The organism is Streptomyces shenzhenensis (assembly GCF_021462265.1).
In the GTDB taxonomy this organism is placed as follows: Bacteria; Actinomycetota; Actinomycetes; order Streptomycetales; family Streptomycetaceae; genus Streptomyces; species Streptomyces shenzhenensis.
Map to the genome: position 1 here is coordinate 227,001 of NZ_JAJONF010000004.1, position 55,644 is coordinate 282,644.

Annotated in this window: 63 protein-coding genes (2 of these 63 running past the window's edge); 54 read left to right on the forward strand and 9 right to left on the reverse strand. The window is 67.8% G+C overall.

What is annotated here, in order from left to right; all coding sequences use genetic code 11:
- From nusG to LQ326_RS07685, 8 genes are all read left to right on the forward strand, one after another.
- On the forward strand, positions 1-824 hold the 3' portion of the coding sequence (gene nusG / locus LQ326_RS07650) for a transcription termination/antitermination protein NusG (protein WP_234534026.1). 37 nt of this gene lie to the left of the window's left edge; 824 of the gene's 861 nt are visible here — the last part of the coding sequence; its start codon lies off the left edge, out of view; the stop codon is at positions 822-824.
- Positions 825-1,062: 238 nt separating this feature from the next.
- Positions 1,063-1,497: a 50S ribosomal protein L11 gene (gene rplK / locus LQ326_RS07655; protein WP_037858373.1), complete on the forward strand. Its 435-nt coding sequence runs from the start codon at positions 1,063-1,065 to the stop codon at positions 1,495-1,497.
- Between the two features lie 81 nt (positions 1,498-1,578).
- On the forward strand, positions 1,579-2,304 hold the full coding sequence (gene rplA / locus LQ326_RS07660) for a 50S ribosomal protein L1 (protein ID WP_234534028.1): 726 nt from the start codon (positions 1,579-1,581) through the stop codon (positions 2,302-2,304).
- Between the two features lie 167 nt (positions 2,305-2,471).
- Positions 2,472-3,377 carry an SCO4651 family lipoprotein gene (locus tag LQ326_RS07665; protein WP_234534029.1) on the forward strand — a complete coding sequence of 302 codons (906 nt, stop codon included), beginning with the start codon at positions 2,472-2,474 and terminating at the stop codon, positions 3,375-3,377.
- 331 nt (positions 3,378-3,708) lie between these two features.
- A complete protein-coding gene (gene rplJ / locus LQ326_RS07670; protein WP_009330729.1) occupies positions 3,709-4,239 on the forward strand; it encodes a 50S ribosomal protein L10 in 531 nt (176 codons plus the stop codon).
- A 124-nt stretch (positions 4,240-4,363) separates the two neighbouring features.
- Positions 4,364-4,744 (forward strand): 50S ribosomal protein L7/L12, encoded by a 381-nt coding sequence (gene rplL / locus LQ326_RS07675; protein ID WP_308401869.1) that lies wholly within the window; start codon positions 4,364-4,366, stop codon positions 4,742-4,744.
- 553 nt (positions 4,745-5,297) lie between these two features.
- Positions 5,298-8,783, forward strand: coding sequence for a DNA-directed RNA polymerase subunit beta (gene rpoB / locus LQ326_RS07680; protein ID WP_234534031.1), 3,486 nt, complete (start codon positions 5,298-5,300; stop codon positions 8,781-8,783).
- Positions 8,784-8,880: 97 nt separating this feature from the next.
- Complete coding sequence (locus tag LQ326_RS07685) at positions 8,881-12,780, forward strand: DNA-directed RNA polymerase subunit beta' (protein WP_234534033.1); 3,900 nt, start codon at positions 8,881-8,883, stop codon at positions 12,778-12,780.
- A 57-nt stretch (positions 12,781-12,837) separates the two neighbouring features.
- On the opposite strand, the gene LQ326_RS07690 is transcribed toward LQ326_RS07685, so the two are convergent.
- The gene (locus LQ326_RS07690) at positions 12,838-13,149 is read right to left on the reverse strand and encodes a hypothetical protein (RefSeq protein WP_308401870.1); all 312 of its coding nucleotides are present in this window, start codon (positions 13,147-13,149) and stop codon (positions 12,838-12,840) included.
- 512 nt (positions 13,150-13,661) lie between these two features.
- Between LQ326_RS07690 and rpsL the strand changes: the two genes are divergently transcribed.
- The 4 genes from rpsL (at position 13,662) to tuf (ending at position 18,037) form a co-directional block, all read left to right on the forward strand.
- Positions 13,662-14,033 carry a 30S ribosomal protein S12 gene (gene rpsL, locus LQ326_RS07695; protein WP_003948652.1) on the forward strand — a complete coding sequence of 124 codons (372 nt, stop codon included), beginning with the start codon at positions 13,662-13,664 and terminating at the stop codon, positions 14,031-14,033.
- 2 nt (positions 14,034-14,035) lie between these two features.
- Positions 14,036-14,506, forward strand: coding sequence for a 30S ribosomal protein S7 (rpsG, locus tag LQ326_RS07700; protein WP_005481264.1), 471 nt, complete (start codon positions 14,036-14,038; stop codon positions 14,504-14,506).
- Positions 14,507-14,545: 39 nt separating this feature from the next.
- Positions 14,546-16,672 (forward strand): elongation factor G, encoded by a 2,127-nt coding sequence (fusA, locus tag LQ326_RS07705; protein ID WP_234534036.1) that lies wholly within the window; start codon positions 14,546-14,548, stop codon positions 16,670-16,672.
- A gap of 171 nt (positions 16,673-16,843) precedes the next feature.
- Complete coding sequence (gene tuf, locus LQ326_RS07710) at positions 16,844-18,037, forward strand: elongation factor Tu (RefSeq protein ID WP_181802804.1); 1,194 nt, start codon at positions 16,844-16,846, stop codon at positions 18,035-18,037.
- Between the two features lie 87 nt (positions 18,038-18,124).
- On the opposite strand, the gene LQ326_RS07715 is transcribed toward tuf, so the two are convergent.
- On the reverse strand, positions 18,125-19,144 hold the full coding sequence (locus tag LQ326_RS07715; RefSeq protein ID WP_234534039.1) for a hypothetical protein: 1,020 nt from the start codon (positions 19,142-19,144) through the stop codon (positions 18,125-18,127).
- A gap of 144 nt (positions 19,145-19,288) precedes the next feature.
- Here LQ326_RS07715 and LQ326_RS07720 point away from each other — a divergent pair, with 144 nt between their 5' ends.
- Positions 19,289-22,276, forward strand: a complete 2,988-nt coding sequence (locus tag LQ326_RS07720) for a glycosyl hydrolase 115 family protein (protein WP_234534040.1) — start codon at positions 19,289-19,291, stop codon at positions 22,274-22,276.
- Between the two features lie 18 nt (positions 22,277-22,294).
- On the opposite strand, the gene LQ326_RS07725 is transcribed toward LQ326_RS07720, so the two are convergent.
- The 4 genes from LQ326_RS07725 to LQ326_RS07740 all read right to left on the reverse strand — a co-directional run bounded on the left by LQ326_RS07725 (position 22,295) and on the right by LQ326_RS07740 (position 25,168).
- Positions 22,295-22,459, reverse strand: a complete 165-nt coding sequence (locus LQ326_RS07725) for a hypothetical protein (RefSeq protein WP_234534042.1) — start codon at positions 22,457-22,459, stop codon at positions 22,295-22,297.
- Positions 22,460-22,627: 168 nt separating this feature from the next.
- Positions 22,628-23,239 carry a TetR/AcrR family transcriptional regulator gene (locus LQ326_RS07730; RefSeq protein ID WP_234534044.1) on the reverse strand — a complete coding sequence of 204 codons (612 nt, stop codon included), beginning with the start codon at positions 23,237-23,239 and terminating at the stop codon, positions 22,628-22,630.
- Positions 23,240-23,327: 88 nt separating this feature from the next.
- Positions 23,328-24,044, reverse strand: coding sequence for an ABC transporter ATP-binding protein (locus LQ326_RS07735; protein ID WP_234534046.1), 717 nt, complete (start codon positions 24,042-24,044; stop codon positions 23,328-23,330).
- The gene (locus LQ326_RS07740) at positions 24,041-25,168 is read right to left on the reverse strand and encodes an ABC transporter permease (RefSeq protein WP_234534048.1); all 1,128 of its coding nucleotides are present in this window, start codon (positions 25,166-25,168) and stop codon (positions 24,041-24,043) included. Before LQ326_RS07740 ends, LQ326_RS07735 begins: the two co-directional genes overlap by 4 nt.
- 358 nt (positions 25,169-25,526) lie before the next feature.
- Between LQ326_RS07740 and LQ326_RS07745 the strand changes: the two genes are divergently transcribed.
- From LQ326_RS07745 to LQ326_RS07755, 3 genes are read left to right on the forward strand one after another with little or no spacing between them, the layout of a single operon-like run.
- Positions 25,527-26,402, forward strand: coding sequence for a helix-turn-helix domain-containing protein (locus tag LQ326_RS07745; protein WP_234534050.1), 876 nt, complete (start codon positions 25,527-25,529; stop codon positions 26,400-26,402).
- On the forward strand, positions 26,399-26,626 hold the full coding sequence (locus LQ326_RS07750; RefSeq protein ID WP_234534052.1) for a DUF397 domain-containing protein: 228 nt from the start codon (positions 26,399-26,401) through the stop codon (positions 26,624-26,626). Before LQ326_RS07745 ends, LQ326_RS07750 begins: the two co-directional genes overlap by 4 nt.
- A 43-nt stretch (positions 26,627-26,669) precedes the next feature.
- On the forward strand, positions 26,670-27,074 hold the full coding sequence (locus LQ326_RS07755; protein ID WP_234534054.1) for a hypothetical protein: 405 nt from the start codon (positions 26,670-26,672) through the stop codon (positions 27,072-27,074).
- Between the two features lie 51 nt (positions 27,075-27,125).
- Here the strand turns inward: LQ326_RS07755 and LQ326_RS07760 are convergent, their stop codons facing one another.
- Positions 27,126-27,473: a hypothetical protein gene (locus LQ326_RS07760; protein ID WP_234534056.1), complete on the reverse strand. Its 348-nt coding sequence runs from the start codon at positions 27,471-27,473 to the stop codon at positions 27,126-27,128.
- Between the two features lie 78 nt (positions 27,474-27,551).
- On the opposite strand from LQ326_RS07760, the gene LQ326_RS07765 reads away from it, so the two are divergent.
- The 38 genes from LQ326_RS07765 to truA all read left to right on the forward strand — a co-directional run bounded on the left by LQ326_RS07765 (position 27,552) and on the right by truA (position 53,052).
- Entirely contained in the window at positions 27,552-28,199 is a 648-nt protein-coding gene (locus LQ326_RS07765; RefSeq protein ID WP_234534057.1) for a hypothetical protein, read from the forward strand.
- A gap of 4 nt (positions 28,200-28,203) precedes the next feature.
- On the forward strand, positions 28,204-28,674 hold the full coding sequence (locus LQ326_RS07770) for a hypothetical protein (RefSeq protein ID WP_234534059.1): 471 nt from the start codon (positions 28,204-28,206) through the stop codon (positions 28,672-28,674).
- A gap of 30 nt (positions 28,675-28,704) precedes the next feature.
- A complete protein-coding gene (locus LQ326_RS07775; RefSeq protein ID WP_234534061.1) occupies positions 28,705-28,917 on the forward strand; it encodes a bacteriocin immunity protein in 213 nt (70 codons plus the stop codon).
- Between the two features lie 98 nt (positions 28,918-29,015).
- Positions 29,016-33,671: an RHS repeat-associated core domain-containing protein gene (locus LQ326_RS07780; protein WP_234534063.1), complete on the forward strand. Its 4,656-nt coding sequence runs from the start codon at positions 29,016-29,018 to the stop codon at positions 33,669-33,671.
- Between the two features lie 3 nt (positions 33,672-33,674).
- The gene (locus LQ326_RS07785; protein WP_234534065.1) at positions 33,675-34,142 is read left to right on the forward strand and encodes a hypothetical protein; all 468 of its coding nucleotides are present in this window, start codon (positions 33,675-33,677) and stop codon (positions 34,140-34,142) included.
- Positions 34,143-34,171: 29 nt separating this feature from the next.
- The gene (locus LQ326_RS07790; protein WP_234534067.1) at positions 34,172-34,624 is read left to right on the forward strand and encodes a hypothetical protein; all 453 of its coding nucleotides are present in this window, start codon (positions 34,172-34,174) and stop codon (positions 34,622-34,624) included.
- A 163-nt stretch (positions 34,625-34,787) separates the two neighbouring features.
- Positions 34,788-35,210, forward strand: coding sequence for a hypothetical protein (locus LQ326_RS07795; protein WP_234534069.1), 423 nt, complete (start codon positions 34,788-34,790; stop codon positions 35,208-35,210).
- Positions 35,211-35,625: 415 nt separating this feature from the next.
- Complete coding sequence (gene rpsJ / locus LQ326_RS07800) at positions 35,626-35,934, forward strand: 30S ribosomal protein S10 (RefSeq protein WP_003948644.1); 309 nt, start codon at positions 35,626-35,628, stop codon at positions 35,932-35,934.
- A 16-nt stretch (positions 35,935-35,950) separates the two neighbouring features.
- Positions 35,951-36,595, forward strand: coding sequence for a 50S ribosomal protein L3 (gene rplC, locus LQ326_RS07805; RefSeq protein ID WP_181801294.1), 645 nt, complete (start codon positions 35,951-35,953; stop codon positions 36,593-36,595).
- A 7-nt stretch (positions 36,596-36,602) separates the two neighbouring features.
- Complete coding sequence (gene rplD / locus LQ326_RS07810; RefSeq protein WP_181801295.1) at positions 36,603-37,259, forward strand: 50S ribosomal protein L4; 657 nt, start codon at positions 36,603-36,605, stop codon at positions 37,257-37,259.
- Entirely contained in the window at positions 37,259-37,678 is a 420-nt protein-coding gene (gene rplW / locus LQ326_RS07815; RefSeq protein WP_181801296.1) for a 50S ribosomal protein L23, read from the forward strand. Before rplD ends, rplW begins: the two co-directional genes overlap by 1 nt.
- Positions 37,679-37,716: 38 nt before the next feature.
- The gene (gene rplB, locus LQ326_RS07820; protein ID WP_093499642.1) at positions 37,717-38,553 is read left to right on the forward strand and encodes a 50S ribosomal protein L2; all 837 of its coding nucleotides are present in this window, start codon (positions 37,717-37,719) and stop codon (positions 38,551-38,553) included.
- A gap of 12 nt (positions 38,554-38,565) precedes the next feature.
- Positions 38,566-38,847 carry a 30S ribosomal protein S19 gene (rpsS, locus tag LQ326_RS07825; protein WP_003948639.1) on the forward strand — a complete coding sequence of 94 codons (282 nt, stop codon included), beginning with the start codon at positions 38,566-38,568 and terminating at the stop codon, positions 38,845-38,847.
- 44 nt (positions 38,848-38,891) lie between these two features.
- Positions 38,892-39,239 carry a 50S ribosomal protein L22 gene (gene rplV, locus LQ326_RS07830; protein WP_003974262.1) on the forward strand — a complete coding sequence of 116 codons (348 nt, stop codon included), beginning with the start codon at positions 38,892-38,894 and terminating at the stop codon, positions 39,237-39,239.
- Positions 39,239-40,063: a 30S ribosomal protein S3 gene (gene rpsC / locus LQ326_RS07835; RefSeq protein WP_234534071.1), complete on the forward strand. Its 825-nt coding sequence runs from the start codon at positions 39,239-39,241 to the stop codon at positions 40,061-40,063. Before rplV ends, rpsC begins: the two co-directional genes overlap by 1 nt.
- A 5-nt stretch (positions 40,064-40,068) precedes the next feature.
- The gene (gene rplP / locus LQ326_RS07840; RefSeq protein WP_010354233.1) at positions 40,069-40,488 is read left to right on the forward strand and encodes a 50S ribosomal protein L16; all 420 of its coding nucleotides are present in this window, start codon (positions 40,069-40,071) and stop codon (positions 40,486-40,488) included.
- Entirely contained in the window at positions 40,488-40,712 is a 225-nt protein-coding gene (gene rpmC / locus LQ326_RS07845; protein WP_030174543.1) for a 50S ribosomal protein L29, read from the forward strand. Before rplP ends, rpmC begins: the two co-directional genes overlap by 1 nt.
- Positions 40,712-40,996: a 30S ribosomal protein S17 gene (rpsQ, locus tag LQ326_RS07850; RefSeq protein ID WP_181801298.1), complete on the forward strand. Its 285-nt coding sequence runs from the start codon at positions 40,712-40,714 to the stop codon at positions 40,994-40,996. The genes rpmC and rpsQ overlap by 1 nt, the downstream gene beginning before the upstream one ends.
- Positions 40,997-41,093: 97 nt before the next feature.
- Entirely contained in the window at positions 41,094-41,462 is a 369-nt protein-coding gene (gene rplN, locus LQ326_RS07855) for a 50S ribosomal protein L14 (RefSeq protein WP_003998823.1), read from the forward strand.
- A 2-nt stretch (positions 41,463-41,464) separates the two neighbouring features.
- Complete coding sequence (gene rplX, locus LQ326_RS07860) at positions 41,465-41,788, forward strand: 50S ribosomal protein L24 (RefSeq protein WP_181801299.1); 324 nt, start codon at positions 41,465-41,467, stop codon at positions 41,786-41,788.
- A complete protein-coding gene (gene rplE / locus LQ326_RS07865; RefSeq protein ID WP_093499638.1) occupies positions 41,788-42,345 on the forward strand; it encodes a 50S ribosomal protein L5 in 558 nt (185 codons plus the stop codon). Before rplX ends, rplE begins: the two co-directional genes overlap by 1 nt.
- 5 nt (positions 42,346-42,350) lie before the next feature.
- A complete protein-coding gene (locus LQ326_RS07870; RefSeq protein WP_003948630.1) occupies positions 42,351-42,536 on the forward strand; it encodes a type Z 30S ribosomal protein S14 in 186 nt (61 codons plus the stop codon).
- Positions 42,537-42,749: 213 nt separating this feature from the next.
- Complete coding sequence (gene rpsH / locus LQ326_RS07875; protein WP_089099428.1) at positions 42,750-43,148, forward strand: 30S ribosomal protein S8; 399 nt, start codon at positions 42,750-42,752, stop codon at positions 43,146-43,148.
- 24 nt (positions 43,149-43,172) lie between these two features.
- Entirely contained in the window at positions 43,173-43,712 is a 540-nt protein-coding gene (gene rplF / locus LQ326_RS07880; RefSeq protein ID WP_234534073.1) for a 50S ribosomal protein L6, read from the forward strand.
- Between the two features lie 3 nt (positions 43,713-43,715).
- Positions 43,716-44,099, forward strand: coding sequence for a 50S ribosomal protein L18 (gene rplR / locus LQ326_RS07885; protein WP_020941679.1), 384 nt, complete (start codon positions 43,716-43,718; stop codon positions 44,097-44,099).
- A 36-nt stretch (positions 44,100-44,135) separates the two neighbouring features.
- On the forward strand, positions 44,136-44,741 hold the full coding sequence (gene rpsE, locus LQ326_RS07890; RefSeq protein WP_003992370.1) for a 30S ribosomal protein S5: 606 nt from the start codon (positions 44,136-44,138) through the stop codon (positions 44,739-44,741).
- Positions 44,741-44,923, forward strand: coding sequence for a 50S ribosomal protein L30 (gene rpmD, locus LQ326_RS07895; RefSeq protein ID WP_006376032.1), 183 nt, complete (start codon positions 44,741-44,743; stop codon positions 44,921-44,923). The genes rpsE and rpmD overlap by 1 nt, the downstream gene beginning before the upstream one ends.
- Positions 44,924-44,925: 2 nt before the next feature.
- Positions 44,926-45,381, forward strand: a complete 456-nt coding sequence (gene rplO / locus LQ326_RS07900) for a 50S ribosomal protein L15 (protein WP_189268844.1) — start codon at positions 44,926-44,928, stop codon at positions 45,379-45,381.
- Positions 45,382-45,567: 186 nt separating this feature from the next.
- Positions 45,568-46,881: a preprotein translocase subunit SecY gene (gene secY / locus LQ326_RS07905; RefSeq protein WP_234534076.1), complete on the forward strand. Its 1,314-nt coding sequence runs from the start codon at positions 45,568-45,570 to the stop codon at positions 46,879-46,881.
- Complete coding sequence (locus tag LQ326_RS07910) at positions 46,881-47,546, forward strand: adenylate kinase (RefSeq protein WP_234534078.1); 666 nt, start codon at positions 46,881-46,883, stop codon at positions 47,544-47,546. The genes secY and LQ326_RS07910 overlap by 1 nt, the downstream gene beginning before the upstream one ends.
- Before the next feature lie 123 nt (positions 47,547-47,669).
- Complete coding sequence (gene map / locus LQ326_RS07915) at positions 47,670-48,506, forward strand: type I methionyl aminopeptidase (RefSeq protein WP_234534080.1); 837 nt, start codon at positions 47,670-47,672, stop codon at positions 48,504-48,506.
- A gap of 277 nt (positions 48,507-48,783) precedes the next feature.
- Complete coding sequence (gene infA, locus LQ326_RS07920; protein WP_003948620.1) at positions 48,784-49,005, forward strand: translation initiation factor IF-1; 222 nt, start codon at positions 48,784-48,786, stop codon at positions 49,003-49,005.
- Between the two features lie 61 nt (positions 49,006-49,066).
- Positions 49,067-49,180, forward strand: a complete 114-nt coding sequence (rpmJ, locus tag LQ326_RS07925; RefSeq protein ID WP_003998809.1) for a 50S ribosomal protein L36 — start codon at positions 49,067-49,069, stop codon at positions 49,178-49,180.
- A 190-nt stretch (positions 49,181-49,370) separates the two neighbouring features.
- Positions 49,371-49,751, forward strand: a complete 381-nt coding sequence (gene rpsM / locus LQ326_RS07930; protein ID WP_020941684.1) for a 30S ribosomal protein S13 — start codon at positions 49,371-49,373, stop codon at positions 49,749-49,751.
- A 71-nt stretch (positions 49,752-49,822) separates the two neighbouring features.
- Positions 49,823-50,227, forward strand: coding sequence for a 30S ribosomal protein S11 (gene rpsK, locus LQ326_RS07935; protein ID WP_003956432.1), 405 nt, complete (start codon positions 49,823-49,825; stop codon positions 50,225-50,227).
- Positions 50,228-50,370: 143 nt separating this feature from the next.
- A complete protein-coding gene (locus LQ326_RS07940) occupies positions 50,371-51,393 on the forward strand; it encodes a DNA-directed RNA polymerase subunit alpha (protein ID WP_003966937.1) in 1,023 nt (340 codons plus the stop codon).
- A 182-nt stretch (positions 51,394-51,575) separates the two neighbouring features.
- The gene (gene rplQ, locus LQ326_RS07945) at positions 51,576-52,079 is read left to right on the forward strand and encodes a 50S ribosomal protein L17 (protein ID WP_234534082.1); all 504 of its coding nucleotides are present in this window, start codon (positions 51,576-51,578) and stop codon (positions 52,077-52,079) included.
- A gap of 127 nt (positions 52,080-52,206) precedes the next feature.
- Positions 52,207-53,052, forward strand: coding sequence for a tRNA pseudouridine(38-40) synthase TruA (gene truA, locus LQ326_RS07950; protein WP_234534084.1), 846 nt, complete (start codon positions 52,207-52,209; stop codon positions 53,050-53,052).
- A gap of 4 nt (positions 53,053-53,056) precedes the next feature.
- Here truA and LQ326_RS07955 read toward each other — a convergent pair whose 3' ends face one another.
- A complete protein-coding gene (locus LQ326_RS07955; protein WP_234534086.1) occupies positions 53,057-55,084 on the reverse strand; it encodes an acyltransferase family protein in 2,028 nt (675 codons plus the stop codon).
- Between the two features lie 32 nt (positions 55,085-55,116).
- A protein-coding gene (locus tag LQ326_RS07960; protein WP_234534087.1) for a nucleotidyltransferase family protein crosses the window boundary here: on the reverse strand, positions 55,117-55,644 show its 3' portion. 573 nt of this gene lie beyond the right edge of the window; only the last 528 of its 1,101 coding nucleotides appear in the window; its start codon lies off the right edge, out of view; its stop codon occupies positions 55,117-55,119.

A 55,644-nucleotide genomic window follows, 5' to 3' on the forward strand; every position in this document is an offset into this window, starting at 1 on the left:
AAGAGGCCGTCAAGGACGAGCTGGACATCGTCGAGGGCGCGGACGAGCAGGACGAGTTCGAGGCTGCCGAGGCCGAACTGGGGGAGCCGGCCGAGGAGGCCGCGGTCCACGTCGAGGACGAGGACGAGGCGGACCACGAGGACGCCGACGAGGCCGAAGAGGCCGAAGAGCTCGAAGCGGCCGTCGAGGAAGAGCCGGCCGAGCCGGTCGACCCCGTCCAGGCGCTGCGCGAGGAGCTGCGGCTGCTCCCCGGCGAGTGGTACGTCATCCACACCTACGCCGGCTACGAGAACCGCGTGAAGACCAACCTGGAGCAGCGCGCCGTCTCGCTGAACGTCGAGGACTACATCTTCCAGGCCGAGGTGCCGCAGGAAGAGGTCGTCCAGATCAAGAACGGCGACCGCAAGACCATCAAGCAGAACAAGCTGCCGGGTTATGTGCTCGTCCGTATGGACCTGACCAACGAGTCGTGGGGTGTCGTCCGCAACACTCCCGGCGTCACCGGCTTCGTCGGCAACGCGTACGACCCCTACCCGCTGACCCTGGACGAGATCGTCAAGATGCTCGCGCCGGAGGCCGAGGAGAAGGCGGCGCGCGAGGCGGCGGAGGCCGAGGGCAAGCCGGTACCGCAGCGCAAGGTCGAGGTCCAGGTGCTGGACTTCGAGGTGGGCGACTCGGTGACGGTGACCGACGGTCCGTTCGCCACGCTGCAGGCGACGATCAACGAGATCAACCCCGACTCCAAGAAGGTCAAGGGTCTGGTGGAGATCTTCGGGCGTGAGACGCCGGTTGAGCTTTCGTTCGACCAGATTCAGAAGAACTGAGTCGGTAGTCGTTCGACCAGAGGTGCGTGGGGCTGGTCGCGCCCGGGCGGCGGAAGCCGCATAGGCGACGCAGTCCCGCGCCCCTAGGTGGGACCGGTCAGGGTCGGCTCCAAGGTGAGCCCCCTGACCTGTTCGTTTTTGGCCGCGCATCTATACCCGTTATCGTTGTGCGGTATGCCTGCGTTCGGGTTGGTCCCCTCGCGCAGGCAGGACCCGAAATGAAAGGACCCGGAGAGCTATGCCTCCCAAGAAGAAGAAGGTCACGGGGCTCATCAAGCTCCAGATCAACGCCGGTGCGGCGAACCCGGCTCCGCCGGTCGGCCCCGCGCTGGGCCAGCACGGCGTCAACATCATGGAGTTCTGCAAGGCCTACAACGCCGCCACCGAGTCGCAGCGCGGTTGGGTCATCCCGGTCGAGATCACGGTCTACGAGGACCGGTCCTTCACCTTCGTCACCAAGACCCCGCCGGCCGCGAAGATGATCCTCAAGGCCGCTGGTGTCGAGAAGGGCTCCGGCGAGCCGCACAAGACCAAGGTCGCCAAGATCACCGAGGCGCAGGTCCGCGAGATCGCCCAGACCAAGCTTCCCGACCTGAACGCCAACGACCTGGACGCCGCGTCGAAGATCATCGCCGGCACCGCCCGCTCCATGGGCATCACGGTCGAGGGCTGAACCCCACCTTCGTAGAACCACCGTGGTAGGGCCTGCTCGGCCCGTACACCACGACTCCTTCAGAACACACAGGAGCAAGTTGTGAGCAAGCGCAGCAAGGCCCTTCGCGCTGCGGACGAGAAGATCGACCGGGAGAAGCTCTACGCCCCGCTCGAGGCCGTCCGTCTCGCCAAGGAGACCTCCACGACCAAGTTCGACGGCACCGTCGAGGTCGCCTTCCGCCTGGGTGTCGACCCGCGCAAGGCCGACCAGATGGTCCGTGGCACCGTGAACCTCCCGCACGGCACCGGTAAGACCGCCCGGGTCCTGGTCTTCGCGACCGGTGACCGTGCCGAGGCCGCGCGTGCCGCGGGCGCCGACATCGTCGGCGCCGACGAGCTCATCGACGAGGTGGCGAAGGGCCGTCTGGACTTCGACGCCGTCGTCGCCACCCCGGACCTCATGGGCAAGGTCGGCCGCCTCGGCCGCGTCCTCGGCCCGCGTGGTCTGATGCCGAACCCGAAGACCGGCACCGTCACCCCTGACACGGCCAAGGCCGTCACGGAGATCAAGGGCGGCAAGATCGAGTTCCGCGTCGACAAGCACTCGAACCTGCACTTCATCATCGGCAAGACGTCCTTCGACGACGACAAGCTGGTGGAGAACTACGGCGCGGCGCTGGAGGAGATCCTCCGTCTGAAGCCGTCCGCCGCCAAGGGCCGCTACATCAAGAAGGCCGCGGTCAGCACCACCATGGGCCCCGGCATCCTGGTCGACCCCAACCGCACCCGCAACCTCCTCGTCGAGGAGGACCCGGCCGCCGTCTGAGCCCCGCGCTCGGTCCGGTAGCCGCGTCAGGGACGCGACACCACCAGGACGGGCCCCGCAGCCGAAAGGCTTGCGGGGCCCGTTCCGCTGTTCGTACGACTTCCCCCGCTCTGTCCGTGCGCTGGGTTAGCGTCGGGGGTGAGGGGACCTTCACGGGGGTGGGCGGGATGAAGAGCCGGCGCGTGCGGCGTAGAGCCTTCTCGATCGCGGTGGCGGCCGCGCTGACGGGGGTGGCCGCCTGTTCAGCGGGGGGTTCCGGAGGCTCCGGCGGCACGGACCGGGCCGACGCCCGCGCCGTGAACCGGGCCGGCCCCGTCGCCGCGCTGCGCTCCGCGGCGAAGTCCACCAGCGGCGCCGACTCCGCCCGGATCCGCTCCACCACCATGGGCTCCCTGCTGTCCATGACGACGCGCGGCAGCCTCGCCTGGGACGGCGGCATCACCGGCACGGTCACCATCACCTGCACCGGCGGCAGCACGGCCGAGCTGATGCGCCGGCTCGGTACGACGTCGATGCAGGCCCGCTACCTGCCCGACGCCTACTACGCGAGGATGAGCGACACGTTCGCCGCGCAGACGGGCGGCAGGCACTGGATCCGGTACGGGTACGACGACCTGGCCGCTCTCCCCGGCGGCTCGGGCGGGCTGCTCAAGGACCAGATGCAGAACACCACGCCCGACAAGGCGGTGCAGATGCTGCTGGCCTCCGGCGACGTGCGGAAGGTCGGCGAGGAGAAGGCCGACGGCCAGGCCACCACCCACTACGCGGGCACGGTGCGGGTGGCCCGCCTGGCCGGGCGGAGCAGCGGTCTCACGGCGAGCCAAGTGGCCGCTCTGCGGAAGCAGCTCACCCAGGCCGGTGTCGGCACCGAGACCGTCGACGTCTGGGTCAACGACCGGGACCTGCTGGTCAAGAAGACCGAGAAGGCCGAGACGGCGACCGGCACGATGACCCAGACCGCGCACTACAGCGACTACGGCGTCAAGGCCGACGCGCGGCGGCCCCCGGCCGGCGACACCGCGGACTTCAGGACGCTGCTCAAGAGGCGGGGCGCGAGCGGGCCGGCCTCCTGAGCGGGCCGGGCGCGCCGCCGAGGCCACCCGGCCGACCCCCCTCGGCGGCCTGGACGGGGCCGATTTGCTTGACAGTGCACCGGTCCCGTAGGCTCCTAACGAAGCCAAAGACCGCTGGTCGTTGCCGTGTGCTCGCAAGAGCGTGCGGTGGCCGAAGGATCCGCTGAACCGCGGACGACCCGCGCAGGTGACTGTGGAAGTGCTCCCGGAGACGCATGCATGACGTGTGTGACCTCGGTCGAGCTACGCCCCGTGCGCCTGCGCCGGGGCGTTTCGTTTTCCTCAGCCCCTTCCGAGCGGTCGTCATCACCCGGAAGGAGGCCGACGCTCTATGGCAAGGCCCGACAAGGCTGCCGCGGTAGCCGAGCTGACGGAGCAGTTCCGCAGCTCGAACGCCGCCGTGCTGACCGAGTACCGGGGTCTCACCGTGGCGCAGCTCAAGACGCTGCGCCGGTCGCTCGGTGAGAACGCCCAGTACGCCGTGGTGAAGAACACGCTGACCAAGATTGCGGCCAACGAGGCCGGGATCACGACGCTCGACGACCTGTTCAACGGTCCGACGGCGGTCGCCTTCGTCACCGGTGACCCGGTGGAGTCGGCGAAGGGTCTTCGTGACTTCGCCAAGGACAACCCGAACCTCGTCATCAAGGGCGGTGTCCTTGACGGCAAGGCGTTGTCCGCCGACGAGATCAAGAAGCTTGCGGACCTCGAGTCCCGCGAGGTTCTGCTCGCCAAGCTGGCGGGCGCCCTGAAGGGCAAGCAGACGCAGGCTGCTCAGGTCTTCCAGGCGCTCCCGTCGAAGCTCGTCCGCACCGTGGACGCGCTTCGCGCCAAGCAGGACGAGCAGGGCGGTGCCGAGTAACTCGGCTCGCGAAATGACCGCCGCCTGAGGCCCAGCGCCTGAGGCAGAGGTCGTAGCGGGCCGAACGTACGCCCGCCAGACATGTACATCCGGCACCAGCCGAATTAGTGGAAGGAAAGCCAAAGTGGCTCTCACCCAGGACGAACTGCTCGCCGAGTTCGAGACGATGACCCTGATCCAGCTCTCCGAGTTCGTGAAGGCGTTCGAGGAGAAGTTCGACGTCACCGCCGCCGCCGCGGTCGCCGTTGCGGGCCCCGCCGCCCCGGGCGCCCCGGTCGAGGCCGCTGAGGAGCAGGACGAGTTCGACGTCATCCTCACCGGCGCCGGCGACAAGAAGATCCAGGTCATCAAGGTCGTGCGTGAGCTGACCTCCCTCGGTCTGAAGGAGGCCAAGGACCTCGTGGACGGCGCCCCGAAGCCCGTTCTCGAGAAGGTCGCCAAGGAGGCCGCGGAGAAGGCCGCCGAGTCCCTCAAGGGCGCCGGCGCCTCCGTCGAGGTCAAGTAAGGCCTCTGAGGTCGAGCAGACCTCTGTGCGCTGAAACACCCCCCTCGGGGGTGTAACGCGCAGACCGCGAAGAGCGATCATCCATCCGGGTGGTCGCTCTTCGGCGTTCCCGGAGGGCCGACCACGGTTGCCTTGCACCCGTGACGGCGGGGGGTATGGTGATCTTCGTTGTGTCTCCGGCGCACCGGGTTTGCGCGAGGGGGCCTTGACGAACCGCACGCAGCGCGCAATTCTCAGGACGCGTCGCCAGAACGGTCCGAATCCGAGGCATGGATCGGCGACGAAGAGGGCAGTATCAACGTGCGTTGAGGGCAGGCAGGGCGCAGGCGTTGACGATGACGAGGGTCTCAGAAATTGGGGACTGGACATCAGTGTGCCAAGTGGCTACACTGACCCTTTGCGCTGCCTGTTAGCTGTCCCCTGCCCGTCACCAGGGGTCTAACCTCACCCGAATGCCGACGACCTAACTCCTCTGAACTGGGGTTTCCGTCTCTGCGTCCGGGAAGGGACCGGGGAGCGCGTAGTGAGTCCGAGCCCTCGGAAGGACCCCCTCTTGGCCGCCTCGCGCACTGCCTCGAACGCGAATATGAACAACGGCGCCAGCACCGCCCCGCTGCGCATCTCCTTTGCAAAGATCAAGGAGCCTCTCGAGGTTCCCAACCTGCTCGCGCTGCAGACCGAGAGCTTTGACTGGCTGCTCGGGAACACCGCCTGGCAGAGTCGGGTCGAGGAGGCTCTGGAGTCCGGTCAGGACGTCCCCACCAAGTCCGGTCTGGAGGAGATCTTCGAGGAGATCTCCCCGATCGAGGACTTCTCCGGGTCGATGTCGCTGACGTTCCGCGACCACCGCTTCGAGCCGCCGAAGAACAGCATCGACGAGTGCAAGGAGCGCGACTTCACGTACGCGGCCCCGCTCTTCGTCACGGCCGAGTTCACCAACAACGAGACCGGTGAGATCAAGTCCCAGACGGTCTTCATGGGCGACTTCCCGCTCATGACGAACAAGGGCACCTTCGTCATCAACGGCACCGAGCGTGTCGTGGTGTCGCAGCTGGTCCGCTCGCCCGGTGTCTACTTCGACTCCTCGATCGACAAGACGTCCGACAAGGACATCTTCTCCGCCAAGATCATCCCGTCCCGGGGTGCCTGGCTGGAGATGGAGATCGACAAGCGCGACATGGTCGGTGTCCGTATCGACCGCAAGCGCAAGCAGTCGGTCACCGTGCTGCTCAAGGCGCTCGGCTGGACGACCGAGCAGATCCTCGAGGAGTTCGGCGAGTACGAGTCGATGCGCGCCACTCTGGAGAAGGACCACACCCAGGGCCAGGACGACGCGCTGCTCGACATCTACCGCAAGCTGCGTCCGGGCGAGCCCCCCACGCGCGAGGCCGCGCAGACGCTCCTGGAGAACCTGTACTTCAACCCGAAGCGCTACGACCTCGCCAAGGTCGGCCGCTACAAGGTCAACAAGAAGCTGGGCGCGGACGCCCCGCTCGACGCCGGCATCCTGACCGTCGAGGACATCATCTCGACGATCAAGTACCTGGTGAAGCTGCACGCCGGCGAGACCGAGACGGTCGGTGACAGCGGCGGCTCCATCGTCGTCGAGACCGACGACATCGACCACTTCGGCAACCGTCGTCTGCGCAGCGTCGGCGAGCTCATCCAGAACCAGGTCCGCACCGGTCTGGCCCGTATGGAGCGCGTCGTCCGCGAGCGCATGACCACCCAGGACGTCGAGGCGATCACGCCGCAGACCCTGATCAACATCCGGCCGGTCGTCGCCTCCATCAAGGAGTTCTTCGGCACCAGCCAGCTGTCCCAGTTCATGGACCAGAACAACCCGCTGTCGGGTCTCACCCACAAGCGTCGTCTGTCGGCTCTTGGCCCGGGTGGTCTCTCCCGTGAGCGGGCCGGCTTCGAGGTCCGTGACGTGCACCCGTCGCACTACGGCCGTATGTGCCCGATCGAGACCCCTGAAGGCCCGAACATCGGTCTGATCGGCTCGCTCGCCTCCTACGGCCGGGTCAACGCGTTCGGTTTCGTCGAGACCCCGTACCGCAAGGTCGTCGACGGCCAGGTCACCGACGAGGTGGACTACCTGACCGCCGACGAGGAGGACCGGTTCGTCATCGCGCAGGCCAACGCCGGCCTCACCGACGAGATGCGCTTCTCCGAGGCCCGGGTACTCGTCCGCCGTCGTGGCGGCGAGGTCGACTACGTCGCCGGTGACGACGTGGACTACATGGACGTCTCGCCGCGCCAGATGGTGTCGGTCGCGACCGCCATGATCCCGTTCCTGGAGCACGACGACGCCAACCGTGCCCTCATGGGCGCGAACATGATGCGCCAGGCCGTGCCGCTGATCAAGAGCGAGTCCCCGCTCGTCGGCACCGGCATGGAGTACCGCTCCGCGGTCGACGCCGGCGACGTGGTCAAGGCCGAGAAGGCCGGTGTGGTCCAGGAGGTCTCCGCGGACTACATCACCACCGCCAACGACGACGGCACGTACATCACCTACCGCCTGGCCAAGTTCGCCCGCTCCAACCAGGGCACCTCGGTCAACCAGAAGGTCATCGTGCTGGAGGGCGACCGGGTCGTCGAGGGCCAGGTCCTCGCCGACGGTCCCGCCACCCAGAACGGCGAGATGGCCCTCGGCAAGAACCTGCTCGTGGCGTTCATGCCGTGGGAGGGTCACAACTACGAGGACGCGATCATCCTGTCGCAGCGCCTCGTGCAGGACGACGTCCTCTCCTCGATCCACATCGAGGAGCACGAGGTCGACGCCCGTGACACCAAGCTCGGCCCCGAGGAGATCACCCGGGACATCCCGAACGTCTCCGAGGAGGTCCTCGCCGACCTCGACGAGCGCGGCATCATCCGCATCGGCGCCGAGGTCATCGCCGGTGACATCCTCGTCGGCAAGGTCACCCCGAAGGGTGAGACCGAGCTGACGCCCGAGGAGCGCCTGCTGCGCGCGATCTTCGGTGAGAAGGCCCGTGAGGTCCGTGACACCTCGCTGAAGGTGCCGCACGGCGAGACCGGCAAGGTCATCGGCGTGCGCGTCTTCGACCGCGAGGAGGGCGACGAGCTGCCGCCGGGCGTGAACCAGCTGGTCCGCGTCTACGTCGCGCAGAAGCGCAAGATCACCGACGGTGACAAGCTCGCCGGCCGCCACGGCAACAAGGGTGTCATCTCGAAGATCCTGCCCATCGAGGACATGCCGTTCCTCGAGGACGGAACTCCGGTCGACATCATCCTCAACCCGCTCGGCGTACCGTCCCGAATGAACCCGGGGCAGGTCCTGGAGATCCACCTCGGCTGGCTCGCCAGCCGCGGCTGGGACGTCTCCGGTCTCGCCGACGACTGGGCCCAGCGGCTCCAGGCCATCGGTGCCGACCAGGTCGCCCCGCACACCAACGTCGCCACCCCGGTCTTCGACGGTGCCCGCGAGGACGAGCTGGCGGGTCTGCTGCAGCACACCATCCCGAACCGCGACGGCGACCGCCTGGTGCAGCCGTCCGGCAAGGCGCGGCTGTTCGACGGCCGCAGCGGTGAGCCGTTCCCGGAACCGATCTCCATCGGTTACATGTACATCCTGAAGCTGCACCACCTGGTCGACGACAAGCTGCACGCCCGGTCGACCGGCCCGTACTCGATGATCACCCAGCAGCCGCTGGGCGGTAAGGCCCAGTTCGGTGGCCAGCGGTTCGGCGAGATGGAGGTGTGGGCGCTGGAGGCGTACGGCGCCGCCTACGCCCTCCAGGAGCTGCTGACCATCAAGTCCGACGACGTCACCGGCCGTGTGAAGGTCTACGAGGCCATCGTCAAGGGCGAGAACATTCCCGAGCCCGGCATCCCCGAGTCCTTCAAGGTGCTCATCAAGGAGATGCAGTCGCTCTGCCTGAACGTGGAGGTGCTGTCCAGCGACGGTATGTCCATCGAGATGCGTGACACCGACGAGGACGTCTTCCGCGCTGCGGAGGAGCTCGGCATCGACCTGTCCCGGCGCGAGCCGAGCAGCGTCGAAGAGGTCTGACGGGAGTCCGGCGGGCCCTGAGCCATCAGGGCCCCGCCGACCCCCAGGCCCCCGTATCAGACCAAAGACTCACAACCCTGAGAGGGATTGACGCATAGTGCTCGACGTCAACTTCTTCGACGAGCTCCGGATCGGCCTGGCCACCGCTGACGACATCCGTCAGTGGAGCCACGGCGAGGTCAAGAAGCCCGAGACGATCAACTACCGCACCCTCAAGCCGGAAAAGGACGGGCTCTTCTGCGAGAAGATCTTCGGTCCCACCCGGGACTGGGAGTGCTACTGCGGCAAGTACAAGCGCGTCCGCTTCAAGGGCATCATCTGCGAGCGCTGCGGCGTCGAGGTCACGCGCGCCAAGGTGCGCCGTGAGCGGATGGGCCACATCGAACTGGCCGCGCCCGTCACGCACATCTGGTACTTCAAGGGCGTCCCGAGCCGGCTGGGCTACCTGCTCGACCTGGCTCCCAAGGACCTCGAGAAGGTCATCTACTTCGCGGCGTACATGATCACGTTCGTCGACGAGGAGCGCCGTACCCGCGACCTGCCCTCCCTGGAGGCGCATGTCTCCGTGGAGCGCCAGCAGGTCGAGAACCGCCGGGACGCCGACCTGGAGGCCCGCGCCAAGAAGCTGGAAAGCGACCTGGCCGAGCTGGAGGCCGAGGGCGCCAAGGCCGACGTGCGCCGCAAGGTGCGCGAGGGCGCCGAGCGTGAGATGAAGCAGCTGCGCGACCGTTCGCAGCGCGAGATCGACCGCCTCGACGAGGTGTGGACCCGCTTCAAGAACCTCAAGGTCCAGGACCTGGAGGGCGACGAGCTGCTCTACCGCGAGCTGCGCGATCGCTTCGGCACATACTTCGACGGCTCGATGGGTGCCGCGGCGCTGCAGAAGCGCCTGGAGTCCTTCGACCTCGACGAGGAGGCCGAGAGGCTCCGCGAGATCATCCGCACCGGCAAGGGCCAGAAGAAGACCCGTGCGCTCAAGCGCCTGAAGGTCGTCTCCGCGTTCCTGCAGACCAGCAACAGCCCCAAGGGCATGGTGCTGGACTGCGTGCCGGTCATCCCGCCGGACCTTCGCCCGATGGTGCAGCTGGACGGTGGCCGCTTCGCGACCTCCGACCTGAACGACCTGTACCGCCGTGTGATCAACCGCAACAACCGTCTGAAGCGCCTTCTCGACCTCGGTGCGCCCGAGATCATCGTGAACAACGAGAAGCGCATGCTTCAGGAGGCGGTCGACGCCCTCTTCGACAACGGCCGTCGCGGCCGTCCGGTCACCGGTCCCGGTAACCGCCCGCTGAAGTCCCTCAGCGACATGCTGAAGGGCAAGCAGGGCCGTTTCCGTCAGAACCTGCTCGGCAAGCGAGTCGACTACTCGGCGCGTTCCGTCATCGTCGTCGGCCCGCAGCTGAAGCTGCACCAGTGCGGTCTGCCCAAGGCCATGGCGCTGGAGCTCTTCAAGCCGTTCGTGATGAAGCGCCTGGTCGACCTGAACCACGCGCAGAACATCAAGTCCGCCAAGCGCATGGTGGAGCGCGGCCGCACCGTCGTGTACGACGTCCTCGAAGAGGTCATCGCCGAGCACCCGGTGCTGCTGAACCGTGCGCCCACCCTGCACCGACTCGGCATCCAGGCCTTCGAGCCGCAGCTGGTCGAGGGCAAGGCCATCCAGATCCACCCGCTCGTGTGCACCGCGTTCAACGCGGACTTCGACGGTGACCAGATGGCCGTGCACCTGCCGCTGTCCGCGGAGGCGCAGGCCGAGGCCCGCATCCTGATGCTGTCCTCGAACAACATCCTCAAGCCCGCCGACGGCCGTCCGGTGACGATGCCGACCCAGGACATGGTCCTCGGTCTGTTCTTCCTCACCACCGACGGCGAGCTGCGCGACACCAAGGGCGAGGGCCGGTCCTTCGGCTCCACGGCCGAGGCGATCATGGCGTTCGACGCCGGCGAGCTGGCGCTGCAGTCGCCGATCGACATCCGCTTCCCGGTGGGCACCATCCCGCCGCGCGGCTGGACCCCGCCGGCCGTCGAGGAAGGTGAGCCGGAGTACCAGAGCGGCGACAGCTTCCGGCTGCGCACCACGCTGGGCCGCGCGCTCTTCAACGAGCTGCTGCCCGAGGACTACCCGTTCGTCGACTACTCGGTGGGCAAGAAGCAGCTCTCCGAGATCGTCAACGACCTGGCGGAGCGCTACCCCAAGGTCATCGTGGCGGCGACGCTCGACAACCTGAAGGCGGCCGGCTTCTACTGGGCGACCCGTTCCGGTGTCACCGTCGCCATCTCCGACGTCGTCGTTCCCGAGGCGAAGAAGGAGATCGTCCGCGGCTACGAGGCGCAGGACGAGAAGGTCCAGAAGCAGTACGAGCGCGGTCTGATCACCAAGGAAGAGCGCACTCAGGAGCTCATCGCGATCTGGACCAAGGCGACCAACGAGGTCGCCGAGGCGATGAACGAGAACTTCCCCAAGACGAACCCCATCTTCATGATGGTTGACTCGGGTGCCCGAGGAAACATGATGCAGATGCGGCAGATCGCCGGTATGCGTGGTCTGGTGTCGAACGCGAAGAACGAGACCATCCCGCGTCCGATCAAGGCCTCGTTCCGTGAGGGCCTGTCCGTGCTGGAGTACTTCATCTCCACGCACGGTGCCCGTAAGGGTCTCGCCGACACCGCCCTGCGTACCGCCGACTCGGGGTACCTGACCCGTCGTCTGGTGGACGTCTCGCAGGACGTCATCATCCGCGAGGAGGACTGCGGCACCGAGCGCGGCCTCAAGCTGCACATCGCCGAGGTCGGCGCGGACGGCGTGCTGCGCAAGGCGGACAACGTCGAGACCAGCGTGTACGCACGTGCGCTGGCCGAGGACATCGTCGTCGACGGCGTGGTGCTGGCCCCGGCCAACACCGACCTCGGTGACGTCCTCATCGAGGAACTGGTCGCCCGTGGCGTCTCCGAGGTCAAGACCCGCTCGGTCCTGACCTGTGAGTCCGCCGTCGGCACCTGCGCCATGTGCTACGGCCGTTCGCTGGCCACCGGCAAGCTGGTCGACATCGGTGAGGCGGTCGGCATCATCGCCGCCCAGTCCATCGGTGAGCCCGGTACCCAGCTGACGATGCGTACCTTCCACACCGGTGGTGTGGCCGGTGACGACATCACCCAGGGTCTGCCGCGTGTCGTCGAGCTCTTCGAGGCCCGTACCCCGAAGGGTGTCGCCCCGATCTCCGAGGCCCAGGGCCGCGTGCGGATCGAGGAGACCGAGAAGACCAAGAAGATCGTCATCACGCCGGACGACGGCAGCGACGAGACGGCGTACCCGATCTCGAAGCGTGCCCGACTCCTGGTCAGCGAGGGCGAGCACGTCGAGGTGGGCCAGAAGCTCACCGTGGGTGCCACCAACCCGCACGACGTGCTGCGCATCCTGGGCCAGCGTGCCGTCCAGGTCCACCTGGTCGGCGAGGTCCAGAAGGTGTACAACTCGCAGGGTGTGTCGATCCACGACAAGCACATCGAGATCATCATCCGGCAGATGCTGCGCCGCGTGACGATCATCGAGTCCGGCGACGCCGAGCTGCTGCCCGGTGAGCTGGTCGAGCGCTCGAAGTTCGAGCACGAGAACCGTCGTGTGGTCCAGGAGGGCGGTCACCCGGCCTCCGGCCGTCCGCAGCTGATGGGTATCACGAAGGCGTCGCTGGCGACGGAGTCGTGGCTGTCCGCGGCCTCCTTCCAGGAGACGACCCGAGTCCTGACGGACGCGGCGATCAACGCCAAGTCCGACAGCCTCATCGGTCTGAAGGAGAACGTCATCATCGGTAAGCTCATCCCGGCCGGTACGGGTCTGTCCCGCTACCGCAACATCCGGGTCGAGCCGACCGAGGAGGCGAAGGCCGCGATGTACTCGGCCGTCGGCTACGACGACATCGACTACTCGCCGTTCGGCACCGGCTCCGGCCAGGCCGTCCCGCTGGAGGACTACGACTACGGTCCGTACAACCAGTAGCAGGTGGTTCTGAAGGGCGGTCACCCCGTTTCGTACGGGGTGGCCGCCCTTCGGCTGTCAGCGCCTGTTCCGCGAGCGGGCGTGCAGGTGGTGCAGCCGTGTGCGGACGTCGGGGTGCGAGGCCAGTAGCCGCGCGAGCACGCCTTCCTTGTCGAGGGACAGCCCCGCAGCCGTGACGGCGGCTCGTTCGGACCGCTCCCTGTCGTGTTCCTCACACAGCACCGCCATCAGCTGCGGCGCGAAGCCGAGGGCCGCCGCGTGCTCGTCGGCCCGCAGCTCGGGGCGCCGCGCAGAACGGCCGGCGCGGTGTGGTCGGGCGGAGCCCTCGCCGATGATGCGGCGCGGGACGTCGGGGCGGGGGACGGCCATTCGCCGCCCCTTTCGGGCCTGCCCGCCGGGCACCGTGGCGGCGGCACGTGCCGGAAAGGCCGTCCTGGCGCATCATGGAGCCGCTGCCGGCTCTGCCGGTCGCCGGACGGGCGCTGATCCTCACCGTCCGGCGTTGTGGCGGTGGTGGCTTCCGTCACGGCGGACGGCAGGGAGCGTGAGCTGCGGCGACGTAGCCTTATGAGGTGACGGCACGGTGAAAACGAAGATCACGCACGGCGTAGGGCCTTGACACGGTCCGTATGACGATGCGGGCCGGGTTCTTTTGTTTTGACCGAAGTGATTGCGCTGGGTACGCTCAGACCTTGTGCCTGGGGTGTGCCCTGATCCTCGTGCGTGCCTTCAAACCGCACCGGAGTGACGAAGCGGCCACCGTGATTCGTGCCTTCTTCTGCCTCGCGGCGGGAGTTCGCGGGATCCGACACACCCGACCGCGTGGGTCGGAGATGTTCCAGGTTAGCTGTACCTATCGGCACACAGAAACCGGAGAAGTAGTGCCTACGATCCAGCAGCTGGTCCGCAAGGGCCGGCAGGACAAGGTCGAGAAGAACAAGACGCCCGCACTCGAGGGTTCCCCTCAGCGTCGTGGCGTCTGCACGCGTGTGTTCACGACCACCCCGAAGAAGCCGAACTCGGCCCTGCGTAAGGTCGCGCGTGTGCGTCTGACCAGCGGGATCGAGGTCACCGCTTACATTCCGGGTGAGGGACACAACCTGCAGGAGCACTCCATCGTGCTCGTGCGCGGCGGCCGTGTGAAGGACCTGCCCGGTGTTCGCTACAAGATCATCCGCGGTTCGCTCGACACCCAGGGTGTCAAGAACCGCAAGCAGGCCCGCAGCCGCTACGGCGCCAAGAAGGAGAAGTAAGAATGCCTCGTAAGGGCCCCGCCCCGAAGCGCCCGGTCATCATCGACCCGGTCTACGGTTCTCCTCTGGTGACCTCCCTCATCAACAAGGTGCTGCTGAACGGCAAGCGCTCCACCGCCGAGCGCATCGTGTACGGCGCCATGGAGGGCCTGCGCGAGAAGACCAGCAACGACCCGGTCATCACGCTGAAGCGCGCGCTGGAGAACATCAAGCCGACCCTCGAGGTCAAGTCCCGCCGTGTCGGTGGTGCGACCTACCAGGTCCCGATCGAGGTCAAGCCGGGCCGTGCGAACACGCTCGCCCTGCGCTGGCTGGTCGGTTACTCCCGCGCCCGTCGCGAGAAGACCATGACCGAGCGTCTGCTCAACGAGCTTCTCGACGCTTCGAACGGCCTCGGTGCGGCCGTCAAGAAGCGCGAGGACACGCACAAGATGGCCGAGTCCAACAAGGCCTTCGCGCACTACCGCTGGTAGTCGCAGTCCACATCGAGACCGAGAGAAGACTGAAGCCTTATGGCTACCACTTCGCTTGACCTGGCCAGGGTCCGCAACATCGGGATCATGGCCCACATCGACGCGGGCAAGACGACCACCACTGAGCGGATCCTGTTCTACACCGGTGTGTCGTACAAGATCGGTGAGGTCCACGACGGTGCTGCCACCATGGACTGGATGGAGCAGGAGCAGGAGCGTGGCATCACGATCACCTCTGCTGCCACCACCTGTCACTGGCCGCTTGAGGACGTCGACCACACCATCAACATCATCGACACCCCGGGGCACGTCGACTTCACCGTCGAGGTGGAGCGCTCCCTGCGCGTCCTCGACGGTGCCGTGACGGTGTTCGACGGCGTCGCCGGTGTCGAGCCGCAGTCCGAGACGGTCTGGCGTCAGGCGGACCGCTACGGCGTGCCGCGTATCTGCTTCGTCAACAAGCTCGACCGCACCGGTGCCGAGTTCCACCGCTGTGTCGACATGATCAGCGACCGCCTGGGTGCGCAGCCGATCGTCATGCAGCTCCCGATCGGTGCCGAGGCCGACTTCCAGGGCGTCGTCGACCTGGTCCGCATGAAGGCGCTCGTCTGGTCCGCCGAGGCCACCAAGGGCGAGATGTACGACGTCGTCGACATCCCGGCCACCCACACCGAGGCTGCCGAGGAGTACCGCGGCAAGCTGCTGGAGGCCGTGGCCGAGAACGACGAAGAGATCATGGAGCTGTACCTGGAGGGCGAGGAGCCCTCCGAGGAGCAGCTGTACGCCGCGATCCGTCGTATCACCATCGCGTCCGGCAAGTCCAAGGACGTCACGGTCACCCCGGTGTTCTGTGGCACCGCGTTCAAGAACAAGGGCGTTCAGCCCCTGCTCGACGCGGTCGTGCGCTACCTGCCCTCCCCCCTGGACGTCGAGGCCATCGAGGGCCACGACGTGAAGGACCCGGAGGTCGTGGTCAAGCGCAAGCCGTCCGACGACGAGCCGCTGTCCGCGCTGGCGTTCAAGATCATGAGCGACCCGCACCTCGGCAAGCTCACCTTCGTCCGGGTCTACTCGGGCCGCCTGGAGTCCGGCACCGCCGTGCTGAACTCCGTCAAGGGCAAGAAGGAGCGCATCGGCAAGATCTACCGCATGCACGCGAACAAGCGTGAGGAGATCGACTCGGTGGGCGCCGGCGACATCATCGCCGTCATGGGGCTGAAGCAGACCACGACCGGTGAGACGCTGTGCGACGACAAGGCCCCGGTGATCCTGGAGTCCATGGACTTCCCGGCGCCGGTCATCCAGGTCGCCATCGAGCCCAAGTCCAAGGGCGACCAGGAGAAGCTGGGCGTCGCGATCCAGCGCCTGGCCGAGGAGGACCCGTCCTTCCAGGTCCACTCGGACGAGGAGACCGGCCAGACCATCATCGGTGGTATGGGCGAGCTGCACCTCGAGGTGCTGGTCGACCGTATGCGCCGTGAGTTCAAGGTCGAGGCCAACGTCGGCAAGCCGCAGGTGGCGTACCGCGAGACGATCCGCAAGGCCGTCGAGCGCGTCGACTACACCCACAAGAAGCAGACCGGTGGTACCGGTCAGTTCGCGAAGGTGCAGATCGGCATCGAGCCGCTCGAGGGTGGCGACACCTCGTACGAGTTCGTGAACAAGGTGACCGGTGGCCGTATCCCGAAGGAGTACATCCCTTCGGTGGACGCCGGTGCGCAGGAGGCCATGCAGTTCGGCATCCTCGCCGGTTACGAGATGACCGGTGTCCGCGTGATCCTGCACGACGGTGCCTACCACGAGGTCGACTCCTCCGAGCTCGCCTTCAAGATCGCCGGCTCGCAGGCCTTCAAGGAGGCCGCGCGCAAGGCGTCCCCCGTGCTCCTTGAGCCGATGATGGCCGTCGAGGTCACCACGCCCGAGGACTACATGGGTGAGGTCATCGGCGACATCAACTCCCGCCGTGGTCAGATCCAGGCCATGGAGGAGCGGGCCGGTGCCCGCGTCGTGAAGGGCCTCGTGCCCCTCTCGGAGATGTTCGGTTACGTCGGCGACCTGCGCAGCAAGACGTCCGGCCGGGCCAGCTACTCCATGCAGTTCGACTCCTACGCCGAGGTTCCGCGGAACGTCGCCGAGGAGATCATCGCGAAGGCCAAGGGCGAGTAGCGCACCGCGTTCCACGCACCGCGCGCACACGCTTTAGGCTTGACCCCGGAGCCTCACGGGTCGTTCCTCCGCATTCGTGGCGGAATGACCCAGGGCCCGGGACCCAACAGCAAAGATCACCTGGCGCCGATCGAATCAAGGCGTACAGAACCACTCCACAGGAGGACCCCAGTGGCGAAGGCGAAGTTCGAGCGGACTAAGCCGCACGTCAACATCGGCACCATCGGTCACATCGACCACGGTAAGACGACCCTCACGGCCGCCATTACCAAGGTGCTGCACGACGCGTACCCGGACCTGAACGAGGCCACCCCGTTCGACAACATCGACAAGGCGCCCGAGGAGCGTCAGCGCGGTATCACCATCTCCATCGCGCACGTCGAGTACCAGACCGAGGCGCGCCACTACGCCCACGTCGACTGCCCGGGTCACGCGGACTACATCAAGAACATGATCACCGGTGCCGCCCAGATGGACGGCGCGATCCTGGTCGTGGCCGCCACCGACGGCCCGATGCCGCAGACCAAGGAGCACGTGCTCCTGGCCCGCCAGGTCGGCGTCCCCTACATCGTTGTCGCCCTGAACAAGGCCGACATGGTGGACGACGAGGAGATCATGGAGCTCGTCGAGCTCGAGGTCCGTGAGCTGCTCTCCGAGTACGAGTTCCCGGGCGACGACCTGCCGGTGGTCCGCGTCTCGGCGCTGAAGGCGCTCGAGGGCGACCCCGAGTGGACCCAGTCCGTCCTGGACCTGATGAACGCTGTCGACACCTCCATCCCGGAGCCCGAGCGTGACGTCGACAAGCCGTTCCTGATGCCGATCGAGGACGTCTTCACGATCACCGGTCGTGGCACCGTCGTCACCGGTCGTATCGAGCGTGGTGTCCTCAAGGTCAACGAGACCGTCGACATCATCGGCATCAAGACCGAGAAGACCAGCACCACGGTCACCGGTATCGAGATGTTCCGCAAGCTGCTCGACGAGGGCCAGGCCGGTGAGAACGTCGGTCTGCTGCTCCGCGGCATCAAGCGCGAGGACGTCGAGCGCGGCCAGGTCATCATCAAGCCGGGCTCGGTCACCCCGCACACCGAGTTCGAGGCGCAGGCCTACATCCTCTCCAAGGACGAGGGTGGCCGCCACACGCCGTTCTTCAACAACTACCGTCCGCAGTTCTACTTCCGTACCACGGACGTGACCGGCGTCGTGACCCTCCCCGAGGGCACCGAGATGGTCATGCCGGGCGACAACACTGAGATGAAGGTCGAGCTCATCCAGCCCATCGCCATGGAAGAGGGCCTGAAGTTCGCCATCCGCGAGGGTGGCCGCACGGTCGGCGCCGGCCAGGTCACCAAGATCAACAAGTGATCTCGGCCCGCAAGGGCTGACCCGGCAGGTCTGAAGAGGCCCGTACGACTTCGGTCGTACGGGCCTCTTCGCTGCTTCGGCAGCAACTCACTGCATGTTCTGCACGGGTGGATGGTCGTACGACGCCTCGCACACGTACACCTGGAGGCTGTAGCTGCGCCCGATGGTGATCCCGGTGGCCATCGCCGGTCCGAGGAAGTGGTAGCCGGTGTAGCCCGCGTCCTCCACCGGTGCCCAGCTGCCGTTGCCACCGTCCCACTCGGTGCCGTCGATCGTGAGCAGGGGCCGCACCCCGGCGCCGCACTCGGCGCAGGCCATGGGGAACGGGTCGGAGAAACTCCAGGGCGCGTGCCCCCCGAGCTTCCACCCCGGGGCGACGGCCAGGTCGTACTGATAGCAGACCTCCTGCTCCGAGCCCTTCCCCTCGATGCCCTCCTCCCACTCGTGGATCCGGTCCGCCAGCTCCTCCGGCAGCTCGTGGGGGGCCGGGTACTCGGTGACGGTCTCGGGGTGCAGCACGCAAGGCTCGGGCAGATAGTCGTCGCTGCCGATGACGGCGGGCCGCGGGGGAGCGGCGAGCGGGGTCACGACATCGGCGGCCCTGCGCCAGCGCAGCTCGACCCTCGGCGAGTAGTCGTCCTCGGGATGGTCGAAGGCGCACCACAGCACCTGGAGTAGATCGGTGCCCTCCGGCCGGGGCAGCGCCGGCACGTCAGTGGCGCGTATCTGCGCGACCGGCACCAGCGGCACCGGCCCGTCCAGGGCTGCCCGGTACGGCTCGGTCCCCCGGTCGACCAGCGCGCGCTCCTCCGCGGTCAACAGGTCGGCGCCCTCGGCGCGCGGCCGGGCCCAGGCCTCGCGCAGGACACGCCGGCCGACGTGGACGTCGTCCGGTGCCACACCGTGCTGCCAGGGACCCGCGTGCTCCGGACAGGTCGGCCACGGCTCCGCGGCCGGCCACAGCAGGGGTCCGCCGACGGAACTGCCGGCCGCGGTGGGCGCCCCGGCACGGGGATGCAGGCGTACGGCGGTGCGGGCGAGCGAGGCCAGTTCGGGGAAGACCGCGGTGATGTCCAGGGGCCGAGGCGGAGTCGTACGGGTCGTCATGGCCGGAGGCTACTGGACCGGTCCGACATCACCGCTTCCGTCACCGCTTCGAAAGTATTCGTCGCGTACGACCCGTTCCCACCAGGGGCCCCTCACTCCACCATTTGTCATGCCACTGACCAAATTCGGGTGGAGGGGTGAGGCATGTCCGTGCGTCGTAGGACCGTCCTGGGTGCGGGGCTGGCCGCCGTGCCCGTGCTGTCGTCGGGCGTCGCGTGGGCCGGGAGCGGCTCCGCGCCGCGGGTGACCGACCCCGGAGCGTACATCTCCTTCACCGGCGGGGCGTTCTCCCTGGTCGGCGCCCCCGTCGTGGTGAGCGCCGACGACCACCCCGGGGTCGTACGGGTGGCGGGCGACCTCCGCGACGACATCGAGCGGGTGACGGGGGTGCGGGCGGCCGCGACGATCGCCCGCCGCGCGGTCCTCGTCGGCACGATCGGCCGCAGCCCGCTGATCGACGCCCTGGTGGCGTCCGGCAAGCTGGACGTGACGGGGATCCGGGGCCGCTGGGAGACCTCGCTCCAGACGGTCGTCGACCACCCGATGCCCGGTGTGGAGAAGGCGTTCGTCATCGCGGGCAGCGACCCGCGCGGCACGGTCTTCGGGGCGTACGACGTCTCGTACGGCATCGGCGTCTCGCCCTGGTACTGGTGGGACGACGTACCGCCGGTCCACCGTGACGAGGTGTGGGTGCTGCCGGGGCGGCACACCCAGGGCACCCCGGCGGTGAAGTACCGCGGCTTCTTCATCAACGACGAGAACCCGGCGCTCGGCACCTGGGCCCCGGCGTACTTCGGCCCGGGCAAGGCCCCCGGCCATCCCGGCGGCTTCAACGCGGACTTCTACGCCCGGGTCTTCGAGGTGCTGCTGCGGCTGAAGGGCAACTACCTCTGGCCGGCGGTGTGGGGGCGGGCGTTCGCGGAGGACGACCCGGAGAACCACCGCAGGGCCGCCGCCTACGGCGTTGTCATGGGTACGTCTCACGAGGCGCCGATGATGCGCGGGATCGAGGAGTGGAACCGCCACGCCACGGGCGGCACCGACCCCTACGGAGGCACCGGCGAATGGTCGTACCTCCGCAACGCCGAGGCGATTCGGGCCTATTGGCGGGCCGGCATCCAGCGCATGGTCGACGACGGCTTCGAGGGCGTGGTCACCCTCGGCATGCGCGGCAACGGCGACACCGGCCTCCCCGACGGCGACGGCATCGAGCTGATGCGGGAGATCATCGCGGCGCAACGGCGGATCATCGAGGAGGTGACCGGCAGGCCCGCCGCCGAGACCCCCCAGGTGTGGACCCTGTACAAGGAGGTCCAGCGCTACTGGGACCGCGGCCTGCGGGCCCCCGACGACGTCACGGTGGTCCTGACGGACGACAACTGGGGCAACATCCGCAAGCACCCGTCCCCGCGGGAGCCGCGCGGCGGCGGATACGGCCTCTACTACCACTTCGACTACGTGGGCGCCGGCCGCAACTACAAGTGGGTCGACACCGCGAACCTCCGCAACGTCTGGGACCAGCTCCACCAGGCGCACGCCCACGGCAACCACGGCCTGTGGGTGGCCAATGTCGGAGACCTCAAGGGCAACGAACTCCCGACGGAGTTCTTCCTCGACTACGCCTGGGCACCGGACCGTTGGACCTTCGACCGGCTGGGCGAGTGGGAGCGGAGATACGCCCGCCAGAACTTCGGCGCGGCGGTGGCGAGCGAGACCGCCGAACTGCTCGCCCGCTACGGTCAGTTGCAGGCGCGCCGCAAGCCGGAGCTGCTGAACCGCCGCATCACCCTCTCCGACTCCGGCCAGGTGGTCTACGACGACCAGCAGACCCCCTTCTCCTTCGGGCACCGGGAGTTGGAGCGGGTGACGGAGGAGTGGCGGGAGCTGGCCGGACGGGCGGCCCGGATCGCCCGCCGGCTGCCGGCGGCCGCCCAGGACGCGTGGTTCGAGCTGGTCGGCTACGAGGTGACGGCGACCGCGAACCTGTACGCGCTGCGCGAGGCCGAGTTCACGAACCTGCTGTACGCCCGCCAGGGCAGAGCCGCGACGAACGACCGAGCGGCGGCGGCCGAGGCGGGCCTGGCGGCCGATCTCGCCCTCGCCGAACGTTTCAACACCCGGGTGGCGGGCGGCAAATGGCGGGGCTTCCAGACCCAGCCGCACATCGACTACGGGGACGTCGACCGGTACGGACCCAACGCGCCCTGGCAGCAGCCGGAGAAGGACAACGTGGCCCTGCCGGACGTCCTGTTCCCGGCCGTACGGCGCATCGAGGTGCCGGACACGGCGGGGCTCGGGGTGTCGGTGGACGCCGACGAGGGGTCCCTGGACCTGCCGCCGTTCAGCCCCTACCAGACCCGGCCCCAGCAGTACGTCGAGGTCTTCAACCGGGGCCGGACGCCCTTCGACTACCAGGTGTCGGTGTCGGAGCCGTGGCTGACGGTGGACCGTCCCCGCGGCCGGGTGACGGACCAGGTGCGGGTGATGGTGCGGGTGGACTGGTCACGGGCCCCGGCCGGCCGCGCGGAGGGGACGCTGACGGTGAGCGGGGCGGGGGAGTCGGTGACGGTGGGGTGCGTCGCCGAGCAGCCGTCGGCCCGTGGGCTGCGGGGATTCGTGGAGGCCGGTGGCTATGTGGCGATCGACGCGGACCACTACCACCGCGCGGTCGGACAGTGGCGCCGGCTGGAGGGGATCGGCCGCACCGGGGCGGGGATGACGGCGTGGCCGGTGACGGGAGGCTGGGGAGACTCCCCGGACTCCTGGCCCCGGCTGGAGTACGAGGTGAGCCTGCTGTCGGGCGGCGAGGTGACGGTCTGGGCCTATCTGTCGCCACGGAACCCGGCGCTGCCCACGGGTACCGGGCTGCGTTACGCCCTGTCCTTCGACGACCAGGAACCCCAGCCCGTCGACATCACGGCCGGCGCGGACGACGGCCTCCTGAACACGGTGTGGGCCCGCAACACCTCCGACAACGTGAACCGCACGGTGACTCGCCACACGGTGGGATCCGGGACCCACCGCCTGACGTTCTGGTCGGTCGACCCCACGGTGGTGGTACAGCGACTGGTGCTGGACACGGGCGGCCTGACACCGACGTATCTGGGGCCGCTGGAGAGCCGGCGGTTGTAGCCGCCGGCTCCGCGAGGCTCAGCCGAAGGCGAGCTTTCCCGTCCAGCCGCTGATCACGGTGCTGTAGCCGCCGATCGCCGTCCTGCCGCCGAAGCAGAGGCGCACGCTGCCGCCGCTCATGTGGGCGTACAGGTCGGGGATCCCGTCGGCGTTGACGTCCGGGACGGCGAGGAAGCGGGGCACGTCGGTGCTGGACCAGCCACCGGCCGCGTATTCGGCGTCGGAGCCGTCGGCACTCGCCGCCGCGGTGGCGAGGGAGAGGACATCGACCCCGGAGCCGCCCGAGCCGGCCTTGCCCTTGCGCAGGAGCAGCCGGCCGGAGTCCGGGAGGAGAGTGAGGCCTGGGGGACCTCAGTGGCCTTCCCCTGGTTCGTGGGCCGTGCTGTCGGCCGGAGTGAGGCAGCGGCGCACCAGTGTGAGGGTGCGTTCCGTGACCGTGTCGAGCGGGGTGCCCCGGTCGACGGCGGCGAGGGCCGTGTGCAGCATCCCGGCGATCAGGTCCGCCGTGAGCGCGGGTTCGGGAGCACCGATCTGCCGGACGGCCGCGCGGAAGGGTTCGACCTGCTCCAGATGGAGTTCCATCAGCCGTTCCTGGCAGGCGGGGGCGAGACCGGCGCTCATGAGGACGGCGGCGGGCCGGTGTGCGCCTTCGGCGCCGAGGCGGAGGCTTTCCCGGAAGAACGCCTCGACGCGTTCCACCGGGCCGTTCGCGGTGGCCATGGCGCCTGCGAGTGCCTCGTTGGAGCGCCGGAAGGCTTCTTCGATGATGGTGGCCAGCAGGGCCGCGGAGGAACCGAAGTACTGGTAGACGCTGGAGCGGGCGAGGCCCGCGCGGGCGCCGACCGCCGCGGGTGTGACGGCGGTGGCGCCCTCGTTCACCAGGATGTCGATCGCCGCCCCGATCAGCGCCTCGCGCTGCTGGGCGCGATGTTCGGCGACGGTGGAAGCGTTGATCTTCGGCATGCGGGACAGACTCCTGGGTGGCGAGCGGGGCCGGGAGTGCGGCGTCGGCGTGCGGCCAAGGCGGCCAAGGCGGCCAGGGTGGCCAAGGTCAGGACAGGCGGCCGTCGACCATCTCGTACACCCGGTCGGCAGCGTCCATTATCGCCGTGTCGTGGGTGACCATGACCGTGGCTGTGCCGCGCTCATGGGTCTGCTCGGCGATCAGCCGTACCGCCTCGGCCGAACGTACCCGGTCCAGCGCGGAGGTGGGTTCGTCCACCAGCAGGACGGCGGGGGAGGTCATCAGCGCGCGGGCCAGACCGGCGCGCTGCCGTTCGCCTCCGGACAACTGGTGCGGGCGGGCGCCGGCGCGGTGCGAGAGCCCTACCGCCTCGATGAGTTCGTCGGCCCGGGTCCGGCCCGCGGCGTCGAGACGGCCGTCGATGTGCAGGGGCAGCAGGAGCTGTTCGCGGACGGTCAGGGAGGCCAGCAGGTTCGACTGCTGGAAGACGAAGCCGATGTGGTGACGGCGGGCCGCGGTGCGTTCCTTGTCCGACAGGGCGGTCAGCTCGGTGCCGGCGATGTGGACGGTGCCCGAGGTGGGCCGTTGAAGGCCGCCGGCGACGGCGAGGAGGCTGGATTTGCCGGAGCCCGAGGGGCCGACGACGGCGACGAACTCGCCGGGAGCGACGGTCAGGCTGACGTCGGCGAGGGCGGTGACGGCGGTGTCGCCGTCCCCCAGGGTGAGGGTGATGTCGAGCATGCGCAGGCCGCCGGGGCCGGCGGTGTCCGAGGCGGCCTGGCGGCCGGTGGCGGGCGTGGTCATCGGGTGGCTCCCAGAGCGGTCAGGGGGTCGACGGCGGTGATGCGGCGGACTGCGACGACGGCGCCCACGGTGCCGAGCCCGATGAGGAGGCCGGCGGAGGTGGCGATGGCGGGGGCGGAGAGGGAGAACGGGGCCTTGCCGATCATCGCGCTCCCCAGGGCCAGGCCGACGGCGGTGCCGACGGCCGTCGCGCCGACCAGCACGGCGACGACCTGTGCCAGCGCGTCGCGCAGGATGTATCCGGTGGGGGCGCCGAGCGCCTTCAGCAGGGCGATCTCGGCCTTGCGCTGCACGGTCCAGACGGTGAAGAAGGCACCGACGACCAGGGCGGAGATGGCGTACAGGAAGCCCTTGATCAGGGCCATGGTGCTCGACTCGGCCGTGTAGCCCGGGGAGGCGTCGTAGGTGGCCTCCTTGGTGTCGGCGTGGGTGCCGGTCGCCTTCTCGACGGCGGCGACGTCGGCCCCCGGCTCAAGGGTCAGGGCGACGGCCGTGGCCTGCCGGCGTGCGGCCTCGGGCAGGTCGCCCGGCAGGCCGTAGTGCAGGTGACGCCAGGTGTCGAGGTCGGTGTAGACGACGCCGATGTGGCCGTAGGAGACGGTGTCGTCGACCAGACCGACGACCTTCAGCCGTACCTTGCTCTTGTCCGCGGTCAGGACGTCGCCGACCTTCACGCCGAGGTCGGCGATCTCCCGGGTGATGACGATGCCGGTGCCGGCTTCCTTCAGGCTCTCACCGCTGGTGGGGCGGGGGGCCAGAGGCGAGTCCGGCGCCATGCCGAAGACAGCGAGGTTGACCTGCTCGCCCTTCTCGGCGCCCTGGGCCACCTGGGCGTTGGCCAGGGTGTTCCCGAACGGCTCCGCCCGCTTCACCCCCGGGGCCTTGGACCACTCCTGCCAGGCCTTCTGCTCGACGGTGGACCGGGAGAACTGCTCACTGGTGGCCTTCTCGTCGAAGGCCATATGGGTCACGGGCAGCGCGCGCAGACCGGATATGCCGGCATCCGCCAGGCCGGAGGCGAGCCCGGACAGGAGTACGCCGAGTACGGCGATGAGCGCGACCACCGCACCCATCAGGGCGAAGCGACCGCGGGCGAAGCGCAGATCGCGTAGGGCGAGGAACACAGGATCTTCTCCGAGCGACGACGATGACGGCCGCGACGGCTGGACCCGCACGGCCTTTGCGTGAACTTGACGACTTGCGTGTCGGCATCCTAGCGGATGTTGCCGACACGAGTGTCGGTATGTTGCTCACGTGCGTGCCCTGCGGTGCCGTGCCTGGTTGTGGCGGCTGTGCAGTGAAGGGGGTGGAGATTTCCCCGTTCGCGTCACTCGGTGTGGTCGCGTGTGCCTACCGTGAGCAGTGACGGAGTCGTTGCATACGGTCACTGTCCGCTGGTGGTCCGGTGGTGTCCGGGCCGTCGGACGTGGTCGCACGGGCAGGGCGTCGTCGAGGGACGTTCGTATGACGGAGGGGTGCGCGATGAGCGTGGACGGGGCGGTGGAGCGGCTCAGGAACGAGGCGGACGAGCCGGGTTGGGAGGTGGACCCCGATGACGATTGGGGCGTCGCGGTCATCACGACCGTCGGGCGTCAGCTGAAGCTGCGGCGGGAGGCGGTGGGGATGCGGGCCGCCGAGTTCGGGGTGGCGGTCGGGTACGGGGAGGACATGGTCTACAAAATCGAGGGCGGGAAGCGGATTCCCCGGCCGGAGTATCTGGACAGGGCCGACGAGGTATTGGCTGCCGGTGGGCTGCTCTCGGCGATGAAGGAGGACGTACGGCGGGTTCGGTACCCGAAGAAGGTGCGTGACCTGGCGCAGTTGGAGGCGAAGGCGGTCGAGCTCCAGCTCTACGATCCGCTCAACATCCACGGGTTGTTGCAGACACCGGAATACGCGCGTGGGCTGCTCCTGATGCGCCGCCCGGCGTACAGCCGGGACGAGGTGGAGCGGTTCATCGCCGCGCGCGTGGCCCGTAAGGCCGTCTTCGAGCGGGACCCGGCGCCGGAACTCAGCTTCGTTCTGGAGGAATGGACGCTACGGCGTCCGCTCGGCGGGCGGGCGGTACTCCGTCAGCAGCTGGAACACCTGCTGGAGGCCGCGCAGTTGCGGAACGTCGAGCTTCAGGTGATGCCGATGGATCGTGAGGAGCACGCCGGGGTCGACGGCGGAATCGAGGTGCTGAAGTCCGAGGACGGTTCGGCGGTGGGGCGTTCGCCGGCAGTGGCCAACGGCCGACCGGTGTCCGATGCGAAGCAGCTCCGTATCCTTGAACTGCGGTACGGCATCATCCGGGCGCAGGCGCTCACGCCACGTGAGTCGACGGCCTTCATCGAACAACTGCTGGGGGAGACATGATCCGCAGGACCTCGGCCGAGAACGCCTCCGGTCTGACGTGGTTCAAGAGCAGCTACAGCAGCGGCAGCGAAGGCGACTCCTGCGTCGAAGTCGCCATCAGCCCCTCCACCGTCCACATCCGCGACTCCAAGAACACCGCGGCCCCCGCCCGCGGCCCCCACCTCACTTTCCCGCCCGCCACTTGGGCGGCCTTCCTCTCCCACGCGGCCGCCGTCGGCGAGTGAGGTACGCCCGCGAGCTGGTCGCCCCGCTGGGGCGGTGGTCGCCGTGGGCGCGCTGAACGCGACCGGTACCTGGTCGTTCGCCGATGTCGCGGTCGGTGCGTTCGTGGCGGGCGGACGGCAGCAGTGGGACCGCCTCCTCGCCGCAGTCGGCTCGCTCCGCGCCTTCGGCGGCGACGGGGCCAGGGCGACCGCCGACAGCCACCGGCGGAGCCGGCCGAGCCGTTCACGTACGTCGGCGGCCTCGACGGGCGGCTTCGGCCGGCGCCCCGCCGTAGAGCACGTGGCCTGCGCGGGCGGTGCTGCCGTCCTCGGTGCCAGGGAGATCACCTTCGTGCGCGAGGCGGTTCACTCGTCGGTGGCAGACCCGTTCCACGAGCCCGGCGACCCTGGCCGGTCAGGCCTCGCCGCCGGGGACGTCCTTCAACAGGGCATCGCCGCACGTCGATGACGAGCAGTGCGGTGTCCGGCATGCCGTGAGCCTGTCCGCGGAGAACACCGGCTACTCCGCCTTGTTCCCGCCACCACCCTGTTGCGGCTGGCCCTCCGGCCGCACCGCGTCCTTCGCCTTCTTCGCGAGGTCGTCGTCCAGCTTCTTGAACTCGCGGACCACGGTGTCGGACATGTCGGCGAGGGAGTCGATCTGCTTGGTGATGTCCTCGCGGCCGTCGTGCCAGTTGGACTCGAAGTCGTCGAGGGCGTCGTAGACGGTGCCGCTGCCGACGTCGTCCTTGTAGGACTCGAACATCTTCTTGGTGTGGTTGAGGCGTTCCTTGATGGAGCGCAGCTTGCGGCCGTAGTCCTCAAGCTCGCTCAGCGGTATGGCGAGGTCGCTCTTGCCGTTGCCCACGTGACCGTCCCCCGTTCGCGCATCTCGTAGTCTGGGGCGCACCGTATATCAGATCACCGGACGGGGGCGGCGTACACCATGGCGCGCTATATGGAGACGCTCACCATCGAGCGCGGCGGTTTCCGGATCAAGGTGCCGGAGTCGTGGTGGGAGTTCGACGTCCGGCCGGAGTCGCGGGACGACTCGATCCGGCGGATGGTGAACGAACGCGTCGCCCAGCACCCGGAGCTGGCGCAGTACCGGGACACCTACGTCGGCTTCCTGCGCAAGTCCGCCGCCGACGCCTGGAAGTCGGGCGCGATGTACTGCGGCTGCATGGCGGAGAGCTTCGGCGGCGACACCCCCATCACCGGCTCGGTCACGGTGTCGCTGGTCGGCGGCCGGACCCGCGAGGGCGCGCCGCTCTCCAACGACCCAGCCGCCATCGCCGCCCAGCTCGCTCCCAAGGAGGCCCACCGGGAGGGCGACTCCTGGCGCAAGGTGACGACCGTCGACATCGCCGGCGTCGGCCCCGCCGCCCGCACCTACGGCATCGAGGACATCCCGATACCCGACGACAGCCTCAACCGCAGCATCCGCGCGGTCCTGATGCAGACCTTCATCCCGGTCCCCGGCCAGGAGGGCAAGGTGGCGTTGGTGGCAGGCAGCAGCCAGGTCCTGGACCTCGCCGACTCGTTCTTCGACATCTTCGACGCGATCACGTCGACGTTCCGGTTCGCGGACTGACCCTTTGCGGTGGGAGACGCGGTGGCAGACCGGCGAGGGCCTGCTGGGGCTCGACGACCCTGCGGAGTGGGACGCCGCGTTCGAGCGCGGCGAGGATCATCTCGGTACGGCGGTGATCGGGCTGGCCCTCAACTGCCCGTTGGAGGCGGCGTCCCCTCGGATCGTGAGGGCGATCAAACTTCCGGACCAGGGGGAGCGGGGGTACGCCTGTACGGCGGCGGGCACCGCGGCTCGCCTCAACGGCCGGCTGACCCCGGAACTGTTCGCCGCGCTGCGCGTTGAGGGGCCGGTCGGTACGGCCAAGGACGCGATCGGCGACACGCTCACCTTCGTGCCGTTCCGGGACCTGCCACCGTGGTTCAAGTGGCGGTGGGTGTACGTGACCGTGCGCGGCACGCTGGAGCACTGGTGGCTGTGGTGCACGGACGCGGTCGAGAACGGCCGGCGGGTCCTGCGTGGACGCCGCCTTCGCTGAACACTTCGGCTGAGCCGAGAGGATGCTCACGTGCCTTCGAACACCCGTGGAGAACTCATTCGGCTGGTCCAGCAGATCATGGACGCGCGCCTCCCCGAGCGGGAACACGACGCTCTGCTGGAGGGACTGAAGCAGAGTGTCCTGCATCCCCGGGTAAGCGACTTGAACTACTACTCGGACCCGGAACTCACTGCCGAGGAAGTGGTGGACCAGGCTCTGGCCTACCGCCCGATCGCGTTGTGAGCCTGACCCGCCGGGCTTCACCTCGAACGGCCGTTCCTAGTAAGTTCGCGTCTGCACAGGCTTGTTGACGGGGCGTACGCGACGGGGGTTGCGGGGACATGGCGGGGTACCGACCGGCGGACTGGCATCCACTCGACCTCGACGCGGACCCCACCCCAGGTGATCCGCAACGCGTCCGCACCCTCGCCGCGCAGCTGCACGACTTCGCCGACGACGTCTCCGACGCCCTGCGCCTGGTCAAGGGCATGGCCGGTGAGGACACCCTCCTGCAGTGGGCCGGCAAGTCGGCGGAGGTGTTCAAGGAGCAGTTCAAGGACGTTCCGAAGAACCTGAAGAAGCTGAAGAAGTCGTACGAGATGTGCGGCGACGCCCTCGCGGACTACTGGCCGAAGCTGGAGCGGGCCCAGGCGCTGGCCGACAAGGCCCTGGCCAAGGCGAAGGAGGCGCAGTCCGACCTGTCCTCCGCCAAGACCCGTCTCTCGTCCACCGATTCGTGGGTGACGCGAGCGACGAAGGAAGCGGACAAGTACAAGGACGATCCCACCGGCAGCAAAGCGAGCGCGGACAAGCCGGATGAGGGGAAAGTGCGGGCGGCCACCCGGGACGTGCAGAGCGCCAAGTCCGCACACACCAAAGCCCAATCGGACGTCACCACAGCCCAGAACGCCCTCGACGCCGCGAAGAAGATGGCTGAGGACGCCCGCAAGATGCGCGACGACGCGGCCGGGGAAGCGAAGCGGAAGATCGACGAGGCCTCCGACGCGGGGATCCCGAACCGGCACTGGTGGCAGGACGTCGGTCACTGGTTCGAGGACAACTGGGACACCATCGTCACCGTCTGCAAAGTCGTCGTCGCCGTCGTCGGCATCATCGCGATGATCATCGGCGGCCCGATCCTCGGCGCGATCGTGCTGGTCGCCGCGCTTGTCGTCCTCGCGGACACCCTCTACAAATACTCCCAAGGCCAAGCTTCGCTGTGGGATGTGGCGTTCGCGGCGCTGGACTGTATACCCGGCGGCAAGGGCATCACCAGCCTCGGAAAACTCGCCAAGGGCATGAGGGGACTTGGCAAACTGGGGCTCAAAGGCATGGCCGAGGCCGTGCGTGGGCTCGGAACTCGTGGCCTGACCAGTCTGCGCTCCGGGATGACGGATCTGGTCGCCAGAGGCAAGGCACTCGCAGGGCGTTGCCCGGGCGGCGATCCGATCGACCTGGTGTCGGGCGAGATGCTCATGGTCGCTTCAGATGTGACGTTGCCGGGCATCCTGCCGCTCGAAGTCAAACGGACGCATTTGTCCACCTACAGCTACGGCAGGTGGTTCGGCCCGTCCTGGGCATCGACGCTCGACGAACGACTGGAGGTGGACGACCAGGGGATCGCCTTCGCCTCGGACGACGGAATGCTGCTCGCCTACCCCCGTCCCATGCCCGGCGATCCCGTGTATCCGCTGGAAGGGCCCCGCTGGCCGTTGGAGTGGGACGGAAACCCCGGCGGGCCGATGACCATCACCGATCCGGAGACCGGGATCACCCGCGTGTTCCAGCCGGACGGCGCGCCGGGTGCCGACGGCAGGACAGTGTTCTCCCTGCGCAGCCGGAGCGACCGCAACGGACATCGTCTCGACATCGAGTACTCGGCTGCCGGGGAGCCGGTGGCCCTGCACCACAGCGGGGGGTACCGCGTCGCGATCGAAACGGAGGCCGGGCGCATCACAGCGCTGCGACTGGCGGAAGCGACCGGCTCGGACGACGCGACTCTGGTGCGCTACGCCTACCGCGACGGCGACCTGGTCCACGTGTACAACTCCTCCGGGCTGCCCTTCCGGTATGCCTATGACGACCGGGGGAGGATCACCAGGTGGGAAGACCGGTGCGGTTCCTGGTACGAGTTCGAGTACGACGAAGAGGACCGCTGCGTACGCGGCGCGGGTGCGGACGGTTTCCTCGACTGCCGGCTCACGTACGACCGTGAGGCGCGCCGGACCGTGTACTCCGACTCGTTCGGACACGCCACGGTGCACGAGTACAACGAGCGGCTGCAGCGTACGGCGGTCATCGACGCGCTCGGGAACATCACGCGATACGAATGGGATCGCCGGGACCGGCTCGTAGGGCATACCGACGCGCTGGGCAACAGCACGCGTTATGCCTACGACGCGGCCGGAAACCTGGTCAGCATCACGAGTGCCGACGGCACCACCGCTCGGGCCGAGTTCAATGAGCAGCGCCTTCCAGTGCTGACTGAGGCCGCCGACGGCTCCTGCTGGTCTTACGCCTACGACGACCGTGGCAACCGCACGTCGGTCACCACTCCACTCGCGGAGACGACGCGGTTCGCGTATGACGGCAAGGGAGCGTTGACCGAGATCACCGATCCGGCCGGATCGGTCACAAGGGTCGAGACCGATGCACGTGGGCTCCCCGTGAAGTCGGTCGATCCCCTCGGCGGCACCGTGCAGCACACCCGGGACGCCTTCGGCCGGGTCTCCCAGATCCGCGACGCTCTGGGCAACGTGACCTGCCTGACCTGGAACGTCGAGGGCAAGCCCCTGTCGCGGACCACTCCTGACGGCGCCAGGGAGGTCTGGGAGTGGGACGCCGAGGGGCGTCTCGTGCGTCACACGGATTCCGCCGGCTCCATCACTCGTTTCGGGTACACCCATTTCGATCTTCCTGCCTGGCGGTCCGAGGCCGACGGCCGACAGCGGCATTTCCGCTACGACACGGAACTCAGACTGGTAGGCGTCACGAACGAGCAAGGCCTCACGTGGGAGTACCGATTCGGCGCCACGGGGCTCCTGGAGTCGGAGACCGACTTCAACGGCCGCACCCTGATCTATTCGTACGATGCCGCCGGCCGACTCGCCCGGCGCACCAATGGAGCCGGGCAGGCCACGTCCTACGATCGTGACGCGGTGGGCAGAGTCGTCGGCAAGACCACCGCGGAGTCCTCGACGACGTTCTCCTACACGTCGAGCGGACAGGTGTACCGGGCCCGATGCGGCGATGTCGTCGTGGAGGCGGAGCGCGATCCGCTCGGACGGGTACTGAGCGAGACGACCAACGGCCGGACCATCAGCCACGCCTATGACCGACTGGGCCGCCGCACGGTGCGCAGGACGCCGTCCGGAGCGGAGAGCCGGTGGGAGTACTCGGAGCGGAGTCTGCCGTCGAGGCTTTCGAGCGCCGGCCACGAGATCGTCTTCCGGCACGACGAAGACGGCAAAGAGGTGGTCCGGGACTTCGGCGATTCCCTCCGCATGGAGCGTCACTGGGACGAATGCCGCCGCATGACGTCCCATGTGCTGCGGGCACCTGACGGCCACGGCCTCGGCGACGAGAGCCGGGTCGTCAGCCGTCGCGACTACATGTACGGAATCGGTGACCGACTGACCGAAACACGCGACCTCCACGGTGGCCGGCAGCAGTTCCGGCACGACGAGCGCGGTCGCGTCGTGGCGGTCGACGGCGACTCCTGGCAAGAACGCTACGCGTACGACGCCGCGGGCAACCCGACGTCCTCGTCCTCGTCACCCACGGGCCGAGCGGACGGGGAGAAGGCCCGGCACACGTATGCCGGGAACCAGGTTCGTCGAGCCGGCAGGAGGTCGTACTCGTACGACGGCCAGGGCCGGGTCACCCGACTGGTGCAGCGGACACTGTCCGGGGGCCGCCGGGCGTGGTCGTTCAGCTGGGACGCGGACGACCGGCTCACGGGCATGACTGGCCCCGACGGTCGTCGCTGGAGCTATGACTACGACCCGTTCGGACGCCGCACGGAGAAGCGGTGCCACGCCGAGGACGGGCAGGTCATCGAGCGGACCGCCTTCACCTGGGACGGCCAGCGCCTGGCCGAGCAGTCCCGCTGGAGCGACGCGGGCGAGCACACGGTCACGTGGGAGTACGAACCAGGTACGCACCGACCGATGGCACAGGCGGAGCGGACGCGGTCGCGCGACCTGCCTCAGGAGGAAGTCGACGAGCGGTTCTTCGCCATCGTCACGGACGTCGTCGGCACGCCTGTCGAACTGATCGGTCTCGACGGCGCGGTGCGGTGGCGGGGCGGATCCGGTCTCTGGGGCGACGAACAGGCCTTCGACACGGCCGCGGCGGGCGGGCTGTCGTGCCCGCTCCGCTTCCCCGGGCAGTACGCGGACGAGGAAAGCGGCCTGCACTACAACTTCCACCGCTACTACGACCCGCACAGTATCCGCTTTCTGACCCCCGACCCGCTCGGGCTCCAGGCAGGGCCCGACCACTACGCCTACGTCTCCAATCCCCATCTCTGGGTGGATCCGCTCGGCCTGCAGCGGTGCCCGACCTTCGTGGGCATCCAGTGGATGACCGACAAAATGCTGCAACGCGTTTCATTCCGCTACCAACGGTTCGTCACGCACACGGACTACGAGCAGGTGTGGCGCCTCGGAGACGGTCGTGAGGTGCACGTGGACGGTGGTCCCACCGCGGACGGCTTCATCGTCGAGGCGAAGTGGACCGGTGGTGACCACCCGGGTGAGTGGGCGGCGTCTCAGTACAATCCTGCGCATCGTCACTACGACGAGGACCGGATCACCAGTCAGGCAGAGAAGCTTCTGGCGCTGAACGAAGGACTGGGCGGCAAGGGGGTGCGGTATGCCACTTCCTACCCGGAAGGGGCCGAGCACCTCCGGGACCTTTTCAGCAGCAAGTTCCCAGACGAATTCGCCGATGGAAGGCTGAACGTCTTCCACGTGCCGGGAAACGGAATGGATTAAGGCGTGGACGAGGTCGTTGCAGTTCTGGAGCTCCTGGCCGACGACGAGAGCCTGACGGGTGAGGGGATCGGTGCCGTCCTGGAACGGCTGGGCTGGGGCGTGGCGCGCCAGGTGCCGGGTGCCGCGTTCGCCCGTGTCTGGCGCAAGAACGACCTCCTGGCGGGTATCGAGGGGGACGCCCCGCAGGTGCGCCTCGCTGTCACCCTGTGGGAGCGCGAGGTCGACGAGGAGGCGGGCTTCGACGCGCTGGAAGCGTTGTACGACGAGTCCGCGCAGGTGGTCGGACGGATCGCACATGAGGTGGAGACCGGTGTCCTTGCCGGGCGCCTCGTCCGACCGGACGGTGGCCGGACGCAGGGCATCGACTACATCGAGCAGCGGGCCTGGGTCCTGGGCCGCCGGTCGCTGCTCGTCGGCGCGGTCCAGGACGACACGGAACTCCCGGTGAGGGTCGATGCTGTCGTTTCATGAACCGGGGCGTGCGGTGAGTACCGGCCGCGATGTCTGATGTGCCGCAGCGGAATCCGGCGGTCTACCGGCTCCTGCCGAGCCTGAGCGACTACGAGACGCTGCGTCTGGACGGTGCCGACCAGAGCAGGAACCCCGCCAAGGCGTGGGCCACCACCTGGCGGCGCGACGGTGCCAGCGCATGGGTCCGGGGGAACGCGCCTGTGGAGGTGCGAAGAGCTCTACGACGCGGCAGCGGCAGAACTCCCGACGGTCGTCTCGCAGCTGACATCGGGAGTCCTCGGATCACGGCTCCAGGAGCCCGACCGGGATCCGGCGGGGGCGAGGACTTCGTCGGCCACCGGTCCTGGATCATCGCGGACAAGGTCGTCCTGGCCGGGGTCAAGCACGATGACTCCGACGCGCCCGTCCAACTCGTCGTCGTACTGCGCGAGGACGCCCCGGATGCCGACGAGGGCGACGACGGGAACGACGACTGGTCGTGATGCGCCCCGAGGCCGACGGCGTCCGTCGGGCGGAATTCCTGATGGACCTCGACGACGGCGACCGAGTACTTCCGGGACATCGCGAACGAGGCCTGACCGCGCTTCCCTGGAGTTCACGCGGCTGCACGGTCACCACCGAGTCCAGAACCCCGGCCTGACGCCTGTGACCACCATCGTCTTTCCCGCGTACCGGTGCGAGTTCTCCGGGCGGGAGACGCTGGAGGAGGCGGAGGCCAGATATCACAGGATGCTGCCCACCGCGGACATCGGCCGCGGACCCGTGCCGTTCCTGAAGACGCGCTTCGACAACCCGCGTACCGGGGGAGGCAGCAGCAACCCGGGGCGTGCGCTGGCCCGGCCCGAGGTCCTGCTGGCCGAGATCCCGGAGCTGAGGGACGCTCCCGGCCGGTTCGTGGAGTACGAGAACCGCGTCGGTGACGTACGGCGCGTGCAGTGGGACCGGAACGGCACGTGGGTGCTCTCGGACGCGTCCGGGAGCCGGGAGCTGGGGCTCGACGAGCTTCTGCCCCTGGTGGAGGAGAGTCTGCGCTCACCGTCCGTCCGGGAGGAAGGGACGGGTGTTTGACCTACGCCCCCCCGGGGGTATTCTCTCCGGCTCGATTGGCCAGCCCCCCGGCCCGTATGGCAGACTGTCCGAGTTGCTCGGTCGAGTGTTGATGCTGCGCGCCTCCCGCCGGGAGGACCGGAAGCGAGTCCCACAGTACTCGTCGTCCTAACTGCCTCACGGCAGCACTGGGGCGGACGTACGGGAATCTTTCGGGAAGTGCGGTGCGGCACCGGCCAGGCACCCGGTGGGCCTTTCGCCCCCGGCTTGCGGTACCGGAAGGGCCGTGTGCATTCCCAGCAGGGATGTTCGAACAAGGGACATCTTTGTCAGTGAGAGTGCGACACGCCCGACCGCGTGGGTCGGAGGAAGGAAGGCGGCACAAGGAAATCGCCGGGTTCCAGAGCGTTAGCAGAGACAGGACTACTGAGTAGCCATGGCGGGACAGAAGATCCGCATCCGGCTCAAGGCCTACGACCACGAGGTCATCGACTCCTCGGCGAAGAAGATCGTCGAGACGGTGACCCGCACTGGTGCGTCGGTCGCGGGCCCGGTGCCGCTGCCCACTGAGAAGAACGTGTACTGCGTCATCAAGTCGCCGCACAAGTACAAGGACTCGCGCGAGCACTTCGAGATGCGTACCCACAAGCGCCTGATCGACATCCTCGACCCGACCCCCAAGACCGTTGACTCTCTGATGCGACTCGACCTCCCGGCCGGTGTCGACATCGAGATCAAGCTCTGAGGCCGGTGATCTGAGAATGGCTAAGCAGATCAAGGGCATCCTGGGCGAGAAGCTCGGCATGACGCAGGTGTGGGACGAGAACAACCGGGTCGTCCCGGTGACCGTCGTCAAGGCCGGCCCGAATGTCGTGACCCAGGTCCGCACCAACGACGTCGACGGCTACGAGTCCGTCCAGCTCGCCTTCGGCGAGATCGACCCGCGCAAGGTGAACAAGCCCCTCAAGGGTCACTTCGCGAAGGCCGACGTCACCCCCCGCCGTCACCTCGTCGAGATCCGTACGGCCGACGCCGCCGAGTACACCCTCGGTCAGGAAGTCACCGCCGAGGTCTTCGAGGCCGGCGTGAAGGTCGACGTCACCGGCAAGAGCAAGGGCAAGGGCTTCGCCGGTGTCATGAAGCGTCACAACTTCAAGGGCCTCGGCGCCGGTCACGGCACCCAGCGCAAGCACCGCTCGCCCGGTTCCATCGGTGGCTGCGCCACCCCGGGCCGCGTGTTCAAGGGCCTCCGCATGGCGGGTCGCATGGGCAACGAGCGTGTCACCACCCAGAACCTGACCGTCCACGCCGTTGACGCGGAGAAGGGTCTGCTGCTCATCAAGGGCGCGGTTCCCGGTCCGAACGGCGGCCTCGTCCTGGTCCGCACCGCGGCCAAGGGGGCCTGAGGTACCGATGAGCACTGTTGACATCCTTTCGCCTGCCGGCGAGAAGACCGGAACCGTCGAGCTCCCCGCGGAGATCTTCGGCGTGGAGAAGGTCAGCATCCCGCTGATCCACCAGGTCGTCGTCGCGCAGAACGCGGCTGCCCGCCAGGGCACGCACAAGACGAAGACCCGTGGCGAGGTCCGTGGTGGTGGCAAGAAGCCTTACCGCCAGAAGGGCACCGGCCGCGCCCGCCAGGGCTCGACCCGCGCGCCGCAGTTCGCCGGCGGTGGCGTCGTCCACGGCCCGCAGCCGCGTGACTACTCGCAGCGCACCCCGAAGAAGATGAAGGCTGCCGCTCTGCGTCACGCCCTCACCGACCGGGCGCGTCACAACCGCATCCACGTCGTCACCGGCGTGATCGAGGGCGAGACCCCCAGCACCAAGGCCGCTCGCACGCTGTTCGGCAAGATCTCGGAGCGCAAGAACCTGCTCCTGGTCATCGACCGCGCCGACGAGGCCGCGTGGCTGTCCGCCCGCAACCTGCCCCAGGTCCACATCCTGGAGCCGGGCCAGCTGAACACGTACGACGTGATCGTCTCGGACGACGTGGTCTTCACCCAGGCCGCCTTCGAGTCCTTCGTCGCCGGCCCGAAGGCCAACGACACCGAAGGGACCGAGGTCTGATGGCCATCCGCCACCCGAGCATCGCCTCGAAGGCCGCCAAGGCCGCCAAGGCCGCCCGCGTCGCCAAGGCGCGCCGCCACGAGGCCGAGGGCAAGAACACCGTCGAGACCCCGCTCAGCAAGTCGTACACGGACCCCCGTGACATCCTGCTGAAGCCGGTCGTCTCCGAGAAGAGCTACGCGCTCCTCGACGAGAACAAGTACACGTTCATCGTCGACCCGAACGCCAACAAGACCCAGATCAAGCAGGCCGTCCAGGCGGTCTTCTCGGTCAAGGTCACCGGGGTCAACACGATCAACCGCCAGGGCAAGCGCAAGCGCACCCGCACCGGTTTCGGCCAGCGCGCGGCGACCAAGCGCGCGATCGTGACCCTCGCCGAGGGCGACCGTATCGACATCTTCGGCGGTCCGACCGCGTAAGCGGGTCGGATCGTCCGATATCGGACGAGGACTGAGAAATGGGAATCCGCAAGTACAAGCCGACTACGCCGGGCCGCCGTGGCGCCAGCGTCGCCGACTTCGTCGAGGTCACGCGGTCCACGCCGGAGAAGTCGCTGGTCCGCCCGCTGCACAGCAAGGGCGGCCGTAACAACGCCGGTCGTGTGACCGTTCGCCACCAGGGTGGCGGACACAAGCGCGCCTACCGCGTGATCGACTTCCGTCGTCACGACAAGGACGGCGTGCCGGCGAAGGTCGCGCACATCGAGTACGACCCCAACCGCACCGCGCGCATCGCGCTGCTGCACTACGCCGACGGCGAGAAGCGCTACATCCTCGCCCCGCGCAACCTGCAGCAGGGCGACACCGTGGAGAACGGCCCCGGGGCCGACATCAAGCCGGGCAACAACCTGGCCCTCCGCAACATCCCGGTCGGTACCACGGTCCACGCGATCGAGCTCCGTCCCGGCGGTGGCGCCAAGTTCGCCCGCTCCGCGGGTGCCTCGGTGCAGCTGCTCGCCCGTGAGGGCGCCATGGCGACCCTCCGTATGCCGTCCGGCGAGATCCGCATGGTGGACGCGCGCTGCCGCGCCACCGTCGGTGAGGTCGGCAACGCCGAGCAGTCGAACATCAACTGGGGCAAGGCCGGCCGCAAGCGGTGGCTGGGCGTCCGCCCGACCGTCCGTGGTGTCGTCATGAACCCGGTCGACCACCCGCACGGTGGTGGTGAGGGCCGGACCTCCGGTGGCCGTCACCCCGTCTCCCCGTGGGGCAAGAAGGAAGGTCGTACTCGTTCGCCCAAGAAGGCGTCGAACAAGTACATCGTCCGCCGCCGCAAGACGAACAAGAAGCGTTAAGGACTGGTTGAGATGCCTCGTAGCTTGAAGAAGGGGCCCTTCGTCGACGACCACCTGATCAAGAAGGTGGATGTCCAGAACGAAGCCGGCACCAAGAACGTCATCAAGACCTGGTCCCGTCGCTCGATGATCGTCCCGGCCATGCTCGGCCACACGATCGCGGTGCACAACGGCAAGACCCACATCCCGGTGTTCGTTACCGAGTCGATGGTCGGCCACAAGCTCGGCGAGTTCTCGCCGACCCGCACCTTCCGGGGCCACGTCAAGGATGACCGGAAGTCGAAGCGCCGCTAGTAGCGGATCGCATTCAGACACGTAAGTAACTGAGAGGGACAACCATGGAAGCCAGGGCCCAGGCGCGGTACATCCGCGTTACGCCCATGAAGGCCCGCCGCGTGGTGGACCTTATCCGTGGCATGGACGCCACGGAGGCTCAGGCTGTTCTGCGATTCGCTCCGCAGGCAGCCTCCGTGCCGGTCGGCAAGGTGCTCGACAGCGCCATCGCCAACGCCGCGCACAACTACGACCACACCGACGCCGACAGCCTCTTCATCTCCGAGGCGTACGTCGACGAGGGCCCGACCCTGAAGCGGTTCCGGCCGCGCGCCCAGGGCCGTGCCTACCGGATCCGCAAGCGGACCAGCCACATCACCGTGGTCGTCAGCAGCAAGGAAGGAACCCGGTAATGGGCCAGAAGGTTAACCCGCATGGGTTCCGGCTCGGCATCACCACGGACTTCAAGTCCCGGTGGTACGCCGACAAGCTGTACAAGGACTACGTCAAGGAAGACGTCGCCATCCGTCGGATGATGACGTCCGGCATGGAGCGCGCCGGCATCTCCAAGGTGGAGATCGAGCGCACCCGTGACCGCGTCCGCGTGGACATCCACACCGCGCGTCCGGGCATCGTCATCGGCCGCCGCGGCGCCGAGGCCGACCGTATCCGCGGTGACCTGGAGAAGCTGACCGGCAAGCAGGTCCAGCTGAACATCCTCGAGGTCAAGAACCCGGAGACGGACGCTCAGCTGGTGGCCCAGGCCGTCGCCGAGCAACTCTCCTCCCGCGTCTCCTTCCGCCGCGCCATGCGTAAGAGCATGCAGTCGGCGATGAAGGCCGGCGCCAAGGGCATCAAGATCCAGTGCGGTGGCCGCCTCGGCGGCGCCGAGATGTCCCGCTCGGAGTTCTACCGCGAGGGCCGCGTGCCCCTGCACACGCTCCGCGCGAACGTGGACTACGGCTTCTTCGAGGCCAAGACGACCTTCGGCCGCATCGGTGTGAAGGTCTGGATCTACAAGGGCGACGTCAAGAACATCGCCGAGGTCCGCGCCGAGAACGCCGCCGCCCGTGCGGGCAACCGCCCGGCCCGCGGTGGCGCTGCCGACCGTCCGGCCCGTGGTGGCCGCGGTGGCGAGCGGCGCGGTCGCAAGCCGCAGCAGGCTGCCGGCGCCGAGGCCCCCAAGGCCGAGGCTCCCGCCGCCGCGCCGGCTGAGAGCACCGGAACGGAGGCCTGACCGACATGCTGATCCCCCGTAGGGTCAAGCACCGCAAGCAGCACCACCCCAAGCGGGACGGCGCTGCCAAGGGCGGCACCCAGGTGTCGTTCGGCGAGTACGGCATCCAGGCGCTCACCCCGGCGTATGTGACGAACCGCCAGATCGAGGCCGCTCGTATCGCCATGACGCGTCACATCAAGCGTGGTGGCAAGGTCTGGATCAACATCTACCCGGACCGTCCGCTCACCAAGAAGCCCGCCGAGACCCGCATGGGTTCCGGTAAGGGTTCTCCGGAGTGGTGGATCGCCAACGTCAAGCCCGGACGCGTGATGTTCGAGCTGTCGTACCCCAACGAGAAGATCGCCCGTGAGGCGCTGACCCGTGCGGCCCACAAGCTGCCGATGAAGTGCCGGATCGTCAAGCGCGAGGCAGGTGAAGCGTGATGTCGGCCGGTACCAAGGCGTCCGAGCTGCGCGAGCTGGGCAACGAGGAGCTTCTGGGCAAGCTCCGCGAGGCCAAGGAAGAGCTGTTCAATCTCCGCTTCCAGGCGGCGACTGGCCAGCTTGAGAACCATGGCCGTCTGAAGGCGGTCCGCAAGGACATCGCGCGGATCTACACCCTGATGCGCGAGCGTGAGCTGGGCATCGAAACGGTGGAGAGCGCCTGATGAGCGAGAGCAACGTGAACGAGAACACTGAGGCGCGCGGCTTCCGCAAGACCCGTGAGGGTCTCGTCGTCAGCGACAAGATGGACAAGACCGTCGTCGTCGCCGTCGAGGACCGCGTCAAGCACGCGCTGTACGGCAAGGTCATCCGCCGTACGAACAAGCTCAAGGCGCACGACGAGCAGAACGCCGCGGGCGTCGGCGACCGTGTCCTCCTCATGGAGACCCGGCCGCTGTCCGCGACGAAGCGCTGGCGCGTCGTCGAGATCCTCGAAAAGGCCAAGTAAGTCTCCTGCGGGGCATTCCTCGCAGGACAGTTCCGCCAGGCTCCGGGGGCCGTTCTGAACGGCCCCCGGGGAACCGGCAGACAAACAGGAGATAGACGTGATCCAGCAGGAGTCGCGACTGCGCGTCGCCGACAACACTGGTGCGAAGGAAATCCTTTGCATCCGTGTGCTCGGTGGCTCCGGTCGCCGCTACGCGGGCATCGGTGACGTCATCGTCGCCACCGTCAAGGACGCGATCCCCGGTGGCAACGTGAAGAAGGGTGACGTCGTCAAGGCGGTCATCGTTCGCACCGTCAAGGAGCGCCGTCGTCCGGACGGCTCGTACATCCGCTTCGACGAGAACGCCGCCGTCATTCTGAAGAACGACGGCGACCCTCGCGGCACCCGCATCTTCGGCCCGGTCGGCCGGGAGCTGCGCGAGAAGAAGTTCATGAAGATCATCTCGCTCGCGCCGGAGGTGCTGTAAGCATGAAGATCAAGAAGGGCGACCTGGTCCAGGTCATCACCGGTAAGGACAAGGGCAAGCAGGGCAAGGTCATCGCGGCCTACCCCCGCGAGGACCGGGTCCTGGTCGAGGGTGTCAACCGGGTCAAGAAGCACACCAAGGCCGGCCCGACCGCTCGCGGTTCGCAGGCCGGCGGCATCGTCACGACCGAGGCGCCCGTCCACGTCTCCAACGTCCAGCTGGTCGTTGAGAAGGACGGCAACAAGGTCGTCACGCGTGTCGGTTACCGCTTCGACGAGGAAGGCAACAAGATCCGCGTTGCCAAGCGGACGGGTGAGGACATCTGATGGCTACCACCACTGCTCCGCGTCTGAAGCTGAAGTACCGCGAGGAGATCGCGGGCAAGCTGCGTGACGAGTTCAAGTACGAGAACGTCATGCAGATCCCCGGTCTCGTCAAGATCGTGGTCAACATGGGTGTCGGCGACGCCGCCCGTGACTCGAAGCTGATCGAGGGCGCGATCCGCGACCTGACCACCATCACCGGTCAGAAGCCGGCCGTCACCAAGGCCCGCAAGTCCATCGCGCAGTTCAAGCTGCGTGAGGGTCAGCCGATCGGTGCCCACGTCACGCTCCGTGGCGACCGCATGTGGGAGTTCCTGGACCGCACCCTGTCGCTCGCGCTGCCGCGCATCCGCGACTTCCGCGGCCTGTCCCCCAAGCAGTTCGACGGCCGTGGCAACTACACCTTCGGTCTCACGGAGCAGGTCATGTTCCACGAGATCGACCAGGACAAGATCGACCGTACCCGGGGTATGGACATCACCGTGGTGACCACGGCGACCAACGACGCTGAGGGCCGCGCGCTCCTTCGTCACCTCGGCTTCCCGTTCAAGGAGGCGTGAGCGAGATGGCGAAGAAGGCTCTGATTGCCAAGGCTGCTCGCAAGCCCAAGTTCGGTGTGCGTGGCTACACGCGCTGCCAGCGCTGCGGCCGTCCGCACTCCGTGTACCGCAAGTTCGGCCTGTGCCGTGTGTGCCTTCGTGAGATGGCTCACCGCGGCGAGCTGCCGGGCGTGACCAAGAGCTCCTGGTAATCCCCCTTTTAGGGATTTCAGGGGCTCTCGGTAAGCAATGGGCGTGTCAGGCGCCCACCCTTTCATGGCTTAGGCTTGGAGGGTTGGGCGCCTGACAGTCGCCCGTACGACTTACTACGCCGTAGGTCCACCGCGCCGCACCCGTCCCGTCTCGGATCGGGGAGAGGGATGGCGCACCAGGAAACCCCGGCGAGAGAGGCCACAGGCCAATTCATGACCATGACTGATCCGATCGCAGACATGCTGACGCGTCTGCGGAACGCGAACTCGGCGTACCACGACTCTGTGACGATGCCGGCGTCCAAGATCAAGTCTCACATCGCGGAGATCCTCCAGCAGGAGGGCTTCATCACGGGCTGGAAGGTCGAGGACGCCGAGGTCGGCAAGAACCTCGTCCTGGACCTGAAGTTCGGTCCGAACCGTGAGCGCTCCATCGCGGGCATCAAGCGGATCTCCAAGCCCGGTCTCCGGGTGTACGCGAAGTCCACCTCCCTGCCGAAGGTGCTGGGCGGCCTCGGCGTGGCGATCATCTCCACGTCGCACGGTCTCCTCACCGACAAGCAGGCCGGCAAGAAGGGCGTAGGCGGGGAAGTCCTCGCCTACGTCTGGTAGCAGAAGGGAACGGAGGAAACAGCTATGTCGCGTATCGGCAAGCTCCCCATCGCGGTTCCCGCCGGCGTGGACGTCACCATCGACGGCCGCACGGTGCAGGTCAAGGGCCCCAAGGGCGAGCTGACCCACACCATCGTGGCTCCGATCGACATCGCCAAGGGCGAGGACGGCACTCTCGCGGTGACCCGCCCCAACGACGAGCGTCAGAGCAAGGCCCTGCACGGCCTGTCCCGCACGCTGGTGGCGAACATGATCACCGGCGTGACCCAGGGTTACGTGAAGAAGCTCGAGATCAGCGGTGTCGGTTACCGCGTGACCGCCAAGGGCTCGAACCTCGAGTTCGCGCTCGGTTACAGCCACCCGATCGTGGTCGAGGCCCCCGAGGGCATCACCTTCAAGGTCGAGGCTCCGACCCGTTTCTCGGTCGAGGGCATCGACAAGCAGAAGGTCGGCGAGGTCGCGGCCAACATCCGCAAGCTGCGCAAGCCCGACCCGTACAAGGCCAAGGGCGTCAAGTACGAGGGCGAAGTCATCCGCCGCAAGGTCGGAAAGGCGGGTAAGTAAGCCATGGCATACGGGCAGAAGATCCTCAAGGGCGACGCCTACAAGCGCGCCGCGATCAAGCGCCGTCACATCCGGATCCGCAAGAACATCTCCGGTACGGCGGAGCGTCCCCGTCTGGTCGTGACCCGCTCCAACCGCCACATCGTGGCGCAGGTGATCGACGACCTGAAGGGCCACACCCTGGCTTCCGCGTCCACTCTGGACGCGTCGGTCCGCGGTGGCGAGGGCGACAAGTCCGCGCAGGCCAAGCAGGTCGGCGCCCTGGTCGCCGAGCGTGCCAAGGCCGCCGGTGTCGAGGCCGTGGTGTTCGACCGTGGTGGCAACCAGTACGCCGGGCGCATCGCCGCCCTGGCGGACGCCGCCCGCGAAGCCGGGCTCAAGTTCTGAGCCGCTTGTAGCTAGCGGAAAGAGAGAGGTAATCCAATGGCTGGACCCCAGCGCCGCGGTGGCGGTGCCGGTGGCGGCGAGCGGCGGGACCGGAAGGGCCGTGACGGCGGCGCTGCTGCCGCCGAGAAGACCGCGTACGTTGAGCGCGTTGTCGCGATCAACCGCGTCGCCAAGGTTGTGAAGGGTGGTCGTCGCTTCAGCTTCACCGCGCTGGTCGTGGTGGGCGACGGTGACGGCACCGTGGGTGTCGGTTACGGCAAGGCCAAGGAGGTGCCGGCCGCCATCGCCAAGGGCGTTGAGGAGGCCAAGAAGCACTTCTTCAAGGTCCCGCGTATCCAGGGCACCATCCCTCACCCCATCCAGGGTGAGAAGGCCGCCGGTGTCGTTCTCCTCAAGCCGGCTTCGCCGGGTACCGGTGTTATCGCCGGTGGTCCCGTGCGCGCCGTCCTGGAGTGCGCCGGTATCCACGACGTGCTGTCGAAGTCGCTCGGCTCCGACAACGCGATCAACATCGTGCACGCGACCGTGGCGGCCCTGAAGGGCCTGCAGCGTCCCGAGGAGATCGCGGCCCGCCGTGGTCTGCCCCTCGAGGACGTCGCCCCCGCGGCTCTGCTTCGTGCGCGTGCGGGAGCGGGTGCGTAATGGCTCGCCTCAAGGTCACGCAGACGAAGTCGTACATCGGCAGCAAGCAGAACCACCGTGACACCCTGCGGTCCCTTGGTCTCAAGGGGATCAACACCGTGGTCGTCAAGGAGGACCGCCCCGAGTTCCGCGGCATGGTGCACACCGTCCGCCACCTCGTGACGGTTGAGGAGGTCGACTGATCATGGCGGAGAACAACCCGCTCAAGATCCACAACCTCCGTCCCGCCCCGGGCGCCAAGACCGCCAAGACCCGTGTCGGTCGTGGTGAGGCGTCGAAGGGTAAGACGGCCGGTCGTGGTACCAAGGGTACGAAGGCCCGTTACCAGGTTCCGGAGCGCTTCGAGGGTGGCCAGATGCCCCTCCACATGCGTCTTCCGAAGCTGAAGGGCTTCAAGAACCCGTTCAAGACCGAATACCAGGTCGTGAACCTCGACAAGCTGGCCGCGCTGTACCCCGAGGGTGGCGAGGTCACCGTCGAGGGTCTGGTGGCCAAGGGCGCCGTTCGCAAGAACGCGCTCGTCAAGGTCCTCGGCCAGGGTGAGGTCTCCGTGGCGCTGCAGGTGACGGTCGACGCCGTCTCCGGCTCCGCCAAGGAGAAGATCACCGCCGCCGGCGGCACTGTCACCGAGCTCGTCTGAGTTTTCCGGACGTCTCGATGACGTAAGCGAATCCCGACCGGGGATACCTCACAATGAGGTATCCCCGGTTGGTCGTTCCTAGGGGGCAGTGCGGCCGGTAAGGTGGCCAGCACTGTTCTTTTCTCATTCGTCGAACCTCAAGACCGTCACCCTTGACGCAGTTGCGCGGGGGTCGCAGGAGGCACCGTGCTCACCGCGTTCGCCCGGGCGTTCAGGACGCCCGACCTGCGCAAGAAGCTGCTCTTCACGCTCGGCATCATCGTGGTGTACCGGGTCGGTACCCACATCCCGATCCCCGGCGTCAACTACAAAGCCGTCCAGACGTGTGTCAGTGAGGCGTCCGGCAACCAGGGCCTCTTCGGTCTGGTGAACATGTTCAGCGGTGGCGCGCTGCTGCAGATCACGGTCTTCGCGCTCGGCATCATGCCGTACATCACGGCCAGCATCATCCTTCAGCTGCTGACCGTGGTCATCCCGCGCCTGGAAGCCCTGAAGAAGGAGGGCCAGGCGGGTACGGCGAAGATCACGCAGTACACCCGTTACCTGACGGTGGCGCTCGCCATCCTGCAGGGCACCGGCCTGGTGGCCACCGCCCGCAGCGGCGCCCTGTTCTCCGGCTGCACGGTCGCCTCCAGCATCGTCCCGGACCAGGCGATCTTCACCACCATCACCATGGTCATCTGCATGACCGCCGGTACGGCCGTGGTCATGTGGCTCGGCGAGCTGATCACCGACCGCGGCATCGGCAACGGCATGTCGATCCTGATGTTCATCTCGATCGCCGCGACCTTCCCGTCGGCGCTGTGGGCCATCAAGAAGCAGGGCACCCTGGCCGGCGGCTGGATCGAGTTCGGCTCGGTCATCGCGGTGGGTCTGGTCATGGTCGCGCTGGTGGTCTTCGTCGAGCAGGCCCAGCGCCGCGTTCCGGTGCAGTACGCGAAGCGCATGATCGGCCGCCGTTCCTACGGCGGTACGTCTACGTACATCCCGCTCAAGGTGAACCAGGCCGGTGTGATTCCGGTCATCTTCGCCTCTTCGCTGCTCTACATTCCGGCGCTCGTGGCGCAGTTCGCCGGCGGGAACTCGGGCTGGAAGGACTGGATCACCCAGAACCTCACCAAGGGTGACCATCCGATTTACATTGTTTCGTACTTCTTGCTCATCGTGTTCTTCGCGTTCTTCTACGTCGCCATTTCCTTCAACCCCGAGGAAGTGGCCGACAACATGAAGAAGTATGGTGGCTTCATCCCGGGCATCCGGGCTGGCCGACCGACCGCTGAGTACCTCTCGTACGTGCTCAACCGGATCACCTGGCCGGGTTCGCTGTATCTGGGGCTGATCGCTCTCGTGCCGACGATGGCGTTGGTGGGCTTTGGGGCGAGCAACAACTTCCCGTTCGGTGGCACCAGCATCCTGATCATCGTGGGTGTGGGCCTCGAGACGGTGAAGCAGATCGAGAGTCAGCTTCAGCAGCGCAATTACGAAGGGTTCCTCCGCTGATGCGAATCGTCCTCGTCGGGCCGCCTGGCGCCGGTAAGGGAACGCAAGCCGTTCGCCTTGCCAAGGAGCTGAAGATCCCGCACATCTCCACGGGCGACCTGTTCCGCGCCAACATCAGCCAGGAGACGGAACTCGGGAAACTCGCGAAGTCCTACATGGACGCCGGCAACCTGGTCCCCGACGAGGTCACCATCGCCATGGCCAAGGACCGCATGGAGCAGGAGGACGCCGTGAACGGCTTCCTGCTCGACGGTTTCCCGCGCAACGTCTCGCAGGCCGAGGCGCTCGACGAACTGCTGAAGGCCGAGAAGATCAAGCTGGACGCCGTGCTCGACCTCGAAGTCCCCGAGGAAGAGGTCGTCAAGCGGATCGCCGGGCGACGCCTGTGCCGTAACAAGGCGGAGCACGTCTTCCACGTGACGTACAGCCCGCCGAAGGCGGAGGGCGTCTGCGACGTCTGCGGCGGCGAGCTCTACCAGCGCGACGACGACTCCGAGGACACCGTCCGCACCCGGCTCGAGGTCTACCACACGCAGACCGAGCCGATCATCGACTACTACAAGGCGCAGGGCCTGGTCGCGACGATCTCCGCCCTGGGCCCGGTGGACGAGGTCACCAAGCGGGCGATGGACGCGCTCAAGCGTGACGGGGACGACGAGAAGTAGTCCCTCGGCGGTTCGGCCGCGGTGCCCTCCCGGGTGCCGCGGCCGTACTGTTGTGTTTCGTGTTCGTGTTCGGCTGACGCCGACGTCGACGTTGTCGCGAGTGATGGAGAGCGCAGGCCACCCATGGTGCAGATCAAGACCCCCGAGCAGATCGCCAGGATGCGGGCGGCGGGCCTGGTCGTGGCCGCGATCCACGCGGCCACCCGCGAGGCGGCGGTCCCCGGCGCCAGCACCAAGGACCTGGACGAGGTGGCCCGCAAGGTCCTCGCGGAGCACGGCGCCAAGCCGAACTTCCTGGGCTACGGCGGTTTTCCCGCCACCATCTGCACGTCCGTCAACGAAGTGGTCGTCCACGGCATCCCCTCGGAGGATGTCGTTCTCAAGGACGGCGACATCATCTCCATCGACTGCGGCGCCATCGTCGACGGCTGGCACGGCGACGCGGCCTACACCGCCTTCGTGGGCTCCGGTCACGCTCCGGAGCTGATCGAGCTCTCCCGGGTCACCGAGGAGTCGATGTGGGCCGGCATCGCGGCGATGAAGCAGGGCAACCGCCTGGTCGACGTCTCCCGGGCGATCGAGACGTACATCCGCCGCCAGCCGAAGCCCGGCGGCGGCAAGTACGGGATCATCGAGGACTACGGCGGCCACGGCATCGGCACCGAGATGCACATGGACCCGCACCTGCTGAACTACGTCGACCGGCGGCGGGGCAAGGGGCCGAAGCTGGTGCCCGGGTTCTGCCTGGCCATCGAGCCGATGGTGTCGCTGGGGACGCCCCGCACGGAGGTCCTGCCGGACGAGTGGACCGTGATCACCACGGACGGTACGTGGTCGTCGCACTGGGAGCACTCGGTCGCGCTGACCGAAGAGGGTCCGCTGGTGCTGACGGCGCCTGACGGGGGCAAGGCCAAGCTGGCCGAGCACGGGATCACGGCTGCGCCGGATCCGCTGGGCTGAGCCCGGTTCGAAGCCTGCGGCCCGGTGAGGGCTGTGCGCGCCCGCGCGGCGGAGCCGCATATCGAAACAGTCCCGCGTCCCTGAACGAGCGCCCCAGGCGGGCGCCTCCAGAATGGTGCGCGCTTAATGATCTGGCTTCTGGGGCAGGCTTTCCCGATTCGTCTTTCCGGGTGCGCTGACGTAGACTGACTCGTCGGCTCTCGTGCATCCGCATGTCCGCATGCGTTCGTAGCGATGCGAGTGAGTCGATCAAGGTAGTCGATTCGAAGGGCGAAGCGTGGCCAAGAAGCAAGGTGCCATCGAGATCGAGGGCACTGTCGTCGAGTCTCTTCCGAACGCCATGTTCAAGGTCGAGCTCCAGAACGGCCACCAGGTCCTGGCACACATCAGCGGCAAGATGCGTATGCACTACATCCGCATCCTCCCTGACGACCGGGTCGTGGTGGAGCTGTCTCCGTACGACCTGACGCGTGGCCGGATCGTCTACCGCTACAAGTAGATCTTGCCCACGTCCCGCGTGAGCGGGGCCGCCGGCAACTGACCCGGAGAACCTCAATCCCATGAAGGTCAAGCCGAGCGTCAAGAAGATCTGCGACAAGTGCAGGGTGATCCGCCGTCACGGTCGGGTCATGGTCATCTGCGAGAACCCGCGCCACAAGCAGCGCCAGGGCTGACGCACGACCGATCCCTCTGCATCCATCGCAGAGATTCGCGCGACGCAAGCTGAATTTGTTCATACGCAGAACCCAGGCGCTGTACCGCCTGACACCCCCGGTTCGGAGGCCGGGGACCCAGTTCGTACCTGATACGGCGGCTGGGAACCGGTTCTGCGGAAGACCTCCGACGATCACCAGGAGCCATTGAATGGCACGCGTTTCCGGTGTTGACATCCCGCGCGAAAAGCGCGTGGAGGTCGCCCTCACCTACGTGTTCGGCATCGGCCGGACACTCTCGCAGCTGACGCTGGCCGAGACCGGCATCGACCCGAACACCCGCGTTCGCGACCTGACCGAAGAGCAGCTGGTCGCCATCCGCGAGTACGTCGACAACAACATCAAGACCGAGGGTGACCTCCGTCGCGAGATCCAGGCCGACATCCGCCGCAAGGTCGAGATCGGCTGCTACCAGGGCCTGCGTCACCGCCGTGGCCTGCCCGTCCGCGGTCAGCGCACCAGCACCAACGCCCGCACCCGCAAGGGCCCGCGTCGCGCCATCGCCGGCAAGAAGAAGCCGGGCAAGAAGTAGTCCTCAGCGGACAACGCTTCATCAGCGGTCTTCGCTTGTAGGACCGACCACCTCCCCGTAGGAGTTACTAGATGCCCCCCAAGGGTCGTCAGGGCGCTGCCAAGAAGGTGCGCCGCAAGGAAAAGAAGAACGTCGCTCACGGCCACGCGCACATCAAGAGCACGTTCAACAACACGATCGTCTCGATCACGGACCCGTCCGGCAACGTGATCTCCTGGGCCTCCGCCGGCCATGTCGGCTTCAAGGGCTCCCGGAAGTCCACGCCGTTCGCCGCGCAGATGGCCGCCGAGTCGGCTGCCCGCCGCGCCCAGGAGCACGGCATGCGCAAGGTCGACGTGTTCGTGAAGGGCCCGGGTTCCGGTCGCGAGACCGCGATCCGCTCCCTGCAGGCCACGGGTCTCGAGGTCGGCTCCATCCAGGACGTCACCCCGACCCCGCACAACGGCTGCCGTCCGCCGAAGCGCCGTCGCGTCTGACCTCGCTTCGCAGGGCTGCCCGGGCGGTACGGCTCCGAAAGGGACGTGCCGCCCGTACCCTTGCAGTACCCGCGCCTTTCACGGGCGCGGCTCCGTCGGGCGTCAAATAGCGGGCGTCCACGAAAGAAGGATCTGATCCACACATGCTGATCGCTCAGCGTCCCTCGTTGACCGAAGAGGTCGTCGACGAGTTCCGCTCCCGGTTCGTGATCGAGCCGCTGGAGCCGGGCTTCGGCTACACCCTCGGCAACTCCCTCCGCCGTACCCTCCTCTCCTCGATCCCCGGCGCGGCTGTCACGTCGATCCGGATCGACGGCGTCCTGCACGAGTTCACCACCGTGCCGGGCGTCAAGGAGGACGTCACCGACCTGATCCTCAACATCAAGCAGCTGGTCGTCTCCTCGGAGCACGACGAGCCGGTCGTGATGTACCTGCGCAAGCAGGGCCCGGGTCTGGTCACCGCCGCCGACATCGCGCCCCCGGCCGGTGTCGAGGTGCACAACCCCGACCTCGTCCTCGCCACGCTCAACGGCAAGGGCAAGCTGGAGATGGAGCTCACGGTCGAGCGTGGCCGCGGTTACGTCTCCGCCGTGCAGAACAAGCAGGTGGGCCAGGAGATCGGCCGTATCCCGGTCGACTCCATCTACTCGCCGGTGCTCAAGGTCACGTACAAGGTCGAGGCGACCCGTGTCGAGCAGCGCACCGACTTCGACAAGCTGATCGTCGACGTCGAGACCAAGCAGGCCATGCGTCCGCGTGACGCCATGGCGTCGGCCGGCAAGACCCTGGTCGAGCTGTTCGGTCTGGCGCGTGAGCTCAACATCGACGCCGAGGGCATCGACATGGGCCCGTCCCCCACGGACGCCGCCCTCGCCGCCGACCTCGCGCTGCCGATCGAGGAGCTGGAGCTCACGGTCCGCTCCTACAACTGCCTCAAGCGTGAGGGCATCCACTCCGTGGGTGAGCTCGTGGCGCGCTCCGAGGCGGACCTCCTGGACATCCGCAACTTCGGTGCGAAGTCCATCGACGAGGTCAAGGCGAAGCTGGCCGGCATGGGCCTGGCCCTCAAGGACAGCCCGCCCGGATTCGACCCCACCGCTGCTGCTGACGCCTTCGGGGCGGATGACGACGCGGACGCCGGGTTCGTCGAGACCGAGCAGTACTGAGCGCTCCGCGAGGACGCCGGTTCTGCGGGTGCGGGTGGACTGTGGCTTGTCGCGCAGGGTCCCCGCGCCCCTTCCGGGAGCGCCCCTTCGGGGCCGCTCCCGGATCTCCGACAGACAACCGTCTGCTCGGATACTGACCCCGGTACCTGACACGGCCGGGGCAGACACACAGGAGAAGAACCATGCCGAAGCCCACCAAGGGTGCCCGTCTGGGCGGCAGTGCCGCGCACGAGAAGCTGCTGCTCGCGAACCTCGCGAAGGCGCTCTTCGAGCACGGCCGTATCACCACCACCGAGGCGAAGGCCCGCCGCCTGCGTCCGTACGCCGAGCGTCTGGTCACCAAGGCGAAGAAGGGCGACCTTCACAACCGCCGTCAGGTGCTCCAGGTCATCACGGACAAGAGCATCGTGCACACGCTCTTCACCGAGATCGGCCCGCGGTACGAGAACCGTCCCGGTGGCTACACCCGCATCACCAAGATCGGTAACCGCCGTGGCGACAACGCGCCCATGGCTGTCATCGAGCTGGTCGAGGCGCTGACGGTTGCCCAGCAGGCGACGGGTGAGGCCGAGGCCGCGACGAAGCGTGCGGTCAAGGAGGCCGAGGAGACCAAGGTCGAGGAGACCGAGGCCGCCGAGGTCGTCGAGGACGCCAAGCCTGAGGGTGAGGAGCCGAAGGAGGCGTAAGGCCGTCCTTTGGCTGCCGGCCCGTCGTGGCTGGTCGCGCAGTTCCTCGCGCCCCTTACGGGGCGCGTCAGTGGGCCCGTTCCCTATCAGGGACGGGCCCGCTTTCTTGCCCTGAGAGGATTCTCCCGTGAGTGACGAAGTTCAGCCCGGTTACGTTCGCATCCGTCTCGACCTGTCCTACGACGGCAGCCACTTCCACGGCTGGGCCAAGCAGGCCGGTGGGAAGCGGACCGTGCAGGGGGAGATCGAGGACGCGTTGCGGACGGTGACGCGGTCGGGGGAGACGACGTACGAGCTGACCGTCGCCGGGCGGACCGACGCCGGGGTGCACGCGCGGGGGCAGGTGGCGCATGTCGATCTGCCGGCCGGGGTGTGGGAGGAGCAGCGGGAGAAGCTGCTGAGGCGGCTCGCGGGGCGGCTGCCGAAGGACGTGCGGGTGTGGGCGGTCGGCGAGGCGCCGGCGGGGTTCGACGCGCGGTTCGCGGCGCTGTGGCGGCGGTACGTGTACCGGGTCGGGGACCGGCCGGGAGGTGTGGACCCGCTGCTGCGCAACCATGTGCTGTGGCACGACTGGGAGCTGGACGTCGATGTCATGGACGCCGCCGCGAAGTCCCTGATAGGGGAGCACGACTTCGCCGCGTACGCGAAGAAGCGCGAGGGCGCGACGACGATCCGGGAGATCCTCGGCTTCGGGGTGAGCCGGCGCGGCGACGGGGTCGTCGAAATCGAGGTCCGGGCCGACGCCTTCTGCCACAACCAGGTGCGGTCGATGGTCGGCGCGCTGCTGTTCGTGGGGGACGGGCACCGGGGCGTGGAGTGGCCGCGGAAGGTGCTGGACGCGGGGGTGCGGGACAGCGCCGTGCATGTCGTACGGCCGCACGGGCTGACCTTGGAGGAGGTCGCGTACCCGGCGCCCGACCAGCTGCTGGAACGGCAGCGGCAGGCACGCCGGGTACGGGTGCGGACGGCCTGAGGGGTCAGCCGGCCAGGACCTTTCTGAAGGTCGGCTCCAGGAACGGTTCAAGGTACTTGGCGTAGCCGCCGGTCATGTGGCTGTTGTCCCAGTAGACGACGTGTCCGCCGATCACGGCCGGGCAGTAGCCGTTCGCGCAGAAGGCGGGGAGCGGGTTGATGACCGTGGCCCCGTATTTCTCCGCGACCTGGCGCTCCAGCTTGCGGAACTCAGGCAGGTCGACGGCGGTCTCGGACGGCAGGGTGCACCCGGCGGGGTCCTTGGAGTTCTCGGCCAGGCAGTCCGGGATGTTGAAGGTCGGCTTCGGGGTGTCGGCCAGGTAGACCAGGTCCGAGCCCATGGCCTTGAGCTTTCTGAACGTGTCCTCGGCGCCCTCGCGCACCGTGGTGTACTGGACACGGTTGGCCACCACGATGACGTCCGGCTTGAGCTTCCTGAGGTAGGCGAGGGCCGTCTTGCGCCACTTCGGGCACTCCGTGTACTCGCGCCCCAGATCCTCGCGGGTGATCTTGTAGACCTCGGGGGAGCAGCCGCTCTTGATGACCGTGACGACCTTGACGTGCAGTTTGAGGCCGAGCGTGTCGAAGGCGTTGCCCCACTGGTAGGCGTGCGAGTCGCCGAGCAGCACCATGGTCCGGTTCGACGTCCTGTCGCCGATCACGCAGTCGTCGTGCGGGGTGAAGCCGGTGACCAGCAGCTGGTCGATGCAGCCGTGGTCGCCCCGGTCGTTCGGGGACTTCAGCAGCGTGTTCTCGCTGATCTTGGGGGCGCCGCGCTCGCTCACCGCCTGCTCCACCGACTTGGTGCCGTTGAAGCCGGTGAGGGCGGCGGCGGTGCCCGCGGTGCCGAAGGACAGGTTGAGCGGCACCTGGAGCGCGACCACCATGGCGACGGCGGAGGTGGCCGTCAGGGTGCCGCCGGTGAGGATGCCCCGCCAGGGGCGGATGACCAGCTTCACGTTCTCCCTGAACCGCTTCTCGACGACGTAGTGCGTCGCGATGGCGATGAGGAAGGAGAGGACCGCCACCCGGAAGCGGTCGGAGTAGCCGAACTCCCAGCCGATGATGTGCGGCCAGAGGATCAGCAGCGGCCAGTGCCACAGGTACCAGCCGTAGCTGACCTTGCCGACGAAGTCGAGGACCGGGTTGTCGAGGAGCCGCTCCGCACCGAGGCGGGGATTGGCGCAGCCGCCGGCGATGATCAGCCAGGCGCCCAGCACCGGACCCAGCACGGCGTAGCCGGGCAGCGGGGTGTGCTCCGTGATGAGGAGACCGGTGACCAGAGTGGTGGCCAGGCCCAGCCAGGAGACGACCGCGGCGAGCGCCTGCGGCATGCGGGAGACGAACGGTGCCCAGAGCGCGAGCAGCACGCCGAAGGCGAGTTCCCAGATGCGGGACTGGGTGCCGAAGTAGGCCAGCGGCTGGTTGCTGGTGGTCTCGGTGTATCCCAGGTAGAACGAGCCGCCCACCACGGCCGCGAGGACCGCCCCCACCAGCAGGCGGTTGCGGAACACCAGCCGGCTGAGCCATGCCACCACGAGAAGGACGATCGGGGCGGCGAGGTAGAACTGCTCCTCGATGCCCAGCGACCAGAAGTGCTGGTACGGCGACTGGCTGCCGTCGTTGGCGAAGTAGTCGGTGCCGTTCTCGGCCAGCCGCCAGTTGATGACGCTCAGCGAGGCGGCGAGTCCGTCGTCCATGTAACTGCGGAAGCTGAAGGGGCTCGCGTAGAGCCAGGACAGGACGCCGGTGACGACGATGGTGAGGGCGGCGCCCGGTGCCAGACGGCGGAAGCGGCGGGCCCAGAACTTGCTCAGGGACACCTTGCCGGTCTTGTCGATCTCGGCGAGCAGCTGGCCGCCGATGAGGAAGCCGCTGAGCACGAAGCTGACGTCCACGCCGCCGTGGATGCCGAGGATGCCGCAGTGCATGCAGACGACCATCATGATGGCGACGGCACGCAGGCCCTGGATGTCCGGCCGGTACTTGCGCAGGCGCTCCGTCTGAGCGGCCGTTGAACGATGGCTGGTCACGTCTCTCCAGTAAGTCCCGCCGGACGGCGGCTTCAGTGGACCGTCGGGCAGGCGACAGCCGTACCGCTGACGCGCACGCCCTGGGCGGGGATGCGGATGCCGCACGACAGCCGTAGCTGGGCGGGGAGTTCGTTCTGGGCGCCGACGTGTGTGTGGCAGCCCACGACGGCCTCACGAAGAATCGATTCGTTGCCGATCGAGGAGTCGTGGTCCACCACGGACTCGTGCACGCGGGAGCCGGCGGCGACGGTGACGTCGGCGCCGATGATGGAGCGGTCGACGACCACGTGCGGGCCGATGACGGCGTTCGGGCCGACCGCCGAGCCGCCGGTCACGCGCGCGGTCGGGTCCACCACCGCCGTGGGGTCGATCAGCGCCTCAGCCGGGGGTCCCACCAGGGGCGAAGCCGCCTTTCCGGTGATCAGGTCGGCGGAGCCGTGCACGAAGGCCAGCGGGGTGCCGAGGTCTCGCCAGTAGTCGTCCGTGGTGTGGCCGAAGACCCGCCCGCCGTCCGCCACGAGCCGGGGGAAGGTCTCCTGCTCCACGGAGACCTCGCGGTC

Bases quoted from the DNA above. Each gene is read 5' to 3' on its own strand.
- rplK (WP_037858373.1), top strand. From the start codon at position 1,063: ATGCCTCCCAAGAAGAAGAAGGTCACGGGGCTCATCAAGCTCCAGATC.
- LQ326_RS07665 (WP_234534029.1), top strand. From the start codon at position 2,472: ATGAAGAGCCGGCGCGTGCGGCGTAGAGCCTTCTCGATCGCGGTGGCG.
- rplJ (WP_009330729.1), top strand. From the start codon at position 3,709: ATGGCAAGGCCCGACAAGGCTGCCGCGGTAGCCGAGCTGACGGAGCAG.
- LQ326_RS07690 (WP_308401870.1), bottom strand. From the start codon at position 13,149: ATGGCCGTCCCCCGCCCCGACGTCCCGCGCCGCATCATCGGCGAGGGC.
- rpsG (WP_005481264.1), top strand. From the start codon at position 14,036: ATGCCTCGTAAGGGCCCCGCCCCGAAGCGCCCGGTCATCATCGACCCG.
- fusA (WP_234534036.1), top strand. From the start codon at position 14,546: ATGGCTACCACTTCGCTTGACCTGGCCAGGGTCCGCAACATCGGGATC.
- LQ326_RS07715 (WP_234534039.1), bottom strand. From the start codon at position 19,144: ATGACGACCCGTACGACTCCGCCTCGGCCCCTGGACATCACCGCGGTC.
- LQ326_RS07720 (WP_234534040.1), top strand. From the start codon at position 19,289: ATGTCCGTGCGTCGTAGGACCGTCCTGGGTGCGGGGCTGGCCGCCGTG.
- LQ326_RS07730 (WP_234534044.1), bottom strand. From the start codon at position 23,239: ATGCCGAAGATCAACGCTTCCACCGTCGCCGAACATCGCGCCCAGCAG.
- LQ326_RS07735 (WP_234534046.1), bottom strand. From the start codon at position 24,044: ATGACCACGCCCGCCACCGGCCGCCAGGCCGCCTCGGACACCGCCGGC.
- LQ326_RS07745 (WP_234534050.1), top strand. From the start codon at position 25,527: ATGAGCGTGGACGGGGCGGTGGAGCGGCTCAGGAACGAGGCGGACGAG.
- LQ326_RS07750 (WP_234534052.1), top strand. From the start codon at position 26,399: ATGATCCGCAGGACCTCGGCCGAGAACGCCTCCGGTCTGACGTGGTTC.
- LQ326_RS07765 (WP_234534057.1), top strand. From the start codon at position 27,552: ATGGCGCGCTATATGGAGACGCTCACCATCGAGCGCGGCGGTTTCCGG.
- LQ326_RS07780 (WP_234534063.1), top strand. From the start codon at position 29,016: ATGGCGGGGTACCGACCGGCGGACTGGCATCCACTCGACCTCGACGCG.
- LQ326_RS07790 (WP_234534067.1), top strand. From the start codon at position 34,172: ATGTCTGATGTGCCGCAGCGGAATCCGGCGGTCTACCGGCTCCTGCCG.
- rpsJ (WP_003948644.1), top strand. From the start codon at position 35,626: ATGGCGGGACAGAAGATCCGCATCCGGCTCAAGGCCTACGACCACGAG.
- rplC (WP_181801294.1), top strand. From the start codon at position 35,951: ATGGCTAAGCAGATCAAGGGCATCCTGGGCGAGAAGCTCGGCATGACG.
- rplD (WP_181801295.1), top strand. From the start codon at position 36,603: ATGAGCACTGTTGACATCCTTTCGCCTGCCGGCGAGAAGACCGGAACC.
- rplW (WP_181801296.1), top strand. From the start codon at position 37,259: ATGGCCATCCGCCACCCGAGCATCGCCTCGAAGGCCGCCAAGGCCGCC.
- rplB (WP_093499642.1), top strand. From the start codon at position 37,717: ATGGGAATCCGCAAGTACAAGCCGACTACGCCGGGCCGCCGTGGCGCC.
- rpsS (WP_003948639.1), top strand. From the start codon at position 38,566: ATGCCTCGTAGCTTGAAGAAGGGGCCCTTCGTCGACGACCACCTGATC.
- rplV (WP_003974262.1), top strand. From the start codon at position 38,892: ATGGAAGCCAGGGCCCAGGCGCGGTACATCCGCGTTACGCCCATGAAG.
- rpsC (WP_234534071.1), top strand. From the start codon at position 39,239: ATGGGCCAGAAGGTTAACCCGCATGGGTTCCGGCTCGGCATCACCACG.
- rplP (WP_010354233.1), top strand. From the start codon at position 40,069: ATGCTGATCCCCCGTAGGGTCAAGCACCGCAAGCAGCACCACCCCAAG.
- rpmC (WP_030174543.1), top strand. From the start codon at position 40,488: ATGTCGGCCGGTACCAAGGCGTCCGAGCTGCGCGAGCTGGGCAACGAG.
- rpsQ (WP_181801298.1), top strand. From the start codon at position 40,712: ATGAGCGAGAGCAACGTGAACGAGAACACTGAGGCGCGCGGCTTCCGC.
- rplX (WP_181801299.1), top strand. From the start codon at position 41,465: ATGAAGATCAAGAAGGGCGACCTGGTCCAGGTCATCACCGGTAAGGAC.
- rplE (WP_093499638.1), top strand. From the start codon at position 41,788: ATGGCTACCACCACTGCTCCGCGTCTGAAGCTGAAGTACCGCGAGGAG.
- LQ326_RS07870 (WP_003948630.1), top strand. From the start codon at position 42,351: ATGGCGAAGAAGGCTCTGATTGCCAAGGCTGCTCGCAAGCCCAAGTTC.
- rpsH (WP_089099428.1), top strand. From the start codon at position 42,750: ATGACCATGACTGATCCGATCGCAGACATGCTGACGCGTCTGCGGAAC.
- rplF (WP_234534073.1), top strand. From the start codon at position 43,173: ATGTCGCGTATCGGCAAGCTCCCCATCGCGGTTCCCGCCGGCGTGGAC.
- rplR (WP_020941679.1), top strand. From the start codon at position 43,716: ATGGCATACGGGCAGAAGATCCTCAAGGGCGACGCCTACAAGCGCGCC.
- rpsE (WP_003992370.1), top strand. From the start codon at position 44,136: ATGGCTGGACCCCAGCGCCGCGGTGGCGGTGCCGGTGGCGGCGAGCGG.
- rpmD (WP_006376032.1), top strand. From the start codon at position 44,741: ATGGCTCGCCTCAAGGTCACGCAGACGAAGTCGTACATCGGCAGCAAG.
- rplO (WP_189268844.1), top strand. From the start codon at position 44,926: ATGGCGGAGAACAACCCGCTCAAGATCCACAACCTCCGTCCCGCCCCG.
- LQ326_RS07910 (WP_234534078.1), top strand. From the start codon at position 46,881: ATGCGAATCGTCCTCGTCGGGCCGCCTGGCGCCGGTAAGGGAACGCAA.
- map (WP_234534080.1), top strand. From the start codon at position 47,670: ATGGTGCAGATCAAGACCCCCGAGCAGATCGCCAGGATGCGGGCGGCG.
- rpmJ (WP_003998809.1), top strand. From the start codon at position 49,067: ATGAAGGTCAAGCCGAGCGTCAAGAAGATCTGCGACAAGTGCAGGGTG.
- rpsM (WP_020941684.1), top strand. From the start codon at position 49,371: ATGGCACGCGTTTCCGGTGTTGACATCCCGCGCGAAAAGCGCGTGGAG.
- rpsK (WP_003956432.1), top strand. From the start codon at position 49,823: ATGCCCCCCAAGGGTCGTCAGGGCGCTGCCAAGAAGGTGCGCCGCAAG.
- LQ326_RS07940 (WP_003966937.1), top strand. From the start codon at position 50,371: ATGCTGATCGCTCAGCGTCCCTCGTTGACCGAAGAGGTCGTCGACGAG.
- rplQ (WP_234534082.1), top strand. From the start codon at position 51,576: ATGCCGAAGCCCACCAAGGGTGCCCGTCTGGGCGGCAGTGCCGCGCAC.